This window comes from Nonomuraea sp. ATR24, assembly GCF_041950485.1.
GTDB classification, from domain to species: domain Bacteria; phylum Actinomycetota; class Actinomycetes; order Streptosporangiales; family Streptosporangiaceae; genus Nonomuraea; species Nonomuraea ceibae.
Map to the genome: position 1 here is coordinate 455486 of NZ_JBGNUU010000003.1, position 57671 is coordinate 513156.

General features: G+C 72.7%; 50 protein-coding genes (2 of these 50 running past the window's edge). 30 read left to right on the top strand and 20 right to left on the bottom strand.

Going from position 1 to position 57671, the window contains the following annotated elements:
* A protein-coding gene (gene valS, locus ACBI99_RS09705; protein WP_219507748.1) for a valine--tRNA ligase crosses the window boundary here: on the top strand, positions 1-1312 show its 3' portion. It extends 1190 nt beyond the left edge of the window; 1312 of the gene's 2502 nt are visible here — the last part of the coding sequence; its start codon lies off the left edge, out of view; the stop codon is at positions 1310-1312.
* 7 nt (positions 1313-1319) lie between these two features.
* Here valS and ACBI99_RS09710 read toward each other — a convergent pair whose 3' ends face one another.
* Complete coding sequence (locus ACBI99_RS09710) at positions 1320-3533, bottom strand: DUF6351 family protein (protein WP_375072127.1); 2214 nt, start codon at positions 3531-3533, stop codon at positions 1320-1322.
* A 90-nt stretch (positions 3534-3623) separates the two neighbouring features.
* Here ACBI99_RS09710 and ACBI99_RS09715 point away from each other — a divergent pair, with 90 nt between their 5' ends.
* From ACBI99_RS09715 to ACBI99_RS09740, 6 genes are read left to right on the top strand one after another with little or no spacing between them, the layout of a single operon-like run.
* Positions 3624-4826: an AI-2E family transporter gene (locus ACBI99_RS09715; protein ID WP_219507751.1), complete on the top strand. Its 1203-nt coding sequence runs from the start codon at positions 3624-3626 to the stop codon at positions 4824-4826.
* A gap of 11 nt (positions 4827-4837) precedes the next feature.
* Positions 4838-5392 carry a PaaI family thioesterase gene (locus ACBI99_RS09720; protein ID WP_219507752.1) on the top strand — a complete coding sequence of 185 codons (555 nt, stop codon included), beginning with the start codon at positions 4838-4840 and terminating at the stop codon, positions 5390-5392.
* Positions 5389-5829 (top strand): dUTP diphosphatase, encoded by a 441-nt coding sequence (dut, locus tag ACBI99_RS09725; RefSeq protein WP_375072128.1) that lies wholly within the window; start codon positions 5389-5391, stop codon positions 5827-5829. The genes ACBI99_RS09720 and dut overlap by 4 nt, the downstream gene beginning before the upstream one ends.
* A 34-nt stretch (positions 5830-5863) precedes the next feature.
* The gene (locus ACBI99_RS09730; RefSeq protein WP_308125868.1) at positions 5864-6502 is read left to right on the top strand and encodes a DUF3710 domain-containing protein; all 639 of its coding nucleotides are present in this window, start codon (positions 5864-5866) and stop codon (positions 6500-6502) included.
* A gap of 29 nt (positions 6503-6531) precedes the next feature.
* On the top strand, positions 6532-6918 hold the full coding sequence (locus tag ACBI99_RS09735) for an OB-fold nucleic acid binding domain-containing protein (protein ID WP_049570465.1): 387 nt from the start codon (positions 6532-6534) through the stop codon (positions 6916-6918).
* A 4-nt stretch (positions 6919-6922) separates the two neighbouring features.
* Positions 6923-7591 carry a DUF3159 domain-containing protein gene (locus ACBI99_RS09740; protein WP_308125869.1) on the top strand — a complete coding sequence of 223 codons (669 nt, stop codon included), beginning with the start codon at positions 6923-6925 and terminating at the stop codon, positions 7589-7591.
* A gap of 287 nt (positions 7592-7878) precedes the next feature.
* Here the strand turns inward: ACBI99_RS09740 and ACBI99_RS09745 are convergent, their stop codons facing one another.
* The gene (locus ACBI99_RS09745) at positions 7879-8538 is read right to left on the bottom strand and encodes a TrkA family potassium uptake protein (protein ID WP_219507758.1); all 660 of its coding nucleotides are present in this window, start codon (positions 8536-8538) and stop codon (positions 7879-7881) included.
* Positions 8538-9203 carry a TrkA family potassium uptake protein gene (locus tag ACBI99_RS09750; protein ID WP_219507760.1) on the bottom strand — a complete coding sequence of 222 codons (666 nt, stop codon included), beginning with the start codon at positions 9201-9203 and terminating at the stop codon, positions 8538-8540. Before ACBI99_RS09750 ends, ACBI99_RS09745 begins: the two co-directional genes overlap by 1 nt.
* 103 nt (positions 9204-9306) lie before the next feature.
* Here ACBI99_RS09750 and ACBI99_RS09755 point away from each other — a divergent pair, with 103 nt between their 5' ends.
* Positions 9307-11334 (top strand): APC family permease, encoded by a 2028-nt coding sequence (locus ACBI99_RS09755; protein WP_375072129.1) that lies wholly within the window; start codon positions 9307-9309, stop codon positions 11332-11334.
* On the opposite strand, the gene ACBI99_RS09760 is transcribed toward ACBI99_RS09755, so the two are convergent.
* Positions 11321-12940, bottom strand: a complete 1620-nt coding sequence (locus ACBI99_RS09760) for an alpha/beta hydrolase (RefSeq protein WP_375072130.1) — start codon at positions 12938-12940, stop codon at positions 11321-11323. The two genes, ACBI99_RS09755 and ACBI99_RS09760, sit on opposite strands and share 14 nt — an antisense overlap.
* Positions 12941-13026: 86 nt before the next feature.
* Here ACBI99_RS09760 and ACBI99_RS09765 point away from each other — a divergent pair, with 86 nt between their 5' ends.
* Positions 13027-14283 carry a class I SAM-dependent RNA methyltransferase gene (locus ACBI99_RS09765; protein WP_375072131.1) on the top strand — a complete coding sequence of 419 codons (1257 nt, stop codon included), beginning with the start codon at positions 13027-13029 and terminating at the stop codon, positions 14281-14283.
* On the opposite strand, the gene ACBI99_RS09770 is transcribed toward ACBI99_RS09765, so the two are convergent.
* Positions 14264-15001 carry a TetR/AcrR family transcriptional regulator gene (locus tag ACBI99_RS09770; RefSeq protein WP_357591553.1) on the bottom strand — a complete coding sequence of 246 codons (738 nt, stop codon included), beginning with the start codon at positions 14999-15001 and terminating at the stop codon, positions 14264-14266. The two genes, ACBI99_RS09765 and ACBI99_RS09770, sit on opposite strands and share 20 nt — an antisense overlap.
* A gap of 55 nt (positions 15002-15056) precedes the next feature.
* On the opposite strand from ACBI99_RS09770, the gene ACBI99_RS09775 reads away from it, so the two are divergent.
* Positions 15057-16259, top strand: a complete 1203-nt coding sequence (locus tag ACBI99_RS09775) for an FAD-dependent monooxygenase (RefSeq protein WP_375072132.1) — start codon at positions 15057-15059, stop codon at positions 16257-16259.
* A 4-nt stretch (positions 16260-16263) separates the two neighbouring features.
* On the opposite strand, the gene ACBI99_RS09780 is transcribed toward ACBI99_RS09775, so the two are convergent.
* The 4 genes from ACBI99_RS09780 to ACBI99_RS09795 all read right to left on the bottom strand — a co-directional run bounded on the left by ACBI99_RS09780 (position 16264) and on the right by ACBI99_RS09795 (position 20205).
* Positions 16264-16863 (bottom strand): response regulator transcription factor, encoded by a 600-nt coding sequence (locus ACBI99_RS09780; protein ID WP_219507769.1) that lies wholly within the window; start codon positions 16861-16863, stop codon positions 16264-16266.
* Positions 16860-17981, bottom strand: a complete 1122-nt coding sequence (locus ACBI99_RS09785) for a sensor histidine kinase (RefSeq protein WP_219507771.1) — start codon at positions 17979-17981, stop codon at positions 16860-16862. Before ACBI99_RS09785 ends, ACBI99_RS09780 begins: the two co-directional genes overlap by 4 nt.
* Positions 17978-19099, bottom strand: a complete 1122-nt coding sequence (locus ACBI99_RS09790; RefSeq protein ID WP_219507773.1) for a histidine kinase — start codon at positions 19097-19099, stop codon at positions 17978-17980. Before ACBI99_RS09790 ends, ACBI99_RS09785 begins: the two co-directional genes overlap by 4 nt.
* 74 nt (positions 19100-19173) lie before the next feature.
* Positions 19174-20205: a hypothetical protein gene (locus ACBI99_RS09795; RefSeq protein ID WP_219507775.1), complete on the bottom strand. Its 1032-nt coding sequence runs from the start codon at positions 20203-20205 to the stop codon at positions 19174-19176.
* A 121-nt stretch (positions 20206-20326) separates the two neighbouring features.
* Here ACBI99_RS09795 and ACBI99_RS09800 point away from each other — a divergent pair, with 121 nt between their 5' ends.
* From ACBI99_RS09800 to ACBI99_RS09820, 5 genes are all read left to right on the top strand, one after another.
* The gene (locus ACBI99_RS09800) at positions 20327-21241 is read left to right on the top strand and encodes an LLM class F420-dependent oxidoreductase (RefSeq protein WP_375072133.1); all 915 of its coding nucleotides are present in this window, start codon (positions 20327-20329) and stop codon (positions 21239-21241) included.
* Positions 21242-21290: 49 nt separating this feature from the next.
* The gene (locus ACBI99_RS09805; protein WP_357591548.1) at positions 21291-22766 is read left to right on the top strand and encodes a 3' terminal RNA ribose 2'-O-methyltransferase Hen1; all 1476 of its coding nucleotides are present in this window, start codon (positions 21291-21293) and stop codon (positions 22764-22766) included.
* A complete protein-coding gene (locus ACBI99_RS09810; RefSeq protein WP_375072134.1) occupies positions 22759-25218 on the top strand; it encodes a polynucleotide kinase-phosphatase in 2460 nt (819 codons plus the stop codon). Before ACBI99_RS09805 ends, ACBI99_RS09810 begins: the two co-directional genes overlap by 8 nt.
* Complete coding sequence (locus ACBI99_RS09815) at positions 25215-25340, top strand: hypothetical protein (RefSeq protein WP_281427099.1); 126 nt, start codon at positions 25215-25217, stop codon at positions 25338-25340. Before ACBI99_RS09810 ends, ACBI99_RS09815 begins: the two co-directional genes overlap by 4 nt.
* A 64-nt stretch (positions 25341-25404) precedes the next feature.
* Positions 25405-26805, top strand: a complete 1401-nt coding sequence (locus tag ACBI99_RS09820; protein ID WP_219507783.1) for a sugar porter family MFS transporter — start codon at positions 25405-25407, stop codon at positions 26803-26805.
* 6 nt (positions 26806-26811) lie between these two features.
* On the opposite strand, the gene ACBI99_RS09825 is transcribed toward ACBI99_RS09820, so the two are convergent.
* The gene (locus ACBI99_RS09825; RefSeq protein WP_357591610.1) at positions 26812-27312 is read right to left on the bottom strand and encodes a DUF1707 domain-containing protein; all 501 of its coding nucleotides are present in this window, start codon (positions 27310-27312) and stop codon (positions 26812-26814) included.
* Between the two features lie 12 nt (positions 27313-27324).
* Positions 27325-28026 carry a PadR family transcriptional regulator gene (locus ACBI99_RS09830; protein WP_219507785.1) on the bottom strand — a complete coding sequence of 234 codons (702 nt, stop codon included), beginning with the start codon at positions 28024-28026 and terminating at the stop codon, positions 27325-27327.
* Between the two features lie 283 nt (positions 28027-28309).
* Between ACBI99_RS09830 and ACBI99_RS09835 the strand changes: the two genes are divergently transcribed.
* Both ACBI99_RS09835 and acnA read left to right on the top strand, forming a co-directional pair.
* The gene (locus ACBI99_RS09835; protein ID WP_219507787.1) at positions 28310-29038 is read left to right on the top strand and encodes a metal-dependent hydrolase; all 729 of its coding nucleotides are present in this window, start codon (positions 28310-28312) and stop codon (positions 29036-29038) included.
* 134 nt (positions 29039-29172) lie between these two features.
* Positions 29173-31917, top strand: a complete 2745-nt coding sequence (gene acnA / locus ACBI99_RS09840; protein ID WP_375072237.1) for an aconitate hydratase AcnA — start codon at positions 29173-29175, stop codon at positions 31915-31917.
* A 213-nt stretch (positions 31918-32130) separates the two neighbouring features.
* Here acnA and ACBI99_RS09845 read toward each other — a convergent pair whose 3' ends face one another.
* On the bottom strand, positions 32131-32886 hold the full coding sequence (locus ACBI99_RS09845) for a neutral zinc metallopeptidase (RefSeq protein ID WP_375072135.1): 756 nt from the start codon (positions 32884-32886) through the stop codon (positions 32131-32133).
* Positions 32887-33058: 172 nt separating this feature from the next.
* Between ACBI99_RS09845 and ACBI99_RS09850 the strand changes: the two genes are divergently transcribed.
* Positions 33059-33784, top strand: a complete 726-nt coding sequence (locus ACBI99_RS09850) for a sulfite exporter TauE/SafE family protein (protein WP_308125873.1) — start codon at positions 33059-33061, stop codon at positions 33782-33784.
* A gap of 61 nt (positions 33785-33845) precedes the next feature.
* On the opposite strand, the gene ACBI99_RS09855 is transcribed toward ACBI99_RS09850, so the two are convergent.
* Positions 33846-35282, bottom strand: a complete 1437-nt coding sequence (locus ACBI99_RS09855; protein ID WP_375072136.1) for a DUF5685 family protein — start codon at positions 35280-35282, stop codon at positions 33846-33848.
* 53 nt (positions 35283-35335) lie between these two features.
* Between ACBI99_RS09855 and ACBI99_RS09860 the strand changes: the two genes are divergently transcribed.
* The 5 genes from ACBI99_RS09860 to ACBI99_RS09880 all read left to right on the top strand — a co-directional run bounded on the left by ACBI99_RS09860 (position 35336) and on the right by ACBI99_RS09880 (position 41245).
* The gene (locus ACBI99_RS09860; protein WP_375072137.1) at positions 35336-36667 is read left to right on the top strand and encodes an amidase; all 1332 of its coding nucleotides are present in this window, start codon (positions 35336-35338) and stop codon (positions 36665-36667) included.
* 145 nt (positions 36668-36812) lie between these two features.
* Positions 36813-37928, top strand: coding sequence for a sugar ABC transporter substrate-binding protein (locus ACBI99_RS09865; RefSeq protein ID WP_219507790.1), 1116 nt, complete (start codon positions 36813-36815; stop codon positions 37926-37928).
* Positions 37929-37989: 61 nt separating this feature from the next.
* A complete protein-coding gene (locus ACBI99_RS09870; RefSeq protein WP_357591538.1) occupies positions 37990-38742 on the top strand; it encodes an ATP-binding cassette domain-containing protein in 753 nt (250 codons plus the stop codon).
* Positions 38739-40001 carry an ABC transporter permease gene (locus tag ACBI99_RS09875; RefSeq protein WP_357591537.1) on the top strand — a complete coding sequence of 421 codons (1263 nt, stop codon included), beginning with the start codon at positions 38739-38741 and terminating at the stop codon, positions 39999-40001. The genes ACBI99_RS09870 and ACBI99_RS09875 overlap by 4 nt, the downstream gene beginning before the upstream one ends.
* Before the next feature lie 35 nt (positions 40002-40036).
* Positions 40037-41245 (top strand): ROK family transcriptional regulator, encoded by a 1209-nt coding sequence (locus ACBI99_RS09880; protein WP_357591535.1) that lies wholly within the window; start codon positions 40037-40039, stop codon positions 41243-41245.
* Here the strand turns inward: ACBI99_RS09880 and ACBI99_RS09885 are convergent.
* On the bottom strand, positions 41242-41979 hold the full coding sequence (locus ACBI99_RS09885; protein ID WP_357591533.1) for a neutral zinc metallopeptidase: 738 nt from the start codon (positions 41977-41979) through the stop codon (positions 41242-41244). The two genes, ACBI99_RS09880 and ACBI99_RS09885, sit on opposite strands and share 4 nt — an antisense overlap.
* A 142-nt stretch (positions 41980-42121) precedes the next feature.
* Positions 42122-42976, bottom strand: a complete 855-nt coding sequence (locus ACBI99_RS09890; protein ID WP_219507801.1) for a neutral zinc metallopeptidase — start codon at positions 42974-42976, stop codon at positions 42122-42124.
* Positions 42977-43123: 147 nt separating this feature from the next.
* On the opposite strand from ACBI99_RS09890, the gene dxs reads away from it, so the two are divergent.
* A complete protein-coding gene (gene dxs, locus ACBI99_RS09895) occupies positions 43124-45004 on the top strand; it encodes a 1-deoxy-D-xylulose-5-phosphate synthase (protein ID WP_375072238.1) in 1881 nt (626 codons plus the stop codon).
* A 40-nt stretch (positions 45005-45044) separates the two neighbouring features.
* Positions 45045-46502 (top strand): amino acid permease, encoded by a 1458-nt coding sequence (locus ACBI99_RS09900; protein WP_219507803.1) that lies wholly within the window; start codon positions 45045-45047, stop codon positions 46500-46502.
* A gap of 37 nt (positions 46503-46539) precedes the next feature.
* Here the strand turns inward: ACBI99_RS09900 and ACBI99_RS09905 are convergent, their stop codons facing one another.
* The 4 genes from ACBI99_RS09905 to ACBI99_RS09920 all read right to left on the bottom strand — a co-directional run bounded on the left by ACBI99_RS09905 (position 46540) and on the right by ACBI99_RS09920 (position 51346).
* Complete coding sequence (locus ACBI99_RS09905) at positions 46540-46983, bottom strand: SSI family serine proteinase inhibitor (protein ID WP_375072138.1); 444 nt, start codon at positions 46981-46983, stop codon at positions 46540-46542.
* A gap of 92 nt (positions 46984-47075) precedes the next feature.
* Positions 47076-49169 carry a 3-hydroxyacyl-CoA dehydrogenase NAD-binding domain-containing protein gene (locus tag ACBI99_RS09910; RefSeq protein WP_219507807.1) on the bottom strand — a complete coding sequence of 698 codons (2094 nt, stop codon included), beginning with the start codon at positions 49167-49169 and terminating at the stop codon, positions 47076-47078.
* Entirely contained in the window at positions 49166-50329 is a 1164-nt protein-coding gene (locus ACBI99_RS09915) for an acetyl-CoA C-acyltransferase (protein ID WP_219507835.1), read from the bottom strand. Before ACBI99_RS09915 ends, ACBI99_RS09910 begins: the two co-directional genes overlap by 4 nt.
* Positions 50330-50389: 60 nt before the next feature.
* A complete protein-coding gene (locus tag ACBI99_RS09920) occupies positions 50390-51346 on the bottom strand; it encodes a hypothetical protein (protein WP_375072139.1) in 957 nt (318 codons plus the stop codon).
* Positions 51347-51490: 144 nt separating this feature from the next.
* Here ACBI99_RS09920 and ACBI99_RS09925 point away from each other — a divergent pair, with 144 nt between their 5' ends.
* Positions 51491-52933 carry an LCP family protein gene (locus tag ACBI99_RS09925; protein ID WP_375072140.1) on the top strand — a complete coding sequence of 481 codons (1443 nt, stop codon included), beginning with the start codon at positions 51491-51493 and terminating at the stop codon, positions 52931-52933.
* On the opposite strand, the gene ACBI99_RS09930 is transcribed toward ACBI99_RS09925, so the two are convergent.
* Entirely contained in the window at positions 52934-53659 is a 726-nt protein-coding gene (locus tag ACBI99_RS09930; protein WP_357591526.1) for an SDR family oxidoreductase, read from the bottom strand.
* Between the two features lie 83 nt (positions 53660-53742).
* On the opposite strand from ACBI99_RS09930, the gene ACBI99_RS09935 reads away from it, so the two are divergent.
* The 4 genes from ACBI99_RS09935 to ACBI99_RS09950 all read left to right on the top strand — a co-directional run.
* On the top strand, positions 53743-54300 hold the full coding sequence (locus ACBI99_RS09935) for a TetR family transcriptional regulator (protein WP_219517995.1): 558 nt from the start codon (positions 53743-53745) through the stop codon (positions 54298-54300).
* Between the two features lie 157 nt (positions 54301-54457).
* Complete coding sequence (locus ACBI99_RS09940) at positions 54458-55561, top strand: hypothetical protein (RefSeq protein ID WP_219517996.1); 1104 nt, start codon at positions 54458-54460, stop codon at positions 55559-55561.
* Between the two features lie 100 nt (positions 55562-55661).
* Complete coding sequence (locus ACBI99_RS09945) at positions 55662-56654, top strand: LacI family DNA-binding transcriptional regulator (protein ID WP_364169202.1); 993 nt, start codon at positions 55662-55664, stop codon at positions 56652-56654.
* A gap of 314 nt (positions 56655-56968) precedes the next feature.
* Positions 56969-57671, top strand: the 5' portion of a protein-coding gene (locus ACBI99_RS09950) for a sugar phosphate isomerase/epimerase family protein (RefSeq protein WP_375072141.1). The gene runs 74 nt beyond the window's last position; 703 of the gene's 777 nt are visible here — the first part of the coding sequence; the start codon lies at positions 56969-56971; its stop codon lies beyond the right edge, outside the window.

Sequence of the window (57671 nt, forward strand, 5' to 3'; positions counted from 1 at the left end):
GCTGCTGGAGCGCGGGCGCGAGCTGGAGTGGCACCCGCCGCACATGCGGGTCCGCTACGACAACTGGGTGCAGGGCCTGTCCGGCGACTGGCTGATCTCCCGGCAGCGCTTCTTCGGCGTGCCGTTCCCGGTGTGGTACCGGCTCGACGAGGCCGGGCAGCCCGTCTACGACGAGCCGATCACGCCGCCCGAGGAGTCGCTGCCGATCGACCCGTCGTCCGACACCCCGCCGGGCTACACCGAGGACCAGCGCGGCGTGCCCGGCGGGTTCATGGCCGACCCCGACGTGATGGACACCTGGGCCACCTCGTCGCTCACGCCGCAGATCGCGGGCCGCTGGGAGACCGACGACGACCTGTTCCGGCGGGTCTTCCCGGCCGACCTGCGCCCGCAGTCGCACGAGATCATCCGCACCTGGCTGTTCGCCACCGTGGTCCGCTCCCACCTGGAGTTCGGCAGCACGCCGTGGAGCGACGTGGCGATCTCCGGCTGGATCCTCGACCCCGACCGTAAGAAGATGTCCAAGTCCAAGGGCAACGTGGTCACCCCGATGGACCTGCTGGAGCAGCACGGCTCCGACGCGGTCCGCTACTGGGCGGCGGGCGGCCGCTACGGCGTCGACACCGCGTTCGACGCCGGGCAGCTCAAGATCGGCCGGCGGCTGGCCATCAAGATCCTCAACGCGTCCAAGTTCGTGCTCGGGCTCGGCGAGGGCGGCGGCGAGATCACCGAGCCGCTCGACCTGTCGATGCTCGCCGCCCTGTCCGCCACCGTCCGCGAGGCCACTGAGGCGTTCACCGCCTACGAGCACACGCGGGCGCTGGAGGCCGTCGAGCGGTTCTTCTGGACGTTCTGCGACGACTACCTGGAGCTGGTCAAGGCCAGGGCGTACGAGGAAGGCGCGGCGGCGGCGTCGGCGCACGAGGCGCTGCGGCAGGCGCTCGACGTGCTGCTGCGGCTGTTCGCGCCGTTCCTGCCGTTCGTCACCGAGGAGGTGTGGTCGTGGTGGCGTGACGGCTCGGTCCACCGGGCCGCCTGGCCCGAGGCGGGGCAGCCGGGCGGCGACCCCGCTGTGCTGGAGGCCGCCTCCCAGGTGCTGCGCCAGGTCCGCAAGGCCAAGTCCGAGGCCAAGGCGTCGATGCGGGCCGAGGTGTCCCGGCTCACCGTCACCTCGCCGCAGGCCGCCCTCATCCGGCTCGCCCAGGACGACCTGTGCGGGGCGGGCGCGGTCGAGGAGTTCGTCCTGGAGCAGGGTGAGAGCCACACCGTCGAGGTCCTGCTCGGCTCCCCGGCCGTAGCCGCCGTCCCGTAGTCGCTGTTCAGTAGTCGCACACGCCCGTCGGGAAGATCTGCTCCAGGCGGGCGCGTTCGGCCGCCGAGGGCGTCCACGCGCCGTAGAGGCCGCGGGCGATCGCCCTCGACACCGGCTGGAGCCGGCACGCGTAGACGCCGCCCTCGATCGGCCCGCCCGCCACCACGCGGGAGGTCGAGTAGAGCGGGAACGCCTTCGTGCACGCCCCCGGCTCCCGCCGGTCCAGGACGCCGTCCCACACGTGCGGCCCGGCCGCGATCTGCGTGCCGTCCACGGCGAAGCAGCGGTCCACCGCCCCGGCGGGCCTGTTGCCCGTCACGCCGCGCCACGGCCGCTCCCGGATCGCGGTCAGCCACTCCTCCATCACGGCCAGCGCCTCGGGCGTCGCGTCGGAGCGCGGCTCGGGCCGGGCGTCGGTGAACCAGATGACCTGGTTGCCCGCCCGGCCGTCGTGGTCCAGCATGCGCTTGCGCGTGGCGAACGACTGGTGGGCGTTGTGCATGTTCAGCCGCTCCTCCAGGTACGGCCGCCAGTCGATCACCGGGATGTCGATGTCGCCGCCGAACACCAGGCCGCTGCGCAGCACGTTCCTGACCGCCACCGGGTCGGGCGCGCGGCGCGGCGCCGGGTCGCCCAGGTTCATGTTGCGCGCGCTCCACAGGTCGACGTCGCCGGGGCAGGCCGGCGGGGTGAACGGGCACCCCTCCTGCACCATGTCGGCCTGCTCCTTCCACGAGCCCGCCTTCGCGTTCACGTCCAGGAACTCCGCGGGCGTGATCACGCCGTCCGTGAGCGCCTTCAGCCCGTACTGGACGCCCACGTTGCCCCACGCCGAGCGGGCGTACCCGGCGGCGTCCACCCCGTACACCTTGCGCAGGTCGTCCCAGTGCGTCCACTGGACGCTCTCCTTGACGCCCGGCGGGTCCGTCCGCTCCCATTCCGGAGCGTCGTCGTCGGTCCACCGCGGGTTCATGGCCAGCGGGGTCAGGCCGCGCCAGCCGGTCACGCACTCGTCCGAGCCGGGCTTGCCGGTGAACGGGTTCACCACCGTGTCGCTCGCGTTCATGCCGATGAGCGCGGTGCGGTCCTCCCAGCGGGCCCAGCGCGGGTTGCCGTCCATGTACCGTTCGAGCAGCTCGCAGTCGCCCACGTGGATGGTCTGGGTGACCATGTCCGGATAGGAATACTGCGCGATGGCCGCGTCGATGATCCGGTTGCCGTGGTTCTGCCCGTAGATGTACTGCTGGATGCCGCCGCCCGAGCCGCCCACGCCCACCGTGTACAGCGGCACCCCGTACGTCTCGACGAAGCGCTCCTTGACCATGAGCGCCGTCTCGCCGCCCAGGATCAGGTTGTAGTGGGTCGAGGTGCGGGTGCCCGACGAGTGCAGGATCGCGTACCCCTTGCCCAGCCCGTACGGGTCCAGCGCCCCGGAGCCGAGCGTGCCCTGGTCGTGGCCGATCGCCACGCCGCCGTCGAACTGGTAGACCGCCCGGCCGGTGTAGCCGTCCTCCAGCGCCGCGATCGAGTAGACGAACCGGTTGATCACGCCGCGCTCGCGCCGCACCACGAAGTCGACCGTCCGGCCGTCCAGCGTCGTGGTCGTCGCCAGGTCCGCCGGGCGGCCCTGCGGCGGCATCGGCTTGAACGCGCCGCCGGTCGAGCGGTAGAGGCGGTCGGTGACCGGGGGCGCGAAGCAGTCGCGGCTCCAGCCGCCCGCCACCCGCATGCCCTGACCGTCCCGGTTGTCGGCCACGGGCGGGCCGAGCCCGCTCCGCTCCGTCTTGCACACGAACGGGTACTGGTGCTCGCCGGAGAAGATCGGGCCGGAGATCGGGTGGTTGCGCACCCGCAGCGAGTCACGGTGCCGGCCCGCGTACGCGGTGATCGTGCCCGTCCCGGCCGCCAGCCCCGTCACCAGGCCCGTGTACGTGCGCCCGCCCGGGTCGGCCCGGAAGGCCGCGCTGACGTCGGCGCCGTCACGCAGCACCCGCGGCCGCTCGCCGCGCGGCACCCGTACCCGGACCAGGGCGTCACCGCCGCTGACCTGGTCGGCCCGGCTGGAGAGCACCTCCACCGAGACCCCGCCCCCGCCCGCCTGCGCCGGGGAGGCCGGGACCGCCGTGAGCCCCAGGACGACCGCGAGCGTGATCGCGCCCGCCTTCACGACCCCGCCCGCCCTCATGACCCGGACCGGCCGCACGACCCCGACTGGATTCATGACCATGACGGTGACACGGCGGCCCCGCCTTGCCCAGGCCCGAACTTTTAACCGCGCGCATCCTCGGCTCCGGCGTGCCAGTCTTGAAACGTGCTGACCGACCGACCCACCAAACTCGTGCCCCCCGTGCTCGCCCGCATGGCCGCGTGGTGCCTGTGCCTGGTCCTCGTCGGCGTGGTCGTCTACTTCTTCGTCCAGGTGATCGCCCGGCTCAGCTTCGTGGCGCTGCCCGTCGCGATCGCGCTGCTGCTGACCGCGCTGCTCTTCCCGCTGACCCGCAGCCTGCGCGAGGCCGGGCTGCGGCCCATCTGGGCCACCTGGCTCACCATGCTCGCCGCGCTGGCCGTGCTGGTGGGCACCGGCTGGCTGGTCGGCGTGCGCGCCACCGAGGAATTCCCCAACCTGGTCAAGCAGGTCGAGGCCACCGTCGCCGACGTGCAGCAGTGGCTCACCACCGGGCCGCTGCACCTGGAGCAGGCGCAGATCAGCGCGTACGTCGCCGAAGTCGTCAAGATGATCAACGCCCAGCGCGACGCCATCACCGGCACCGTGCTGTCCGCCGGGGCGGTGGCCGTCGAGGTGCTCGCCTCCATCGTGCTGCTGCTGTTCGTGACGTTCTTCCTGCTCAAGGACGGCGAACGGATCTGGTCGTGGTTCCTCAAGGGGTTCGGCGGGATGTCGCCGCGCGTCGACCGGGCCGGGCGGGCCGCGTGGACCACGCTGTCGCACTACGTGCAGGGCAGCGTCCTGGTGGCCGCCGTGCACGGCGTCGTCATGGGCATCGTGCTGGCCGGCATGGGGGTGCCGCTGTGGGCGCCGCTGGCCGTGCTCATCTTCTTCGCCAGCTTCATCCCGATCGTCGGCATCTTCTTCGCCGGCACCGTCGCCACCCTGGTCACGCTGGGCGCCAAGGGCATCGTCTACGCGCTCATCTTCGTCGGCATCCTGGTCATCGAGCAGCAGCTGGAGAACCACGTGCTGCAGCCGCTGATCGTCGGCCGGGCGCTGCGGTTCCACCCGCTGGCGATCATTCTCGTGCTGTCCGTGGGCGGCATCCTGGCGGGCATCGCGGGCGCGGTCGTCGCGGTGCCGATCGCGGCGGTCATCTACCGCGCACTGCCCGAGCTGCGCTCCGACCCGCCCTCGCTGCCGCCCCCGCCCCGCCCGGCGGGCGACGCCGGGACAGGCCCGCCGGACGGACCGCAGGACGGGCCCACGGACGGGACCACGGATGATCCCCCGGAACAGGGACGTTCCCCCGCCGCGACCCGGGCCGGTGCCGACACGGAGTAGCCTCGTCACCCGTGACCCGTTCCACCGTTACCACCCCGCCGCCCGGCGCCGAGCCGCCCAAGGCGCACCCCGGCGCGCCCGGCCCCGGCGCCGCCCTCGGCTCCCACTACAGCCGCTGCTTCGGCTGCGGCGCCGACCACCCCACCGGCCTGCACATCAACGCCGTCACCCCGGACGGCAACACCGTCGAGGCCGAGTTCACCGTGGGGGAGGCGCACCAGGGCGCGCCCCGGCTCGCGCACGGCGGCGTGCTCGCCGCCGCCATGGACGAGGTCATCGGAATGTCCGTCTGGCTGTTCCACAAGCCCTATGTCACGGGACGGCTGGAGACCGACTACCTCCTCCCCGTTCCCGTGGGCACGACACTCCACCTGCGTGCCTGGTGCAACGGGATCTCGGGCCGCAAGGCGTACCTTGAGGCGGAGGGGCGCATGGGCGCCCCCGACGGCCCGGTCGCCGTCCGCGCGGCGGCGCTGTTCATCGAGGTGGACATGGCGCACTTCGCCGAGCACGGCGACCTCGCGGCCATCGCCGCCGAGCACCAGGACTACGAGGTGAACCCGTGACCGAGGTGGAGGTCCTCATCCAGCGCCTCGACCCCGAGCTGCCGGTGCCCCGCTACGCCCACCCCGGCGACGCGGGCGCCGACCTCTACTCCGCCGAGGACGCCGAGCTGCTGCCGGGGGAGCGGGCCGTCATCCGCACCGGCGTGGCGATTGCGCTGCCCGACGGCTACGCGGCCTTCGTCCACCCCCGCTCCGGCCTGGCCGCCAGGCACGGCATCACGATGGTGAACGCGCCCGGCACGGTCGACGCCGGCTACCGGGGTGAGGTCAAGGTCACGCTGATCAACACCGACGCGAAGGAGCCGTTCCGCCTGCGCCGCGGCGACCGGCTGGCCCAGCTCGTCTTCCAGCGGGTGGAGCGGGCGGCCTTCCGCGAGGTGGACAGCCTGCCGGAGTCCGCTCGGGGCGCCGGCGGGCACGGTTCGACCGGACGCTGAAAGACACTGACAAGATCAGGGAGAGTGAGACAACGTGTTGCGACGTCGCCGTCGTGAGCAGCCGGAGCAGGTGGCGGAGGAGACCGCCGCCGTCCCTGCGCGCGAATCCGGCCCGTGGGACGCCGACGAGCCCCACCCCGACCATGACCGCACCGACCTGGGCGGGCTGCGCCTGCCCCACAACCCGGCCTTCGACGTCCGGCTGGCCTCCGTGGGGGACCAGCACGTCGGCGTGGTCGCGCTGTGGGAGGAGAGCTCGCTGCAGCTCCAGGCGCTGGCCGCGCCGAAGAGCTCGGGCCTGTGGGACGAGATCAGGACCAAGATCAAGGCGAGCGCCCCGGCGCTGGAGGAGCGCGAGGGCCCGTTCGGCCCCGAGCTGGCCGGGCAGATCCCCGTCGAGGGCGGCAGCCGCCCGGCCCGCTACCTGGGCATCGACGGCCCCCGCTGGTTCCTGCTCGCCGTGATCAACGGCCGCGCCGCGGTCGACGACACGGTGGCGGAGGCGTTCGTCGAGTTCGTCAAGGACGTCGTGGTCGTCCGCGGCGACGAGCCGATGGCCCGCGAGGAATCGATCCCGCTGCGCCGCCCCAACGAGCAGCCGGTCGCCGAGCAGCCCGAGGCCCAGCAGCAGAACCCGTTCAAACGCGGCCCCGAAATCAGCGAGATACGCTGACGCGTCCTTATCACATAGGCTGAACCATCATGAGTACGGCAGAGCCTCCGAAACGCGGAGGATTGCGGGCCTTCTTCAGCAGGCTGGCCACGAGCCGGTCCGAGCTGGAGGCACAGGAGCTTCGTGAGGGCGCCGACGAGGCAGGCGCCACGCCCATCGCCTCGTGTGGCGGCCGACGCCGGTTCTGCGTAGCCGGTACGCTACGGACGGTCACTCTGCGTCCGCGAGGCGGCGCCCCCGCCCTGGAGGCCGAGCTGTACGACGGCTCCGACGTGATCGACCTGGTGTGGCTCGGCCGCCGCAAGATCGCGGGGATCGAGCCGGGCCGGCCGGTCAAGGCCGAAGGGCTGGTCAGCATGCAGGACGGCCGCAAGGTGATGTTCAATCCGCGATACGAGCTGCGCCCAGGGAGTTGATCAGGTGAGTGCTGAGGCCGGAGAAGCCGCCCACGACACCGTCGAGGCGGCGGTGCGAGCCCAGCTCGCCAAGGCGTTCGGCGGCGTGCGCGGCATCATCGAGGCGGCGGTGCCGACGATCGCCTTCACGCTGACCTGGATCACGACCGAGCAGCTCCGGCTGTCGCTGATCGTCAGCATCACGCTGGCGGTGGCGCTGCTGCTGGTGCGGCTCGTGCAGCGGTCCACGCCGCAGTTCGTGATCAACAGCCTCATCGGCATCGCGATCGGCGCGTTCTTCGCCAGCCGCACCGGTGACGCGAAGGACTACTTCCTGCCCGGCATCCTGTGGAACGCCGCCTACTCGGTCGGGATGCTGGTCTCGATCGTCGCCCGGTGGCCGGTCGTCGGCTTCCTCATCGGGTCGGTCACCAACGACCCGGTGGGGTGGCACAAGGACCCCGGCATCGTGAAGCTCTGCACCCGGCTCACCTGGCTGCTCATGATCCCGTGCGTGGTGCGGGTGGCCGTGCAGCTTCCGGTCTACCTGTTCGGCGGCGGCGACCCGGCGGTGGCGGCGCTCGGCTTCGCGAAGATCGTCATGGGCTGGCCGTTGCAGGTGGCGGCGCTGGCCGCGATGGTGTGGGTGCTCGGCCGCGGCCGCACCCCGCTCAACCCGCCCGCCCCGGCCTGACCCCTTCCGCCCGGCGAACCCGTCTCTCGAACGAGAGGCGGGTTCCGCCATTCCCGGGCTTCTCCGGGCCCGGGCCGGAGAAGCCGGGGCCGGAGTGGTGGGGGCCGGAGGCGGGCGGGGGGCCGAAGGGGGCCGCCCTCGTCGATCGCCAGGTGGACGAGCCCCACCTGGTTGGCGGCCACGCCCGCGAGGTGGTCGATCCGGCGGCGCAGCCCGGTGGACTCCGTCAGCCGCTGCCGTCCGGCCCGGTCGATCCCGTCGCCGCCCTCCGTGGGCGCCGTCATGGGTCAGTGCTGGGAGAGCAGGTGGGCGAGCTCCTGCTCGACCTCCTGGTTGGCCACGAACAGCAGCTCGTCGCCCGCCTCCAGGGGGTCGTCGGCGGTCGGCACCAGGACGCGGCCCTCGCGCAGGATCGCCACCAGCGCCGAGTCCGTGGGCCACGGCACCGTGCCGGCCCGCTGGCCCACCACCGGCGCGTCGTCGGCCAGCGTGAGCTCGACCAGGTTGGCCTGCCCCTGGCGGAACGTCATCAGCCGCACCAGGTCGCCGACGCTGACCGCCTCCTCGACGAGCGCGCTCAGCAGGCGCGGCGTGGAGACCGCGACGTCGACGCCCCACGACTCGTTGAACAGCCACTCGTTGTTGGGGTGGTTGATGCGCGCGACCACGCGCGGCACCCCGTACTCGGTCTTGGCCAGCAGCGACACGACGAGGTTGACCTTGTCGTCGCCGGAGGAGGCGACGACGACGTGGCAGTTGCTGAGCCCGGCCTCGTCGAGGGAGGCGATCTCGCAGGCGTCGGCGAGCAGCCACTCGGCGCGCGGCACGCTGTCGATCTTGATGGCCTTGGGGTTGACGTCGATGAGCAGGACCTCGTGGCCGTTCTCGAGGAGCTCGGCGGCGATGGAGCGGCCGACGGCGCCGGCCCCGGCGATGGCGACGCGCATCACTCGTCCTCTTCCGGTGCCTCGGCCAGCACCTGGTTGATCCGGTCCATGTCGTCCTCGGCGGCGATGACGTGCAGCACGTCGCCGTCCTGCACCATCGTGGTGCCGGTGATGACCACGGCCTCGCCCATCCGGTTGAGGAAGGCGATGCGGGCCCCGGCGTGCGCCTCCAGGTCGACGACGCGGGTGCCGATCCAGGCCGGGTTGACCGTCACCTCGGCCAGCACGACGGTGCCGGTCGGGTCGCGCCACAGCGGCTCGGCCCCCTCGGGCAGGACGCGGCGCAGGATCTGGTCGGCGGTCCAGCGCACGGTCGCCACGGTCGGGATGCCGAGCCGCTGGTAGACCTCGGCGCGCCGGGGGTCGTAGATGCGCGCCACCACGTCGTCGACGCCGAACGTCTCGCGGGCCACGCGGGCGGAGATGATGTTGGAGTTGTCGCCGCTGGAGACCGCCACGAACGCGGCGGCGGACTCGACGCCCGCCTCGGTGAGCACGTCGCGGTCGAAGCCGATGCCGGTGACCCGGCGGCCGCGGAACCCGGCCCGCAGCCTGCGGAACGCCTGCGGGTCCCGGTCGATGATCGCGACCGAATGCCCGTTGTCCTCAAGGATGTGCGCGAGGGTCGATCCGACCCGGCCACACCCCATGATCACTATATGCATACTCCCCCGCACTCCGCGGTCGGCCCGTTGCTCGACACCAGTATGGCGTCCACCGGGAGCGCCCCGTCGGCGGCACAGGCACATAGGACTAGCATTCCGTAACGTGGCGAAAGCATCGGATCTTGTCAAACGCCTGCTCGTGGGGCGGGCCCTGAGAAGCGGCCAGCTTCACGAGCAACTCCTGCCGAAACGCATCGCCCTGCCCGTGTTCGCCAGCGACGCGCTCTCCTCCGTCGCCTACGCGCCGCAGGAGATCCTGGTCATCCTGTCGCTGGCGGGTGTCTCGTTCTACGCCTACAGCCCGTGGATCGCGATCGCCGTCGTGGTCGTGATGCTGACGGTCGTGGCCTCCTACCGGCAGAACGTGCACGCCTACCCGAGCGGCGGCGGGGACTACGAGGTGGCCACCACCAACCTGGGCGCCAACGCGGGGCTCACCGTGGCCAGCGCCCTCATGGTCGACTACGTGCTCACGGTCGCGGTGTCGGTGGCCAACGGCGTCGACTACGTGGGCGCGACGATCCCGTTCGTGGCCCAGCACAAGCCCGCCGTGGCCATCGGGATCGTCATCCTGCTCACCGTCGTCAACCTGCGCGGCCTGCGCGAGTCGGGGGCCGCGTTCGCGATCCCCACGTACGCGTTCATGATCGCGGTGCTCGGGATGATCGCCGTGGGCGGGTTCGAGGTCGTCTTCCTGAAGGAGGAGCTGCGCGCGCCGAGCGCCGACTTCGGCATCGTGCCGGAGCAGACCGACCTGACCATGTTCGCGGCGGCGTTCCTGGTGCTGCGCGCCTTCTCCACCGGCTGCGCGGCCCTGACCGGCGTCGAGGCCATCAGCAACGGCGTGCCCGCCTTCCGCAAGCCCAAGAGCCGCAACGCCGCCACCACGCTGCTCATGATGGGCCTGATCGCGATCAGCATGTTCGGCGGCATCATCGCGCTGGGCCTGGCCTCCGGGGTCAAGGTGGCCGAGCCGTCGGTGGCCGCCACCGACCTGCTGCGGCCCGACGGCACGCCGGTCGGCCCCGGCTACCACCAGCAGCCGATCATCTCGCAGGTGGCCGACGCGGTCTTCGGCGGCGGGTCGCTGCCGTTCGTCGTCATCTCCGGGGTCACCGCGCTCATCCTGTTCCTGGCCGCCAACACCGCCTTCAACGGCTTCCCGGTGCTCGGCTCGATCCTCGCCCAGGACCGCTACCTGCCGCGCCAGCTCCACACCCGGGGCGACCGGCTCGCCTTCTCCAACGGCATCATCATCCTGGCCCTGATGGCCTGCCTGCTGCTGTGGGGCTTCGACGCCGACGTCAGCCGCCTGCTGAACCTCTACATCGTCGGCGTCTTCGTCTCGTTCACGCTCAGCCAGACCGGCATGGTCATCCACTGGACCCGCCGGCTCAAGACCGAGGAGGACCTGAAGGCCCGCCACCAGATGCACCGCTCGCGCACGATCAACTTCTTCGGCGCGGTCATGACCGGGCTGGTGCTCGTGGTGGTGCTGCTCACCAAGTTCGTGGTCGGCGCGTGGATCGTGTGCATCGCGATGCCGATCCTGTTCCTCATGATGAAGGCCATCAGGCGCCACTACGACAACGTCGCCGCCGAGCTGGAGATCACCGAGGAGTACGACGAGTCGACGCTGCCCGCCCGCAACCACGCCATCGTGCTCGTCTCGAAGATCCACAAGCCGACGCTGCGGGCCCTGGCCTACGCCCGCGCCACCCGGCCGTCCACGCTGGAGGCCATCACGGTCGGCGTCGAGGGCAAGGAGGCGCGGGCGCTGCAGGAGGAGTGGGAGCGGCGCGGCATCCCGGTGCCGCTCAAGATGCTCAACTCCCCCTACCGGGAGATCACCCAGCCGATCCTCGACTACGTCAAGACCGTGCGCCGCCGCTCGCCGCGCGACGTGGTGACGGTCTTCATCCCCGAGTACGTGGTCGGCCACTGGTGGGAGCACCTGCTGCACAACCAGAGCGCGTTCCGGCTGAAGGCGCGGCTGCTGTTCAAGCCGGGCGTCATGGTGACGAGCGTGCCGTGGCAGCTCCACTCCTCCGACCGGCTGCGCGGGCGCCCCGAGCAGTACGCGCCGGGCGTGGCGCGGCGGTCGGGCGGCGAGCAGGTCAAGAACCGCTGAGCAGCAGCCCGCGCAGCCTGGCGGTGTCGGCCTCGCTCCACCCGGGCGGCGCGGCCACGGCGGCCCACCCGTCGGCGATGTTGGGGCCGTAGCGGTGGCCGTGGCCGGGCGGCACCGACAGCCCCGCCGTCATGTCCACCAGCACCTGCCAGAACGTGACCAGCGGGAACCAGTTCATCTGCGGGTTGACGCCGGGCCCGCGCGGCCCCTCCAGCCAGCCGGGCCGGTCGTAGATCAGCCGGGGCGTCCACCACACGACCGGGTCGGAGGCGTTCTGCAGGTAGACGACCCGGGGCTCCTTCCACGGGCCGGGCGGCCGCTCCAGATCGCCGGGCCGCTGGGCGAACCGGACGGTGACGCCGTCCTGGTAGACGGGCCGCCACAGCGGGCTGCCCCGGTCGCGGCCGGCGGTGACCTCGTTCCAGATGGGGTTGGCGTTCGGCGGCCCGACGAACAGCGCGCCGTCGGTCCTGGCGGCCAGGTCGTCCACGTCGCGGAAGGCGTTCTCCAGCGCGAACGAGCCCAGGCTCTCGCCCGAGACCACCAGCTTGGGCCGGTCGCCGGCGGGCAGCTGCTCCCACCGGGAGCGCACCGCGTCGAACAGCGCCGCCCCGGCCTGCGCCGCCTTCTTCTGGTCGACCAGGAACGACACCCAGCTCGGCAGGTAGGAGTACTGCAGTGCGACCAGGGCCGAGTCGCCCCCGTACATGTACTCCAGCGGATCGGCCATGCCCTGGTCGACCCAGCCGGTGCCGGTGGTGCCCAGCACGGCCAGCACCGCGCGGTCGAACGCGCCCGTGCGCTCCAGCTCGCGCACCGCCAGCGCCGCCTGGTCACGCGGTGAGGCCGTCGTGTCGAGTCCCACGTACACGCGGATGGGCTGCCGGGCGGGCTGCCCGGTGAACTCCCGCAGCCGGGCCGGGGTGGTGGCCGTGCCGACGAACCTGCGCCCCTCCCGGCCCAGGGAGTCCCAGCTCACCAGCGACCCGGGGCCGCCGGACAGCGAGGCGGAGGCCGGCCGGTGGACGCCCGGGTGCGTGGTGGCGTTGGTCACGGACGAGATGTCGCTCATCGTCCGGACGAACCCGGAGAACAGCACGTCGTTGGCGAACACCGCCACCAGGAAGCCGACGACCAGCACCCCGAGCACGTGACCCACGTAGAACGGGACGAACCTGTCGAGCCAGGCGATCAGCTTGCGCCCGCCGAGCCGGACGAGCCGGGCCAGGCCGAGGAACAGCGCGAACAGCACCGCGGCCAGCGCCAGGATGACCGGCGGGAACCAGGTGATCGCGGTGTCCATGCCCATGAGCGCCCGCAGGTCGCGCTGCCAGTCGTAGCTGTACCACAGCGCGGCGGCGGTCAGCAGCGCGCAGCCGGTCAGCATGATCCGCCAGGCCGGCCGCCGCCACCGCTCCGGCGGACGCCGGCGCACCAGCGCCCGCCACACCGCGCCCGCCGAGGCTCCCACGGCGTAGCCGAGAACGGCCGTGACCGCGCCCATGACCCCCTGGTAGAGCCACGTCCGGGGCAGCAGCGACGGCGTCAGCGACGCGCAGAAGAACAGCGTGCCGAGCAGAGTCCCCCCGAACCCCAGCTTCCACAACTCAGCGTCCCCCCGAACCACTGACGAGCGTGCGACCACTCAGCGTAACCGGAGGAGTGCCACCCGGCTGGGCATAGGGTATGCGTGTGGAACAGGTATCACTCGAGCTGACAGTAGGTCCGGTCGCCCACGGCGGCTGGTGCGTGGCACGCCACGAGGGGCGCGTGGTGTTCGTCCGGCACGCGCTGCCGGGGGAGCGGGTCCGCGCCGAGGTCACCGAGGAGACCACCCGGTTCCTGCGCGCCGACGCCGTGGAGATCCTCGAGCCGTCGCCCGACCGCGTCGTCCCGCCGTGCCCCTATGCCGGGCCCGGGCTGTGCGGCGGCTGCGACTGGCAGCACGCCACGCTGGAGGCGCAGCGCGGGCTCAAGGCGGCCGTGGTCGCCGAGCAGCTCCACCGGCTGGCCGGCATCGAGCGTGACGTGGTCGTGGAGGAGGTGCCGGGCGCCAAGGACGGCCTCGGCTGGCGCACCCGCGTCCAGTTCGCCGCCCTGCCCGACGGCCGGCTCGGGCTGCGCAAGCACCGCTCGCACGACCTTCAGCTCATCGACGCCTGCCTGATCGCGCACCCGGAGGTGGAGGCCGTCGCCGCCGAGGACCACCAGTGGCCGGGCGCCGCGTCGGTCGAGGTGATCGCCTCCTCCGAGGGCGACCGGGCCGTCGTGGTCGCGCCGCGCCCGCGCCGCAAGGTGGCGGTGCCCGACCTCGACGCGCCCGCCTCGATCCTGCTCGACCAGGGCAAGGGCCGCACCGTGCCGCGCCACGGCTCCGGGCTGCTGCACGAGCGGGTGGGCGACCGCGAGTTCCGCGTCTCCGGGAGCGGCTTCTGGCAGGTGCATCCCGGCGCGGCCGAGACGCTGCTCGACGCCGTGCTCGCCTACGCGGCGCCGGAGCCGGGGGAGTGGGCGCTCGACCTCTACTGCGGCGTGGGCCTGTTCGCGGCGGGCCTGGCCGAGGCGGTCGGCCCCGAGGGGGCGGTGTTCGGGCTGGAGTCGGAGGCCGCCGCCGTGCGCGACGCCCGCGCCAACCTGCGCGACCTGCCTCAGGCGAGGGTCGAGCGCGGCCGGGTGGAGGAGGCGCTGGACCGCTTCCAGATCGAGCGGGCCGACCTCGTCGTGGTCGACCCGCCCCGCTCGGGGCTGGGCCTCGACGTGGTCGAGCGCGTCGTGTCGCTGGAGCCGCTGCGCGTGGTGTACGTGTCGTGCGACCCGGCGACGCTGGCCCGCGACCTGAAGTGGTTCGCCGAGCGCGGCTACGAGCTGGGTGACCTGCGCGCCTTCGACGCCTTCCCGATGACCCACCACGTGGAGTGCGTGGCGCTGCTCACCCGCCGGCCGAGCTGATCAGCGCGGCGACGCCGTCGAGGATGCGGGCGAGCCCGAACCGGTAGTCCAGCCGCCGCTCCCCGGCCGGGGTGCCCGCGGGATAGTCGTAGGCGCCGGCGTCGACGGCGGCCCGCAGCGCGGGGAAGCGGGCCCCGTCGACCAGCCGGCCGAGCAGGTCGCTGTAGGCGGCGATCGACTCGCCCGAGGCGGCGGGCCCGAGGTCGGCGCCGAGCCGCGCCACGGTGTGCAGGTGGCTGGCGACCAGCAGGGCGACGCCCGCCTTGTCGGCCTCGCTCAGCCCGGTGCCGCGCAGCGTGCGCAGGGCGCGGTCGGTCCAGGCGAGCTGGTTGGGCGTGATCGGCGGCCCGGTGATCGGCAGGTGCACGACCCAGGGGTGGGCGTGCAGCATCTCCCACTGCGCCCGGCACCAGCGCTCCAGGCCGTCGCGCCAGCCGTCGAAGGGCTCGTCCAGCTCGGGGGGCAGGGCCGCGACGCGGTCGAGCATCAGCAGCAGGAGCTCGTTCTTGCTCTTGACGTGCCGGTAGAGCGACATCGTGGTGTAGCCGAGCCGCTCGGCGACCCGGGCCATCGACACGGCGTCGAGCCCGTCGGCATCGGCCAGCTCGACGGCCGCGCCGGTGACGCGGGAGAGCGTCAGCCGGTTTCTCGGCGCGGGCTCGGGCGCGCCGAGCCGGGCCCACAGCTCGGCGAGGCCCGCGGGCAGCTCTTCCTTCATCGCTCCGCCTTCACTCGTTGACTCCTCCCGAAGTGTATGCCATATATTCGAGTGTATGGCATACACATCGCTGATCGCGGGCGGCGGCATCGCCGGCACGCTGAGCGCGATCGCGCTGCACAAGGCGGGCATCGCCGCCGTCGTCCACGAGGCCTACGACCGCGACGCCGACAACGCCGGCGCCTTCCTGACCCTCTCGGTCAACGCGCTCCACGCCTTACGCACCCTCGGCGTCGACGCCGGGGAGATCGGCTTCGCGACGCCGAGGATGGCCCTGACCAGCGGCTCCGGCAGGAAACTCGGCGAGCTCCGCTACGGCGACCCGCTCCCCGACGGCACCGTCAGCCGGACCGTCAAGCGCGCCGACCTCTACCGGCTGCTCCGCCTGCACGCCGAACGGCTCGGCGTGCCGATCGAGTACGGCAAGCGGCTCGTCGAGGCCGAGAGCGACGGCCGCCGGGTGCTGGCCAGGTTCGCCGACGGCGGCACGGCCGAGGGCGACCTGCTCATCGGCGCCGACGGGCTGTGGTCACGCACCCGCGAGATCATCGACCCGCGCGCGCCCGGCGTCCGTTACTCGGGACTGCTCAACACCGGCGGCTACGCCCGCGGCGTGTCCACCGGCGCCGAACCGGGGCTGATGTGCGCGATCTTCGGGCGGCACGCCTTCTTCGCGCACCTCACCCACCCGGACGGCGAGGTCTGGTGGGCGGCCAACCTCGCCAGGAAGGCCGAGCCCAGCCGCGCCGAACTGGCCGCGACCGGCCCGGAGGAGTGGCGGGCCCACCTGCTCGGCCTGTTCCGCGACGACGAGGGCCCCGCCGCCGACCTCGTCGCGGCCTCCGGCAAGATCTTCGACGCCTGGAAGACGTACGACGTCCCGGCCGTGCCCCGCTGGCACCGCGACCGGATGATCGTCATCGGCGACGCCGCCCACGCCACCGCCCCGTCGATCGGGCAGGGCGCCGCCATGGCCATCGAGGACACCGTCGTCCTGGCCAAGTGCCTGCGCGACAGCCCCGGCGTCACCGCCGCCTTCACCGCCTACGAGCGGCTGCGCCGCGCCCGCGTCGAGCGCGTCGTCGCCCAGGGCAACAGCACCGGCGGCTGGAAGGGGCTCGGGCCGATCGCCCGCATCCCGCGCGACCTCATCATGTCGGCCGCGCTGAAGCGGATGGCCCGGCGGGGCGAGGACCCGAGCCGGTGGATCTACGACTACCGCGTCGACTGGGAGGAACCGGTCCGCGCGGACGCCTGACCCGTCACAGCCAGCCCATGCGCTGGGCGGTGCGGATGGCCTCCAGCCGGTTCTGGGCGTTGAGCTTGGTCATGGCGCTCGACAGGTAGTTGCGCACGGTGCCCTCCGTCAGGTGCAGCTCCCCGGCGATCCGGGAGATGGCCATGCCGTCGGCCGCCAGGCGCAGCGCGTCACGCTCCCGGTCGGTCAGCGGGCTGTCGCCGGCCGCCATCGCCGCCGCCGCCAGCTCGGCGTCCAGGTAGCGCCCGCCCGCCTGCACCTTGCGGATCGCCATCGCCAGCTCCTCCGCCGAGGCGTCCTTGCCCAGGAACCCGCTCACCCCGGCGGCCATCGCGCGGCGCAGGTAACCGGGCCGGCCCAGGCTCGTCAGGATGACGATCTTGCAGTCGGCGCTGATCCGCTCGGCGGCGCTGAGCCCGTCCATGCCGGGCATCTCGATGTCGAGCACCGCCACGTCCGGCCGGTGCTCCGCCACGGCCGCCACGACCTCGTCGCCCCGGCCGACCTGGGCGACGACCTGGATGCCGTCCTCCAGGTCCAGCAGGGCGGCGATGGCGCCGCGGATCAGGTGCTCGTCGTCGGCCAGCAGCACGCGCGTGGTCATGCGGGCACCTCGACCCTGAGCAGGAAGGCGCCGTCGGGGGTGGGCGCGGCCGAGAGCGAGCCGCCGGCGGTCGCGACGCGCTTGGCGAGGCCGCCGAGACCGTTGGGGGCGTGCTCGCCCACGGCTCCGCTGACGCCGTCGTTGGACATCTCGAGGATTCCTTCCCTGATCGTGATCGTGCAGCGTTCGGCCCGGCTGTGCTTGAGGACGTTGGTGGCGCCCTCGCGGACCACGGTGGCCAGCAGCGTACGGGTCTCCGGCGCCAGGCCGGCGGTGTCGTCGGCCTCGACCGTGCAGCGCACGTCGGCGGCCTCCAGCACAGCGCGGACGCTGGCCAGCACCTCGTCGAAGTCGAGCGCCCGGTAGCTCTGCACGGTGGCGCGCACCTCGCGCAGCGCCTGCCGGGCCGTGTCGCGCACCTCGAACATCTCGCGCGCCGCGTCCTCCGGGTCGGCGCGCAGCAGCTCCTGGGCGCCCGCCGCGCGGGCCGCGATGCCGGTCAGGCTCTGGCCGAGCAGGTCGTTCAGGTCGCGGGCGAACCGCAGCCGCTCCTCCGACACCGCCAGCAGCGCCTTGGCCTCCTGCCCCTCGTGCGCCTCCTTGGCGAGGCGCCACAGCCACATGTTGGCCTGCATCCCGGCGCCGAGCGTCAAGCTGAGCGCGCCCTGCACGACCAGCGGCAGCGGCTGGAGGTCGCCGGCGATCAGGAGGTTGGCCGTGGTCAGCCCGAGCGTGGCCAGCGTCGCCGCGGCCAGGGTCCGGCGGCGCACGAACGGCGCGATCATGGCCAGCCACACGGGAGCGGCCCAGATGACCGGGATCACCAGCTGCAGCAGCGTGATCACCCCGCCGGCCACGAGCATGGCGGTCGGACGCCGCTCGCCGCGCACGGCGATCCGGACCGCGCGGCTCGCCATCACGATCAGGGCCAGCTGCAACGCCCCGGAGATCACGGCCACGGGCACCGGGAGGCCGTACTCGAGCACGAGGAGCGCCAGGTGCAGCAGCCCCACCAGGCCGATGAGGAAGCCGATGTCGCCGGAGTAGACGACGATCCAGCGGATCTTGTCCAGCTTGGTGGCCGCGCGCGTCCGGCCGGCGCGGAAGGGCCGGCTCATACGGGCACCTCCGCGCGCAGCAGGAACTCCCCGGCGGGCGTGGGCGAGGCGGAGAACGAGCCGCCCGCCGTCGCCATCCGCTCGGCCAGCCCGCGCAGCCCGCTCCCCGCGCCCGCGGGCGCGTCCGGCGGCACCCCGTCGTTGCGCATCTCCAGCACCCCGCGGGCGATGGTGATCTCGCAGCTCGTGGCCTTGCTGTGCTTGAGCACGTTGGTGGCCCCCTCACGCACCGCCCAGGCGAGCAGCGTACGGGCCTCGGGCGACAGGTCGTCGGCCCGGACGTCGGTCACGCAGCGGGCCCCGGCCCCCTCCAGCGCGGCGCGCACGCCTCTCAGCTCCGCGTCCAGGTCCAGCATCCGGTAGCCGTCGACGGCCACCTGCACCTCGACCAGCGACTCACCGGCCAGGCGGCGCACCTCCGCCATCTCGCGCCCGGCCTTGGCTGCGTCCTTGGTGGCGAGCTTGGCGGCCAGCTCGCTCTTCAGCGTGATCACCGACAGGCTGTGGCCGAGCAGGTCGTGCAGGTCGCGGGCGAAGCGCAGCCGCTCCTCGGCCACGGCGAGGCGGGCCTTGGCGGCCTGGCTGTCGTGCGCGTCGCGGATCGTCCGCCACAGCCAGCACCAGATCCAGGTGGCGGCCGGGATGAAGACCGCGCTCAGCGCCTGGCTCATCAGCACCGCCTGCCAGGGTTGGTCCAGCGCGGCCGAGACGTACACGGTGATCGCGGTGACGAGCGTGGCGCCGGCGCAGACGGTCACCCACAGCGGCAGATACAGCGCGACGGAGGAGAGCCACACGTACGTCAGCGTCTCCCAGGTGCCGCTGGCGTCGGGCGGCAGGGGCAGGACCGGCAGCATCGCGGCGGCGGTGAGCAGCCCGCCGGCGACCAGCTTCGCCGTCGGCCGGGGGCGCTCGTCGTAGGCGTCGCGCATCACGAGGGAGTACAGGACCATCACGCCGGCCATGGACAGCAGGCCCACGGCGGTGGTGACGGGGGACTGCCGGCCCTCCGTCGTGGCGTTCACCATCACCGCGACGAGGAAGAAGCCCAGGAGGACGACCATGCCGTCCATCCAGTAGAGCAGGAGCTTCTTCGCGGTCTCCGGCCTGGTGGACACCCGCCCATCCCCCTATCGCCCAAAAGCACCCCGTATCGGGACAACCTTATAGTTTCAGCGGGGGTGCGCCGAGGTCACGCGGAGAAGCCGTGCAGGACGCGGGCCGCCTCCGGGGCGGGCTCGGCGCCCCGCGCGGACAGCCACGGCACGCCGTAGCGGGCGGCGAAGGCGGTGAGCTTGCGGGCGTCGCCCTCGCTCAGGTCGTCCGGGCCGGACAGCACGCAGGTCACCGCCATCCGCCGCCAGGCGTCGTCGGGCTCGGCCAGGCCGTACACCTCGGCGAGCTGGGTGCGGGCGGCGCGCAGCGCCTCGGCGAGCCGCTGCATCCGGCCCTCGGGCGCGCTCTGCGGCTCGATCTCGGCCAGCAGGTTGACGCCGGAGACGTCGGCGCCCGCCCGCCGGGTGAGCCGCAGCGTCTCGACGTCGCGCGCGGCCAGCCCGTACGGCTTGAGCGGCAGCGTGAAGCCGACCCGCAGCCGCCGCTCCTGCTGCAGCGCCCGGATCGCCCGCGCCCGCCGCAGCACCGTGGCCTCACCGGCGCCCGAGCGCGGGTCGAGGCCGGCGTCGGAGCGCAGGTCGAAGTCGATGTAGGCGGCGTCGAACGCGCCGACGGCCCGCCGGTAGGCGGCGGCGAGCGCGCCCGGCCTGGTGCAGGTGGCGGCGGCCTCCCGCCCGTCGGGGCCGCCGAAGACCAGCCCGGCGTCGCCGCCCCTGGCGCGCAGCCGCCCGATCTTGTTGGCGACCGGGTCGTGGCCGAAGTCGAGCCGCCCGGCCCAGCGCACGCCGCACCCGTCGGGCCCGGCGACCAGGTGGCCGAGCGCGTACCAGCGCACCCCGGTGCGGCGCGAGTCGGCCGGCAGGTCGAAGCCCGGGTCGGCGGCGGTGTCGACGAAGCCGACGTAGCCGCCGGGCACGGGCGGCGGCGTCGGCGAGGGGGACGGGGAGGGCCGCGCGGGCGGGGGCGGCGGGTCGGCCGGCTGGAGCGTGGCGCGGGCGGGCAGCAGCGAGACCGCCACCCCTGTCGCGCCGGTCAGGGCCAGGGCGAACAGGACCGCGAAGGGCCGCGGGAGCGTGCCGGTGGGTCTTCTGCGCCGCGAAGCCGACATGTCGACCACCCTCCGTGTTCGCAGAGCTACAGGGTGCGCTTGAGGGTGGACGTTAGCAAGCGTTCGCGGTGTCGCGGGGGCAATCTCCGGATGACGTCCGTTGTGTGGCGATAATGGCGACATGAAGTTGCGGATCTTCACCGAGCCCCAGCAGGGCGCCACCTACGACGATCTCCTCGCCGTCGCCCAGGCCACCGAGCGCCTCGGCTTCGACGCGTTCTTCCGGTCCGACCACTACCAGCGCATCGGCGCGGGCGACCCGGGCCCCGGCTCGACGGACGCGTGGATCACGCTGGCGGGGCTGGCGCGGGAGACGTCCGGGATCCGGCTGGGCACGCTGGTGACCCCCGCGACTTTCCGGCTGCCCGGCCCGCTGGCGATCAGCGTCGCCCAGGTCGACGCCATGAGCGGCGGGCGCGTCGAGCTCGGGCTCGGCACCGGCTGGTTCGACGGCGAGCACGCCGCGTACGGGATCCCGTTCCCGCCGGTGGCGGAGCGGTTCGGCCGCTTCGAGGAGCAGCTGGAGATCGTCCGGGGGCTGTGGGCGGCCGGCAAGTCGTTCTCCTACGACGGCCGCTACTACCGGCTCGTCGACTCGCCCGCGCTGCCCAAGCCGGCGCAGCGGCCCGGCCCGCCGATCATCATCGGCGGCGTCGGCGCCAAGCGCACGCCCCGGCTGGCCGCCACGTTCGCCGACGAGTACAACGTGCCGTTCCACCGGCTCGGCGACACCGGAGCCGCCTTCGACCGGGTCCGGCAGGCGTGCGAGCGGACCGGACGCGAGGTCGTCCTGTCGGCGGCGCAGACCGTGTGCGTCGGGCGCGACCAGGCCGAGCTGGAGCGCCGGGCCGCCGTCATCGAGCAGCCGCTCGAAACGCTGCGCGAGGCCGGGCTCGCCGGGACGCCCGCCGAGGTGCTGGAGAAGATCGGCAAGCTCGGCGAGCTGGGGGCCGAGCGCGTCTACCTCCAGGTGATGGACCTGGCCGACCTGGACCACCTGGAGCTGATCGCGGCCGAGGTGTTGCCGCACGTCTGATCGGATATGCGGTGGCATGTCCCAGCCGGGCTGCGGCACACTTGGCGGGGTGTTGCTGACGATCTCCACCACCGTGTCGCCTGCCACCGACCTGGGCTTCCTGCTGCACAAGCATCCAGACCGGGTGCAACGGTTCGCCCAGTCGTTCGGCGAGGCGACGGTGTTCTACCCCGAGGCGGGCGCGGAACGCTGCACGGCGGCGCTCCTGCTCGACGTCGACCCGGTCAAGCTGGCCCGGTCACGGGGCAAGGGATCGCCCGACTTCAGCCTGTCGCAGTACGTCAACGACCGGCCCTACGCGGCCTCGTCGCTGCTGGCCGTGGCGCTGGCCGACGTGTTCCGCACCGCGCGGGCCGGACGCTGCAACGCCCGGCCGGAGCTGGCCGCCACGCCGCTGCCGCTGCGGATCCGGCTGCCCGCGCTGCCCTGCCGGGGCGGCCCCGAGCTGGCCGGGCGGCTGTTCACGCCGCTCGGCTGGCACGTCACCGCCGAGCCGGTGCCGCTCGACGCGGGCTTCCCCGAGTGGGGCGACTCGCGGTACGTGCGGCTCACGCTCGACGGCACCGTGCGGCTGGCCGACGCGCTCAACCACCTGTACGTGCTGCTGCCGGTGCTGGACGAGGCCAAGCACTACTGGATGGCGCCGGACGAGATCGACAAGCTCGTGCGCGCCGGGGAGGGCTGGCTGCGCGACCACCCGGAGCGCGGGTTGATCGTCCGCCGCTACCTGGGCCGGCGCTGGAGCATGGCCCGCGTCGCCCTCGCCCGCCTGGCCGAGCTGGGCGACGACACCGAGGAACAGCTGGAGCCCGCGGTCGCGGAGGACGCCCCGGCGGGGGAGACCGCGGCCGACGAGGCCGCCGAGGCGGAGGCGGCCGAGGCTGTCGAGGCGGAGGCGGACGGGCTCGGCGAGCGGCCCGTCAGGCGCACGCCGCTCAACACGCGGCGCCGCGAGGCCGTGCTGGAGACGCTGGAGGAGCTCGGCGCCGTCAGCGTGATCGACCTGGGCTGCGGCCAGGGCGAGCTGGTCGGGGCGCTGCTGTCCAGGCCGCGCTTCGCCAGGGTCGCCGGCATGGACGTCTCGCCGATGGCGCTGACCATCGCCGCCCGCAAGCTCAAGCTGGAGCGCATGCCCGACGCCAAGCGCGCCCGGCTCACGCTGTTCCAGGGCGCGCTCACCTACACCGACAAGCGCCTGGCCGGCTACGACGCCGCCGTGCTCATGGAGGTGATCGAGCACGTGGACCCGCCCCGGCTGGCCGCCCTCGAACACGTCGTGTTCGGTCACGCCAGGCCCGCGCACGTGCTCGTGACCACGCCCAACGTCGAGTACAACGTCCGCTACGAGTTCCTGACCGGCCTGCGCCACGCCGACCACCGCTTCGAGTGGACCAGGGCCGAGTTCGCCGCCTGGGCCCAGGACGTGGCGGCCCGGCACGGCTACCGGGTCGCGTTCCGGCCCGTGGGCGAGGAGGATCCGGAGGTCGGCCCGCCGACCCAGATGGGGGTGTTCACCCGTGATTAGCGTTCCCGAGCTGTCGCTCGTCGTGCTCGTCGGCGTCTCGGGCAGCGGCAAGTCGACCTTCGCCGCCCGCCACTTCAAGCCGTCGCAGGTCATCTCGTCCGACTTCTGCCGCGGCCTGGTCTCCGACGACGAGAACGACCAGAGCGCCACCCCCGCCGCGTTCGACCTGCTGCACCACATCGTCGGCGTGCGCCTGTCGCGCGGCCTGCTCACCGTGGTCGACGCCACCAACGTGCAGTACGCGGCCCGCAAGAGCCTCATCGACCTCGCCCGGCAGCACGACGTGATGGCCGACGCCATCGTGCTCGACGTGCCGGAGGAGGTCGCCGTCGAGCGCAACGCCGGCCGCCCCGACCGCGACTTCGGCGCCCGCGTGGTGATCCGCCAGCGCAAGGACCTGCGCCGCTCGCTCGGCAAGATCTCCCGCGACGGCTTCCGCAAGGTCCACGTGCTGCGCGGCGTCGAGGAGATCGAGCGGGCGGAGATCACGTACGAGAAGGCGTGGTCCGACCGGCGCGAGCTGACCGGCCCGTTCGACATCATCGGCGACGTCCACGGCTGCCGGGCGGAGCTGGAGGCGCTGCTGGCCGAGCTCGGCTGGCAGGGGCTCACGCACCCCGAGGGCCGCACCGCCGTGTTCGTCGGCGACCTCGTCGACCGGGGCCCCGACACGCCGGGCGTGCTGCGCCTGGTCATGAGCATGGTCGCGGCCGGCACCGCGATCTGCGTGGCCGGCAACCACGAGCAGAAGCTCGTGCGCGCGCTGGCCGGGCGCAACGTCAAGGTGGCCCACGGGCTGCAGGAGTCGCTCGACCAGCTCGCCGCCGAGCCGCCGGAGTTCGTCGAGTCGGCGCGGACGTTCATGGACTCGCTGCTCAGCCACTACGTGCTGGACGAGGGGCGGCTCGTGGTCGCGCACGCCGGGCTCAAGGAGGCCTACCACGGCCGCGCCTCCGGCCGCGTGCGCGCCTTCGCCCTGTACGGCGACACCACCGGTGAGACCGACGAGTACGGGCTGCCCGTGCGCTACCCGTGGGCCGAGGAGTACCGGGGCCGGGCCATGGTCGTCTACGGCCACACGCCGACGGTCCAGCCGGAATGGGTCAACAACACGATCTGCCTCGACACCGGCTGCGTGTTCGGCGGCCACCTGACCGCGCTGCGCTACCCGGAGCGCGAGCTCGTCCGGGTGCCGGCGGAGAAGGTGTGGTACGAGCCGGTCAAGCCGCTGGCCGCCCCCGCGCGTGACGCGGTCATGCTCGACATCGGCGACGTGCAGGGCACCCGCCACGTCGAGACGCGCTTCGCCGGCCGGGTCAAGGTGGCCGAGGAGAACGCCGCCGCGGCGCTGGAGGTCATGAGCCGCTTCGCGGTCGACCCGCGCTGGCTCGTCTACCTGCCGCCGACGATGGCGCCGTCGCAGACGTCCGCGCTCGACGGCTACCTGGAGCACCCGGAGGAGGCGTTCGCGGAGTTCGCCGAGGCCGGGGTGGCCGAGGTCGTGTGCGAGGAGAAGCACATGGGCTCGCGGGCCGTGGCCGTGCTCGCCCGCACGCCCGAGGTGGCGGCGGCGCGGTTCGGCGTCACCGACGGCAGCGCGGGCGCCGTCTACACGCGCACCGGGCGGCCGTTCTTCGACGACCTGACGCCGCTGGTCGACCGGCTGCGGGAGGCGTGCGCGCCGCTGTGGGACGCGCTCGGCTCCGACTGGGTGGTGCTCGACTGCGAGCTGCTGCCCTGGTCGGCGAAGGCGGACGGGCTCATCAGGTCCCAGTACGCGTCCGTGGGCGCCGCCGCCGGGGCCGCGCTGCCGGAGGCGGTCTCGGCGCTGGAGGCCGCCGCCGCGCGCGGGCTGGAGGTGTCGGAGCTGCTGGAGCGCACCCGCCGCCGGGCGGGCAACGCCACGCTGTTCCGCGACGCCTACGCCCGCTACTGCTGGCCGGTCGACGGCCTGGAGGGGGTGCGGCTGGCGCCGTTCCAGATCCTCGCCTGCGAGGGCCGGGCCACGGCGCTGGAGCCGCACGCCTGGCACCTGTCGACGCTGGGGCTGCTCGACGCGCCGATCATCGCGCCGACCCGGCACGTGTTCGTCTCGCTGGACTCGCCGTCCTCCCGCGCCGAGGCGACGGCCTGGTGGGAGGCGATGACGGCGGCGGGCGGCGAGGGCATGGTGGTCAAGCCCGCCGCGCACACCGGCGGCCGGGTCCAGCCGGGCGTCAAGGTCAGGGGCCGCGAGTACCTGCGCATCATCTACGGCCCCGACTACACCGAGTCGCTGGGCGTGCTGCGCCGGCGCTTCCTCGGCAAGAAGCGGTCGCTGGCGCTGCGCGAGCACGCGCTCGGCCTGGAGGCGCTGGCGCGGCTGGCCGACGGCGAGCCGGGCTGGCGGGTGCACGAGCCGGTCTTCGCCGTGCTCGCGCTGGAGTCCGAGCCCGTGGACCCGCGCCTGTGACCGCCGACCGGCACCGGCCCGGCTACCTGCGCCGCCGCCTGGGCCGCGCCGTCCTGCTGTACGGCGTCGCCCTGGCGGTGGCGGCCGTGGTGGTGGCGGTCTTCTGGCTCGCCCAATTTTGAGTAATTGGAGCAGTACGTAAGGTAGTCACGGGTATGTCCCTCAGCCAGAGGGGGAAGGACCCGCATGGCTACTCAGCACGCCCATCAGGAGAACCTGGGTCACGTCGTCTTCATCGCGGCGGCGGCGGCCATCGGCGGGTTCCTGTTCGGCTACGACAGTTCGGTCATCAACGGCGCCGTGGTCGGCATCCAGCGCCACTTCGCGGTCGGCGCGGTCGAGACCGGGTTCGTGGTGGCGATCGCGCTGCTCGGCTCGGCCGTCGGCGCCTGGATCGGCGGCCGGCTCGCCGACCGGTGGGGGCGCACCCGGACCATGCAGGTGGCCGCGGTGCTGTTCGCCATCAGCTCGATCGGGCAGATGCTGCCGTTCGCGATCTGGGACCTGGCGCTGTGGCGGGTGCTCGCGGGCGCCGCGATCGGCATGGCCTCGGTGCTCGGGCCCACCTACATCGCCGAGGTGGCGCCGCCCGCCTACCGGGGCAGGCTCGGCTCGTTCCAGCAGCTCGCGATCGTGCTCGGCATCGCCGTCTCCCAGCTCGTCAACTACGTGATCGCCAGGCTGGCGGGCGGCGACGTGAACAATCAGCTGTGGGGGCTGGAGGCGTGGCAGTGGATGCTCGGCGCCTGCGTCGTGCCCGCGCTGCTCTTCCTGCTGTTCGCCTCGACGATCCCCGAGTCGCCGCGCTACCTCATCATGGCGGGCCGCACCCGGCAGGCCCGCGCGGTGCTGGCCGAGGTCGAGGGCGAGGACGTGGACCTGGACGAGCGCGTACGGGAGATCCAGCACGTGCTGAGGTCCGAGGCCAGGCCCACGATGAAGGATCTGCGCGGCCCGGCGCTCGGCCTGCTGCCGATCGTGTGGATCGGCATCGTCCTGTCGGCCTTTCAGCAATTCGTGGGAATCAACGTCATCTTCTACTACTCATCGGTCCTGTGGCAGTCGGTGGGCATCAACCAGGCCAACTCGCTGCTGATCAGCTTCTCCAGCTCGATCATCAACATCATCGGCACGTTCATCGCCATCTCGCTCGTCGACAAGATCGGGCGCCGGCCGCTGCTCCTCATCGGCTCCGCCGGCATGGCGATCTCGCTGGCCGCCGCCGCCTGGGCGTTCAGTTCCGCCAGGCCCGTCGGCGGCGACGTGTCGCTGCCCGACCCGCAGGGCATGATCGCGCTGATCGCCGCCAACCTGTTCGTGCTGTTCTTCGCGCTGTCGTGGGGGGTGGTGGTCTGGGTGCTGCTCGGCGAGATGTTCCCCAACCGGATCCGCGCCGCCGCGCTCGGCGTCGCCGCCGCCGCGCAGTGGATCGCCAACTGGCTGATCACCGTCACGTTCCCGGCCCTCGCCGAGTGGAACCTGCCGCTCACGTACGCGATGTACGCCCTGTTCGCCCTGCTGTCGTTCGTCTTCGTCCTCAAGTGGGTCAAGGAGACCAAGGGGCGCCGGCTGGAGGAGATGGGCTGAGCCCGCTCACCTCCGGTCGCACGCCCGCTTGACCAGAGAGAACACCATCGCCCCGAGCGCGACGAAGAAGAGCAGCTTGAACAGGCCCGCCCCGCCGGTCACCACCATCGCCACCATGAGCATGACCAGGATCGGCACGAACCGCCCCGGGCCGTGGCCGTGGCGGCGGCCCGGGTGCCGGGGCCCGCGCAGGTGCTGGCTCATGCCGGGGTGCCGCTGGGCCAGCTCCCGCATGCGGTCGCGCTGCTCGCGCATCGCCGCGTGCCAGGAGTCGACCGTGTGCGGCGGCACCGGCCCGGCCTGGGCGACGGGGCCCTCGCCGGGCAGGTCCTGCGTGATCGTGGCCAGGTCCCGCCGGGTGCGGGCGGCGAGCGTCCGGTCCAGCCGCTCGTCGAGCTCCTCGTGTGTCAGGCGCCCCAGCGCGAAGTGCTCGCGCAGGGAGGCCATCGTCCGCTCGCGCTCGGCGTCACCGATGCGCAGGTCGCCGTGGTCCATGGCGGTCGCCACCCCCTTCAAGGCTCACTCCTCACCCGGGTCGCCGTCGGCCAGAATTTGGTAGAGCCTGCGCCGGGTCTCCACCAGAGTCTTACGCGCTTCGCGGATTTGCGCATCAGTGCCGGTCTGCAGAACCTGCATCAGCGCGAACGCAGACTGGCGCGACAGGTCCCAGAGGTCGGCCGTGCTGTCATCGATGTCGGGCCGCATCTCGTCCCACGGGGCGCGGACCTCGTCGGCGTGCGCCTCGATGTAGGCGCGGCCGGTGTCGGTGAGCCGGAAGGTCTTGCGGCCCTCGTTCTCCTCGGAGATGACCAGACCCTCGTCGCTGAGCTGCTGCAACGCCGGGTAGACGGCGCCGGGGCTGGGCTTCCAGCCGCCCTCGCTGCGCTCGGCGATCTCCTGGATGATCTGGTAGCCGTTGCGGGGCTCCTCGGCCAGCAGGGCCAGGATCGCGGCGCGCACGTCGCCCCGCTTGGCCTTGCGCGGCCGGCCGCCCCAGCCCCGGTGCCCGCCGAACGGGCCCTGGCCCCACGGCCCCCGGCCCAGGTCGAACGGGAACGCTCCCGGCCCGCGGCGCCCCCGGTGCCGGTGCTCGTGCGGGCCGCCGCGGTGGTGGTGGCCCTGCTCGAAGGCGTCGGCCACGGCCTTGATCGCCTCCTTCGCGGCCTTCTTGAACTCGTGCGCGTCGGGCCACTGGCCCCCGGCCGCCTGAGCGGATGTCATCGTGGTGCCTCCTCGCGATCGTTCTCGATGCTTCAACGATATATCGGAAGAATGTCGCCATCAAGGGTGATGCTCAAGTGAGACAGATCACCAAAAACTTCCGGGAATCCGGGAACAGGATCCGGGAGGAGTCCGTTGTTCACAGCAGACGAGGTCGTTCCGCGTCGGCAGGGCTGGGGGGTGCTGTCGCCGCGGAGACGACCTCGTCTGCGTTTGCGGGACGTTTCGCGGGGTCCGCGCCCGGGCACCGCACACCGGCGCGGATTGCCGTACAGTCCCGATCATGATGGGGCACACGCACGCGCTCACCGGGGTCATCGCCTGGCTGGGGCTGGCGCCGCCGCTCGCGGCGCTGCCGCTGCTCAACGAGTCCTCCCGGTTCATCGACACCGGCATCATGGCCACCGCGCTGAGCCCGGCCGAGCTGATCGCCGGGGCCATCATCTGCGCCGGCGCCGCCATGCTGCCCGACCTCGACCACCCCAGCGCGACGATCGCGCAGACGTTCGGCCCGGTCACCTGGTTACTGAGCAAGGGCGTGTCGTGGATCAGCGGCGGGCACCGGGGTGCCACGCACTCCCTGGCGTTCGCGGTGGCGGTCGGGTTCGGCACGCACTGGCTGGCCAACACCTATCCGATCGGCCGCGACATCATGGTCGTGCTGCTCATCGGGCTGGCCCTGCGCGCGATCGGCATCGGCATCCCGGGCAAGAAGCTCGGCTCGGCCATGGTCAACATCGGCCTGACGGCGGGGCTCTACGCCGTGTTCCTGTCGCTGTCGGTGGGGTACGCCTGGCTGGGGCTGGCCGTGGGGATCGGCTGTCTCATGCACGTGGTGGGCGACTGCATGACCGAACGCGGGTGCCCGGTGCTGTGGCCGCTGTCGATGAAGTTCGTGCTGCCGTGGAAGATCGGCATCAAGACGGGGCGCAAGTTCGAGCAGAAGATCCTCGCTCCGCTGCTGTCGCTGGCGATCGTGGGCCTGCTCTTCTGGCGGCTCGCCCCCGTTTAACTTGATGTCGAGATACTTTTCGAGATATCTTGACATCGAGAGACCTGCGCGGCCGACTTAGGGTGACCTGACGTCGAGAACGCTTCCCGCGTGCGGCAGGATCTCAAGTGAGCAACTGTCTATGGAGGAGGCGAATCACCGTGTCCGCGAACAGCTTCGGCAGCCGTGACACGCTGCGCGTCGGCGACGCGTCATATGAGATTTTCCGGCTGGACGCTGTCGAAGGCGCTGCCCGCCTCCCGTACAGCCTGAAAATCCTGCTGGAAAACCTCCTCCGCACCGAGGACGGCGCCAACATCACCGCCGACCACATCCGCGCCCTGGGCTCCTGGGACCCCAACGCGGCGCCGAGCGTGGAGATCCAGTTCACCCCGGCCCGCGTCATCATGCAGGACTTCACCGGCGTGCCCTGCGTCGTCGACCTGGCCACCATGCGCGAGGCCGTGCGCGACCTCGGCGGCGACGCCGCCCGCATCAACCCGCTCGCCCCGGCCGAGATGGTCATCGACCACTCCGTCATCGTCGACTACTTCGGACACCCCGACGCCTTCCAGCGCAACGTCGAGCGCGAGTACGAGCGCAACCGCGAGCGCTACCAGTTCCTGCGCTGGGGCCAGACCGCCTTCGACGAGTTCAAGGTCGTCCCGCCCGGCACCGGCATCGTCCACCAGGTCAACATCGAGCACCTGGCCCGCGTCGTCATGACCCGCGACGGCAAGGCCTACCCCGACACCTGCGTCGGCACCGACTCCCACACCACGATGGAGAACGGCATCGGCGTGCTCGGCTGGGGCGTCGGCGGCATCGAGGCCGAGGCCGCCATGCTCGGCCAGCCGATCTCCATGCTCATCCCGCGCGTCGTCGGCTTCAAGCTCAGCGGCAAGCTGCCCGCCGGAGCCACCGCCACCGACCTGGTGCTCACCATCACCGAGATCCTGCGCAAGCACGGCGTCGTCGGCAAGTTCGTGGAGTTCTACGGCGAGGGCGTCTCCTCCGTGCCGCTGGCCGACCGCGCCACGATCGGCAACATGAGCCCCGAGTTCGGCTCCACCTGCGCCATCTTCCCCATCGACGGCCAGACCGTCGACTACCTGCGCCTGACCGGCCGCTCCGAGGAGCAGATCGCGCTCGTCGAGGCCTACGCCAAGGCCCAGGGCCTGTGGCTCGACCCGCACGACCCCGAGCCCCAGTTCTCCGAGTACATCGAGCTCGACCTGGGCACCGTCGTGCCGTCCATCGCCGGCCCCAAGCGTCCGCAGGACCGCATCGAGCTGTCGGCCGCCAAGGAGACCTGGCGCCGCGACGTGCGCGCCTACGTCGACGACCCCGACGGCGTCGACGAGGCCGTCAAGGAGAGCTTCCCCGCCTCCGACGCGCCCGCCTCCAACGCCGACGCCAACGGCGCCCGCCCGCACAAGCCGGTCGCGGTCACGCTCGCCGACGGCACCTCCTTCGAGATCGACCACGGCATCGTCTCCATCGCCGCGATCACCTCCTGCACCAACACCTCCAACCCGTACGTCATGCTGGGCGCCGCCCTGCTGGCCCGCAACGCCGTGGAGAAGGGCCTGACCCGCAAGCCGTGGGTCAAGACCTCCCTGGCGCCCGGCTCCCAGGTCGTCACCGGCTACTTCGAGCGCTCCGGCCTCCAGCCGTACCTCGACAAGATCGGCTTCAACCTCGTCGGCTACGGCTGCACCACCTGCATCGGCAACTCCGGCCCGCTGCCTCCCGAGATCTCCGAGGCCGTACAGGCCAACGACCTCGCGGTCACCGCCGTGCTGTCCGGCAACCGCAACTTCGAGGGCCGCATCAACCCCGACGTCAAGATGAACTACCTGGCGTCCCCGCCGCTCGTCGTCGCCTACGCGCTGGCCGGCACCATGGACCTCGACCTCGACACCGAGCCGCTCGGCATCGGCGCCGACGGCGAGCCCGTCTACCTGCGCGACATCTGGCCCTCGCCGGAGGAGATCGCCGAAGTCGTCCACTCCTCGATCGGCCGCGACATGTTCGAGCGCGACTACGCCGACGTGTTCAAGGGCGACGACCTGTGGCGCTCGCTGCCGATCCCGACCGGCGACACCTTCGAGTGGGACCCGGCCTCCACCTACGTGCGCAAGGCCCCCTACTTCGACGGCATGCCGCCGGAGCCGGAGCCGGTGACCGACATCGCCGGCGCCCGCGTGCTGGTCAAGGTGGGCGACTCCGTCACCACCGACCACATCTCGCCCGCCGGGTCCATCAAGGTCGGCACCCCCGCCGCCCAGTACCTGCAGGCCAACGGCGTCGAGGTCAAGGACTTCAACTCCTACGGCTCGCGGCGCGGCAACCACGAGGTGATGATCCGCGGCACGTTCGCCAACATCCGGCTGCGCAACCAGATCGCGCCCGGCACCGAGGGCGGCTACACCCGCGACTTCACCCAGGCCGACGCGCCCGTGTCGTTCATCTACGACGCCTCGGTCAACTACGCCGCCGCCGGCACCCCGCTGGTCGTCCTGGCCGGCAAGGAGTACGGCTCCGGCTCCTCGCGCGACTGGGCCGCCAAGGGCACCGCGCTGCTCGGCGTCCGCGCCGTCATCGCCGAGTCCTACGAGCGCATCCACCGCTCCAACCTCATCGGCATGGGCGTGCTGCCGCTGCAGTTCCCCGAGGGCGCCACGGCCGAGTCGCTGGGCCTGACCGGCGAGGAGACGTTCGACATCACCGGAGTCGAGGCGCTCAACGACGGCTCCATCCCGCAGACGGTGCACGTCAAGGCGGGCGACGTGGAGTTCGACGCGGTCGTGCGCATCGACACGCCCGGCGAGGCCGACTACTACCGGCACGGCGGCATCATGCAGTACGTGCTGCGCTCGCTGCTCGCCAAGTCCTGACCCGCTCCGCTTCCCCGCCCGCGCCCCGGTCATCAGCCGGTGGCGGGCGGCGGGAGCCCGGCCGCCCTCACGCGGCCGGGCCGGGCGCGCGCACCTCACGCGCCCACCTCGGGGGAACCACCCGACCGTCACGAGCCGCCCGGCGCACCACCCACCGCCGGGCGGCTCTTGGCATTCACGAGGTGGCCTGCGCCCCCACCGGGCGGGCGGGGCTCAGGCGACGCGGGCGGGCGGGGCCGGCCAGGTGTCGCAGGAGCCGGGCCGCTGCGTGGTGAAGCCGCGCTTGAGCCAGTAGGCCCGGTTGGCGCCCTTGCCGTGGCTGCGCCGCTCGCCGTCGTCGTCACCGCTGGCGCGGGTCGCGTCGAGCAGGGACTCCCAGTCGCCCCGGCCGCGGCCGAGCGAGCCCCACACGCTGCCCAGGAACACCCCCGACAGGCAGTCGGCCTGCAGCTCGTAGCGCCGCCCCAGCTCCGCCCGCCGCGCCCGCCCGGCTCTGGCGGCGGCGCTCTCGTAGTGCTTCCTGATCCCGGTCAAGCTCTGCACGTGGTGGCCGTACTCGTGCGCGGCCACCTTGAGGGGGTAGAGGTCCGTACGGTCCTCGATCCAGCGGCCCGTCAGCGGGAACACCAGCGTGGCCCGCTCGGTGCAGTAGAAGGCGGCGGCCCCCTCGGGCCAGTCGAGGCCGCACACGCGCGGCGCGGGCTCGTCGTAGTAGCGCACGATGGGCTTGCGGAACGTCCGGCGCGTCCCGGCGAGGTGCTTTGACCACGACTTGTCCAGACATTTCGTGATCGTGGTGAGGTATTCGCGGGTGCGCGGGATCCCGCCCTGGACGATTTCCGGCTCCGGGCACGCCGCCGCCGCCATCCTGCCGGTCGCCGCCAGCGGATCCACGTACGGCCTCTGGGCCTGGGCGGGCAGCGCGAACCCGGACGACAGGAGGAGCGGGAGGGTGAGAAGCAGACGCACGATCACGCAGCTTAGGCGATCTCCAGCCGGCCCGGACGCCCGCCCGCCCCGGCGCGCACCCCGGTCCCGTGCCCGTACGCTCGCTTCGGTCCGCACCCCGTCCACGTGCCCGTACGCCCGCCTCGGTCGTCCGCCTCGGTCTTGGGGAGGTTGTGGTGGTTGACTCCTCTTCGTGACTCATGAGGTGCTGGTCCTGGTCGTCGGCGGGGCGGCGGTGCTCGCCGGGGCGGTGGTGCAGGGCAGCGTCGGGTTCGGGCTGGGGCTGGTGGGCGTGCCCGTGCTCACCATGCTAGACCCGGGCGTCATGCCGGGTGCGATGCAGGTGGTCAACATGACGCTGCCGCTGTTCACGCTCGCCGCCGAGTGGCGGCGGGTCGACTGGCGCGGGCTCGGCTTCGCGCTCCTCGGCCGCCTCCCGGGCAGCGTGGTGGGGGCGTTCATCGTCGTGTACGTGTCCATCCACGCGCTCAGCGTCTTCGTGGCGGTCATGGTGCTGGCCGCCGTGGGGCTCACCGCGCGGGCGTTCAGCGTGCCGCGCAACGGGGCGACGATCACCTCGGCCGGGTTCCTGTCGGGCGTCACCGGCACCGCAACCGGCATCGGCGGGCCGCCCCTCGCCCTCGTCTACCAGAACGCCAGGGGGCCGCAGATCCGGGCCACGCTGGCCATGTTCTTCTTCCTCAGCGCCGCCCAGTCGATCGCCGTCCTCGCCCTGGTCGACCGCCTGCCGGTGCGCGCCCTGGCCACCGGGGGCGCGCTCGTCGTGCCGATGATCCTCGGCTTCGCCCTGTCCGGGCCGCTGCGCCGCCACCTCGACCAGGGCCGGGTCCGCGTCGCCGTCCTGGTCGTCGCCGCGGCCTCCGCGCTCGGCCTCCTCGTCGTCACCGCCCTGGCCTGACCCCCCGCCGCCGGGCCGGTCGTCTCCGGGCCGGTAGCCTTCGGGGTGATCGCGGCCCGGGTCAGTCGCAGCCGCAACTGCAGCCGTCGCAGCCGCAGCCGCCGTCCTCCGAGCAGCAGCAACCGCAGTCGCAGTTCGAGCAGCAGTCCCAGCCCGAGCAGTCGCACCGCTGGCAGAACGAGCTCTCGTGCTCCTCGTCCCACTCCGGCCGGTACAGCCCGCACGTACAGCAGGTCAGCGACGCGCACATGAACGACAGCAGGCCGCCCGGATCCTGCCTGCGCCGCCCCGGCGCCTTCGGGTCGTCCACCGGGGACTGCCCGCTGCCGGTGGCGAAGGCGCGGGTGACGGCGCGGCCGGTCTCCCGCACCAGCAGCGCACGAGCCAGACCCGGCCGGGGCAGGTCCAGCTCGTCCACCGCCTCACGCAGGACGGTGTGCGCGGCGTCGCAGTGGCGGCGCGCCTCGGCCAGACCGGTGCCGGTGGCGTCCAGCGGGTTGTACGCGCCGTTCGCCCGGTCGTCGGCCAGGTCCTCCACGGCGTCGAGCAGATGCGCCAGCCGCCCGAACGCCCTTCCCGCCGCCTTTAGTGCTTGCTGGTTGCCCGGCCGCCCGGCGAGCACCGCCGTGTGCCCGAACGCGGCGGCCACCGCCTCCTCGGTCGGCCCGGTCACCTCCCGTAACCCCACGGCGGCCAGCACCGGAGCGCCCTCAGGCCGCACGAGGGCCCCGGCCTCCGCGAGCGAACCGCCGCCCGCCCGGGGGACCGGCACCTGCGAGACCGCAAGGCCCGCCCGCCCGGCCTGCGACCCGGAGAGCGGCGCACCGCGCCCCTGCGGCGCGTTGCCCGGTTGCGGCCCGGAGGGCGGCCTGCTGTGTCCCTCCCTAAGGGGCGCGGGTCCCGTGAGCGGCCTGCCGGGTGTCTCCGTCAGCGGTGTGGGGTGCGTCCGGAGGCCGGGGCGGGGCCGGGCCGGCGGGGGCTCGCCGTCCGGGTGGGCGGGAGGCGTGCGGGCGGGGGCCGGGGGGTGTTCGAGGAGGGCCTGGCGGGAGGCGGCGGCGGTGAGGGGCCGGGGGTCGAAGCCGAGGGCGCCGGCCGTGGCGGCGCCCGCGCTGGTCCAGCGGCGCGCCAGGCGGGAGGCGCCCGCGGCGACCAGGGGGCGGGCGTACCGGCCGTCGCCGTCCGCCACGTGGTCGCGCATCTTCCCGGCGGCGAGCAGCAGCGACACCGAGGCCGCCAGCCTGGCCCCTTCGGCGTGGGCCACGGAGGCGCCGGTGAAGCCGCGCAGCGGGCAGGGCCCGGCCTGGCGGCGGGCGGGCGCGCCGGCCGTCTGGGCTTCGGTGAGGACGGACACGAGCAGGCCGTCGTAGTTGGTCACCAGGCGGGACAGGTGCCCGTGCTCGTCGCGGAGCGCCAGGCACAGCCCGCACAGGTGCGCCATCCAGTCCGCGTACAGCCCTTTGCACATGACGTGCCGACACGGGCGGACAATGCCGAACATACGTCCCCTTTGTGCAGTATGGCGGAGCCCACCGTAGCACCGAGAGGATCGCCATGCCCGTCACCCCAGGCCCGTTCGCCGGCCGTACCGTCTCCGACCTCGCCCTCGACCTGCGCGCCGGCCGCGTCACCGCCGCCGAGCTGGCCCGGCTGGCGCTGGAGGCCGCCGCGCGGCTCGGCCCGGCGCTCAACGCGTTCGTCACCGTCGACGCCGAGGGGGCGCTGGAGGCGGCCCGGACGGCGGACCGCGAGCTGGCCGAGGGCGCCGACCGGGGGCCGCTGCACGGGATACCGGTCGGCGTCAAGGACCTGATCATGGTGGCGGGCCTGCCCGCGACGATGGGCTCACGGCATTTCGCCGGCTACGTCCCCGACACCGACGCCGCCTGCGTGACGCGACTGCGGGAGGCGGGCGCGGTGATCGTCGGCAAGACGACGACGCACGAGTTCGCGTACGGGCCGACGGGCGACCGGTCGGCCAACGGGCCCTCGCGCAACCCGTGGGACCCGGAGCGCATGTCGGGCGGCTCCAGCGGCGGCAGCGGCGCGGCCGTGGCGGCGGGCATCGTCCCGCTGGCGCTCGGCACCGACACGGGCGGCTCGGTGCGCATCCCGGCCGCGCTGTGCGGGGTCGCCGGCTTCAAGCCCGCGTACGGGGCGATCCGCGCCGACGGCGTCTTCCCGCTGTCGGTCACGCTCGACCACGTGGGCGTGCTGGCCGGGCGGGCGGAGGACTGCCTGCTGGCGTACGCGTGCCTGGCGGACGAGCGTCCGGCGCAGGACGGCGGGGAGGTGCGGACGGCGTGGCTGGATCCCGCCGGCCTGACCCCGTGCGATCCCCGGGTGGCCGCCCTGGCGCGGGTGGCGGCCGGGGCGCCGGACGTGGTGGAGCTGCCCGAGGGCGTCGGCGCGCGGTTGCGGGAGACGTACACGGTGATCCAGAGCTGTGAGACGGCGGCCGTGCACGCGGAGCGGCTGGCGGGCGCTCCGGGGTTGTTCGACCCGGAGGTGCTCGAGCGGCTGCGGGTCGCGGCCGAGGTGCCGGGGTGGCGGTACGTGCGGGCGATGGAGGAGCGGCGGCGGCTCGGCGGCGTGGTCGCCGAGCTGTTCGACGGCGGGCACGACGTGCTCGCGCTGCCCGCCGTGCCGCTCACCGCGCCCCGGCTCCAGGGGCGCGAGGTCGTGCTGGACGGCGGAACCGTCGCCGTCCGCGCCGCGCTGCTCGCGCTGACCAGCCCGTGGAACGTGCTGGGCCTGCCCGCGCTGACCGTGCCCGCCGGGCTGGTGGACGGCCTGCCGGCAGGGCTGCAACTGGTGTGCCGCCCTGGCAGTGAGCACCTGCTGTTCCAGGCCGCGGAGAAGGCCGGGCGACCCGGGCCCAGGTGATCCGCCCGGCGGCAGGGCGTGTCTGGATTGTTACCGGGAACAACAAACTCCCCCCGCCGCGGGTCTTCCAAAGCAGGCCATCCCGGAATACGTTGCCGCAAACAACATTCATCCGGGCCCCTCCGGAAGAAAGGACCCTGCACCCATGCGCAAGGGGATCCTCAGCTTGACCGCCGCGGCAGCATCGCTCGCTCTCGGTCTCACCGCCTGCGGGGGCGACGGCGGGACGACCACCACGACCTCCTCGGCCCCGGCCGCCTCCTCACCGGCGGCCACGGGCAAGATCGGCGTCATCCTGCCCGACAGCAAGTCGTCGGCCCGCTGGGAGACGGCGGACCGCAAGTACCTGCAGGAGGCGTTCGAGGCCGCGGGCGTGGCCTACGACATCCAGAACGCCCAGAACGACAAGACGGCCTTCCAGACCATCGCCGACCAGATGATCACGAACGGCGCGACCGTCCTGATGATCGTCAACCTGGACAGCGGCACCGGCAAGACCGTCATCGACAAGGCCAAGTCGCAGGGCGTGGCCACCATCGACTACGACCGGCTGACGCTGGGCGGCGGCGCCGCCTACTACGTGAGCTTCGACAACACCAAGGTCGGCACCCTCCAGGGCGAGGGCCTGAGCAAGTGCCTGGCCGACAAGAAGGCCGACAAGCCCATCGTGGCCTACCTGAACGGCTCGCCGACCGACAACAACGCGACCCTGTTCAGGGAGGGCTACGACGGCGTGCTCAAGCCCAAGTTCGACGCGGGCGAGTACGTCAAGGGCCCCGACCAGGCCGTGCCCGACTGGGACAACACCCAGGCCGGCACCATCTTCGAGCAGATGCTCACCAGCGAGCCGAAGATCGCCGGCGTGCTGGCCGCCAACGACGGCCTGGGCAATGCCGCCATCACCGTGCTGAAGAAGAACAAGCTCAACGGCAAGGTGCCGGTGACCGGCCAGGACGCCACCGTGCAGGGCCTGCAGAACATCCTGGCGGGCGACCAGTGCATGACCGTCTACAAGGCCGTCAAGAAGGAGGCCGACGCCGCCGCCAAGCTCGCGGTCGCGCTGGCCAAGGGCGAGAAGCCCGCGGCGAGCGGCAGCGTCAAGGACCCGGAGACCGGCCAGGACGTCCCGGCCGAGCTGATGGAGCCGCAGGCGATCTACTTCGAGAACGTCAAGGACGTGGTGGCGGACGGCTACGTCACCAAGGAGGAGCTGTGCACCGGCGACTTCGCCGACAAGTGCGCCGAGGCGGGAATCCAGTAGTGACGGCACAGGGCACGGCCCGCGCCCGCCGCGCGGGCCGGGCCCGACCCGAGGGAGCCACATGACCCCCCTGCTCGAAGTGCGCGGGATCGACAAGAGTTTCGGGCCCGTGCAGGTCCTGCACGACGTCGCGTTCTCCGCCCATGCGGGCGAGGTCACCGCGCTGGTCGGCGACAACGGCGCCGGCAAGTCGACGCTCGTCAAGTGCGTCGGCGGCATCTATCCGATCGACTCGGGCGAGATCGTCTTCGACGGCCGCCCGGTCCAGGTGCACGGCCCGCGCGACGCGGGCGAGCTCGGCATCGAAATCGTCTACCAGGACCTGGCGCTCTGCGACAACCTCGACATCGTCCAGAACATGTTCCTGGGCCGCGAGCGCCGCCGGGGCCTCGTGCTCGACGAGGCGTCGATGGAGGAGCTGGCCGAGCAGACGCTGAGCAGCCTGTCCGTGCGCACCGTCAAGTCGATCCGCCAGCAGGTCTCCAGCCTGTCCGGCGGCCAGCGGCAGACGGTCGCCATCGCCAAGGCCGTGCTGTGGAACAGCAAGGTCGTCATCCTCGACGAGCCGACCGCCGCGCTCGGCGTCGCCCAGACCGCCCAGGTGCTCGAACTGGTGCGCAGGCTCGCCGACAAGGGCCTGGCCGTCGTGCTCATCTCGCACAACATGAACGACGTGTTCGCCGTCTCCGACCAGATCGCGGCGCTCTACCTCGGCAGGATGGCCGCGCAGGTCAGGACCGCCGACGTGACGCACGCGCAGGTCGTCGAACTGATCACGTCCGGCCGCAGCGGAGACCTGGGGATCGTGTCATGAACAAGGTCAAGGAACTGCCCGGCGAGGCCATCGCCACCGCGGTGCAGGCCCCGTCGATCGGGCACAGCGTGCGCGCCTACGCCGAGCGCGTGCGCGGCGGCGACATGGGCGCGCTGCCGGCCGTGCTCGGCCTGGTCGTGCTCTGCACGGTCTTCGCGATCGCCCGCCCGTCCTTCCTCAGCCCGATCAACTTCGCCAACCTGTTCACGCAGGGCGCCGCGATCACGGTGATCGCGATGGGCCTGGTGTTCGTGCTGCTGCTGGGCGAGATCGACCTGTCGGCCGGGTTCGCCAGCGGCGTCTGCGCGGCGGTGCTCGCGGTGACGCTCACCTCGCTCGGCCTGCCGTGGTACGTGTGCGTGCTGGCCGCCGTCGCCACCGGGGCGGTCATCGGCGTCGTGCTCGGCTCGCTGGTGGCCAAGGTCGGCATCCCGTCGTTCGTGGTCACGCTGGCCGCCTTCCTCGCCTTCCAGGGCCTGGTGCTGGTGCTGGTCGACGAGGGCAAGAACATCTCGATCAGGGACGAGGTGATCGTCGCGATCGCCGGCCGCAACCTCCCGCCGTGGCTCGGCTGGGGGCTGTACGCGGCGTGCGTGGCGATCTACGCGGCCGTCCAGCTCGTCCGGGCCAGGCGGCGGGCCGGGCGCGGGCTGGTCGCCGACCCGCTGTCGCTGATCGCGGTCCGGGTCGGCTCGCTGGCGGTCATCGCGGGCCTGGCGGTGTACGTGCTCAACCTGGAGCGCAGCCGCAACCCGCTGATCACCTCGCTCACCGGCGTGCCGATCGTCGTCCCGGTGATCCTGGCGCTCCTGGTGCTGTGGACGTTCGTGCTGCGCCGTACCGCGTTCGGGCGGCACATCTACGCGGTCGGCGGCAACGCGGAGGCGGCCCGCAGGGCCGGCATCGCGGTGGACCGGATCAAGGTCAGCGCGTTCGTGATCTGCTCGGCCATGGCGGCGGTCGGCGGCGTCATCGCCGCCTCCCGGGCCAGTTCCGTCGACCCCAACACGGGCGGCAGCTCGGTGCTGCTGTACGCGGTCGGCGCGGCGGTGATCGGCGGCACGAGCCTGTTCGGCGGCAAGGGCCGGGTGGTCGACGCGATCCTCGGCGGCGCGGTCGTCGCGGTGATCGAGAACGGCATGGCCCTGATGGGTTACGGCTCCAGCGTGAAGTATCTGGTGACCGGATGCGTCCTGCTGCTGGCCGCGGGCGTGGACGCGCTGGCGCGCAAACGGGCGGCCTCCGCTGGTCTAAGGTGATCAGCGACTTCCACCCGTTGAAGGAACCTCAGACGATGCGTGCCGGCCCCTCGCAGGAGGACATCAGGCGCCACAATCTCGGCGCGCTGCTTCGCCATGTCCACCTGGGCGGGCCGATCTCGCGGGCCGAGCTGACCTCGCGGATGGGGCTCAACCGCAGCACGATCATGGCGCTCACCTCCGACCTGACGGCCGCCGGGCTGGTGCGCGAGGAGTTGCCGCGCGAGACGGGCCGCGCCGGCCGCCCGTCGCTGGTGGTGCGCCCGGAGTCGTCGCGGGTGTACGTGTTCGCCTTCGACGTGAGCCCCGACCGGCTCGCGGTGGCGCGGGTCGGCCTCGGCGGGCTCATCCTGGACCGCCGGGAGGTGGCGCGCGAGCGCGGGTCGCCGGCGCTGGGCGAGCTGGCGGGGGTGCTGGCCGGGTTCGCCCGCCAGATGCGCCGCCGCACCCGCGACGACACGGTCTGCGTGGGCGCCGCCGCCGCGGTGCCGGGCGGGGTGCGCAAGGCCGACGGCGTGGTCGCCTTCGGCCCCAACCTGGGGGTCGAGGAGGCGGTGCCGTTCGGCGAGGAGCTGGGCCGCAGGCTCGGCCTGGGCCTGCCCGTGAGCGTGGGCAACGACGCCAACCTGGCGGCGCTGGCCGAGCACAGCCGCGGGGTCGGCGCCGCCGTCAAGGACCTGATCTACCTGCACGGCGACGTCGGCATCGGCGGCGGCATCATCACCGGCGGCCACCTGCTCGGCGGCCACGACGGCTACGGCGGCGAGGTCGGCCACATCGTGGTCAACCCGGGCGGCCGGGCCTGCGGCTGCGGCTCGTACGGCTGCCTGGAGGCCGAGGTGGGGGAGCGGGCGCTGCTGGAGGCGGCCGGCCGGTTCCGCTCCGGCCAGCACGGCCGCGACGCGGTCCGGGCGGTGGTCGAGGCGGCCGACCGGGGCGACATCGTGGCGCAGGAGGCGCTCAAGCGGGTCGGCGACTGGCTCGGCCTGGGCATCGCCAACCTGGTCAACATCTTCAACCCGGAAATGGTGATCTTCGGCGGGATGCTGCGCGAGGTCTACCTCGGCTCGGCGGCCCAGGTGCGCAGCCGGCTGACCCTGCACGCGATGGCGCCGCAGCGCGAGCGGCTGCGGCTGCGGACCTCGTCCCTGGCCGACGACGCGACGCTCGTGGGCGCGGCCGAGCTGGCCTTCGCCCACGTGCTCGCCGACCCTCTCGAGGTGCTGGCCAGGGCCGGAAGTTAGGCGACGCGGGAGTTGGGCGCCGTCCAGGTGTTGCAGTAGCGTGCCGAGCCGCCGCTGTAGCCGCGGTTCTGCCAGTAGGCGAGGTTGCGCGGCTTGCCGTGGACCTTGCTCTCGTCGGCCTGCCGGATGGCGTCGACCCACTGGCCCCAGGTGATGCCCGGGTCGACCGAGTCGATCGTGGCGCTGTAGAAGACGCCGGCGAAGCACTCGGCCTGCATCTCCAGGCGGTGGCTGAGCGTCGTGCGGGCCTTGGCGCCGGCCCGCCAGTAGAGCCGGTTCTGCGCGTCCAGGATGCCGGTGAGCTCCTGCACGTGGTGGCCCCACTCGTGGGCGACGGAGTGCGCGATGTTCATCTTGAACGGGTCACGCAGGTCGCGCTTCTGGATCCGGATCGCGATCGTGCGCTGGGCCGGGCAGTACTGGGCGCCGTTCGTGGTGATCGTGCCGCACACCGAGCGGCTGCCGGAGGTGACGGACACCTTCGGCGGCGAGTAGCGCATCCCGGCGGCCTTGAACCGGGCGGCCCAGAAGCGGTTGGCGCACCTGGCCATGGCCCGGTGGAAGGTCTTGACGGAGGAGGTGCTGCCCTCGCGGATCTCGGGGATCGCGCAGGTCAGGGTGGAGGGGGTGCCCGACCGGTAGATCTTGTTCTTGGTCAGTACGGCCGGCAGCCCCGAGCTCGCGGACTTCGTCTCGGCGCTAGCCGTACCAGATAGGGCCAGACCCGCGATCATGCAGACAGAGGCTGCGATAAGGGGAGTACGCACGATCGCGGATACTAGACCAGTTCATGGTGTTTTTGGAGGGTTGTATGTGGCATTTGTCGCCAGAAGGTGCGGCCGCACCGCAGCAGTGCGGCCGCACGGACGAGCAGGATCAGGCGACGTAGCGGGACGAGACCCGCCAGGTGTTGCAGGAGCCCGGGGAGGCGGAGCTGAAGCCCCGCTTCATCCAGAACGCCTGCGACGGGCCCTTGCCGTGGTCGTTCTGTGCCCAGCCCTCGTGGCCGTGGTCGTGGAACCAGTCCACGATCTGCGCCCAGCGACCGGAGTCGACGGGCAGGGTGTCGCGCACCGAGCGCATGAAGACCGAGGAGAAGCACTCGGCCTGCAGCTCCGAGCGGCGCGAGAGCTGGAGCCTGGCGGAGCCGCTGGCGCGGTTGTAGGCCGGGCCGTAGTAGTTCCAGATCCCGGAGATCGCCTGCACGTGGTGGCCGTACTCGTGCGCCATCAGGCGGGCGATGCCGATCGGGTCGGGGTTGCGCAGCTGGGTCTTGGTGATGAGCATGTACATCGTGCGGTTGGACGAGCAGTAGTAGCCGTCCGCGCCGCCGACCCAGCGCCCGCAGGGGCTGCTGAGCTTACGGGTGGTGATGCGCAGCCGCGGCTTGCTGAACGACAGGCGGGCCTTGCGGAACTGCGAGGCCCACGACTTGTTCAGGCAGTTGGTGACCCGGCTGAGGAAGCGCTTGTAGGCCGCCGTGCTGCCCCGGGGCAGGCTGCCGGGACGGCAGTTGGACGAGGCCAGCCGGCCCGTCTTGTACAGCGGGTTGTGCGTGGCGGCCGCCTTGCCCCGGGGGACGGCGGTCGTCGTCTGCTGCTGCTGAGCCTGCGTGACCTGTGCGACGTTCTGTGCTGCTGCCTTGGCAGTGTTCGCCTCGGCGACCGCCGTCCCCGCGCCCGCCAGGGAGACGATCACCCCGGCAGCCAGCAGTGACGACAGTTTCTTCATGGGGAGAGTGTTCATAGTGAGGGAAAGACTAGGTCAAGTTCTGACAAATGTGGGCGCATTTGACTCGATGAGGTCAGCGTGTCGTCCGCGAACTAGACTCCTTGCGTCGGCGTACAAGACCAGAGGGGAGTCTGATCCGTGAGCGGGTTGCTGGACTCAGTCAAGGGACCGCACGACGTCAAGAGGCTCGCTGCCGAGGAGCTGCCGCGGCTGGCGGGTGAGGTGCGGGACCTGCTCGTCGACTCGTGCGCGAAGTTCGGCGGGCACCTGGGGCCCAACCTGGGGGTGGTGGAGCTGACCATCGCCATCCACCGCGTCTTCGACTCCCCCCGCGACCCGGTCGTGTGGGACACCGGGCACCAGGGCTACGTGCACAAGCTGCTGACCGGCAGGGCCGCCGGGTTCGACGCGCTCAAGCAGGAGGGCGGCCTGTCGGGCTACCCGAGCCGGGCCGAGTCCGAGCACGACTTCGTCGAGAACTCCCACGCCTCGACCGCGCTGTCCTACGCCGACGGCCTGGCCAAGGCGTTCAAGCTGCGCGGCGAGCACGACCGCACGGTCGTCGCGGTGATCGGCGACGGCGCCCTGACCGGCGGCATGGCCTGGGAGGCGCTCAACAACATCGCCGGGGCCAAGGACCTGCCGATCGTCATCGTCGTCAACGACAACGGCCGCTCCTACTCGCCGACCATCGGCGGGCTCGCCTCCCACCTGTCGTCGCTGCGCGTCAACCGCCGCTACGAGGACATGCTGGAGTACGTCAAGGGCAAGATCGGGAACGTTCCCGTGCTCTACGACGCCCTGCACGGCATCAAGAAGGGCGTCAAGGACGTCATCGCCCCGCAGGCCATGTTCGAGGACCTCGGCCTGAAATACGTCGGCCCCATCGACGGCCACGACGAGCAGGCCATGGAGGCGGCCCTGCGCAAGGCCCGCGGCTTCCGCGGCCCGGTCATCGTGCACGCCCTCACCCAGAAGGGCCGCGGCTACAGCCCCGCCGAGAACCACGACGAGGACCAGTTCCACTCGCCCGGCGCCTTCGACCGCGCCACCGGCGCCGAGAAGCCCAAGGGCCGCATCTGGACCAACGTCTTCAGCGAGGAGCTGGTCCGGCTCGGCCACGAGCGCGACGACCTGGTGGCGATCACCGCGGCGATGCTCCACCCGACCGGCCTGGCCGCCTTCGCCGAGGCGTTCCCCGAGCGCATCTACGACGTCGGCATCGCCGAGCAGCACGCCCTCACCAGCGCCGCCGGCCTGGCCCTCGGCGGCATGCACCCGGTGGTCGCCGTCTACGCCACCTTCCTCAACCGCGCCTTCGACCAGCTCCTGATGGACGTGGCGCTGCACCGGCTGCCGGTCACCGTGGTGCTCGACCGGGCGGGCGTCACCGGCGACGACGGCGCCAGCCACAACGGCATGTGGGACCTGTCGATCCTCCAGGTGGTGCCCGGCCTGCGGGTCGCCGTGCCGCGCGACGGCAGGCGGCTCACCGAGCTGCTGCGCGAGGCGGTGGCCGTCTCCGACGGGCCCACCGCGCTGCGCTTCCCCAAGGGCCCGGTCGCCGAGGCGATCGAGCCCGTCGGCAGCCTCGGCACGATGGACGTGCTGCGCGAGCCCGCCTCCGGCGAGCCCGACGTGCTCCTGGTCGGCGTCGGCCCGATGACGCAGGCGTGCATGGAGGCGGCGGTCCTGCTCGACGCGCAGGGCATCTCCTCGACCGTGGTCGACCCGCGCTGGGTCAAGCCGCTCGACGAGGCCCTCGTCGGCGCGGCGCAGGCGCACAAGCTCGTCGCCGTCGTCGAGGACAACGGCCGCGTGGGCGCCGTCGGCGACGCCGTCTCGCGCCTGCTGCGCGACGCCGACGTGGACGTGCCGGTGCGCTCCTACGGCATCCCGCAGGAGTTCCTCGACCACGCCAAGCGGGCCGCCATCCTCGGGCGGATCGGGCTCACCGGGCAGGACCTGGCCCGGCAGATCACCGAGGCCGTCGCCCGGCGCGGTTCCCCCGTGGTAAGCCCTTCGTAGCAGGCGGTTGATCATCCGCGGTGGGGGAAGGTCGCTCACCGTGGATATCTTTCGCACCAAGAGTGTCGAGCAGTCGATCCGCGACACCGAAGCCCCCGAGCACCAGCTCCGCAAGCGCCTGAACGCCGTGGACCTGACCGTCTTCGGCATCGGCGTGATCGTGGGCACCGGCATCTTCGTGCTGACCGGCCAGGTGGCCAAGGAGATGGCCGGTCCGGCCGTGGCGATCTCGTTCGTGGTCGCCGCGGTCGTCTGCGGCCTGGCGGCGCTGTGCTACGCCGAGTTCGCCTCCACGATCCCGGTGGCAGGCTCCGCCTACACCTTCGCCTTCGCCACGCTGGGCGAGTTCCCCGCCTGGATCATCGGCTGGGACCTGCTGCTGGAGATGGCCCTGGCCGCGGCCGTGGTCGCCGTCGGCTGGTCAGGCTACTTCGCCTCGCTGATGTCCTCGATCGGGATCGAGCTGCCCGCCTCGATCGCCGGGGACGAGCCGGTGGTCAACCTGCCCGCGATGATCATCGTGCTGATCCTCACCGGGGTCCTGATCGCCGGGATCAAGCTGTCCTCCCGGGTCAACCTGGCCATCGTGGTCATCAAGGTCGCCGTCATCCTGCTGGTGATCGTGGCCGGGCTGTTCTTCGTCAAGGCGGCCAACTACACGCCGTTCATCCCCGCGCCCGAGGCCACCCCGACCGTCGAGGGCGTCCAGGCGCCGCTGATCCAGGTGCTGTTCGGCATCACGCCCGTCGCCTTCGGCGTGCTCGGCGTCTTCTCCGCCGCCGCGATCGTGTTCTTCGCCTTCATCGGCTTCGACATCGTCGCCACCGCCGCCGAGGAGACCATCGAGCCGCAGCGCGACGTGCCGCGCGGCATCATCGGCTCACTGGCCATCTGCACGATCCTGTACGTCGCGGTCTCGCTCGTCGTGGTGGGCATGCAGCACTACACCGAGCTGAGCAGCAGCGCGCCCCTGGCCGACGCCTTCACCGCCGTCGGCCAGTCGTGGGCGGCCACGCTGATCAGCATCGGCGCGATCGCCGGCCTGACCACCGTGGTGATGATCCTCATGCTCGGCCAGACCCGGGTGCTGTTCGCGATGTGCCGCGACGGGCTGCTGCCCCGCCCGCTGGCCAAGGTCAACCCCAGGACCGGCACGCCCGCGCTGCTGACGGCGATCGTGGGCGCGGTGGCGGCGGTGCTGGCCGGGTTCATCTCGCTGGGCGCGCTGGCCGAGCTGGTCAACATCGGCACGCTGTTCGCGTTCGTCGTCGTCTCCGCCGGCGTGATCATCCTGCGCCGCACCCGGCCGGAGCTCGAACGCGCCTTCCGCGCGCCGGGCGTGCCGGTGCTGCCGATCCTGGCCGTGCTCGCCTGCCTCTACCTGATGCTCAACCTGCCCGTCGAGACGTGGCTGCGGTTCGTCATCTGGATGGTCATCGGCGCCGTGCTCTACTTCCTGTACGGCAGGCGCCACAGCAGGGCCCGGCAGGGCCTCTGACGGTCCGGGGGCGGGCGGCCACCCCCGGAAGGGGCGGTCAGAGCGTGAAGACCGCCCCGCCCGCCGCGCGCATCAGGCACGCGTTGCTGTAGACGCGGCCGAAGACGACGGGCTTGCCCCGCCACATGCCGGCCACGACGACCGCGTGCGGGCGCAGCTCCTTGGTGCAGACCTGGCCGGGCGAGGCCGCCAGCCTGGCCGGGTCGCCGCCCGCCTTGCGCAGCAGCCGGCAGGCCGCGCGCGGCGACGGGTGGGTGCCGCCGTCACGGTCGCAGGTCAGCGTGACGGCCTTGGTCTCGCCGCCCTTCTCCGCGACCAGGACGCGCAGCGCCGACCGCTGCTCCGGCCGCTGGTCCGATCGCAGGGCCGATCGCTGGTCCGAGTGCTGGTCCGATCGCGGGGCCGGATCCGCGAGCGCCGGAGCCGCCGCGGCGAACAGGAAGGCTCCGCTCAGCGCCAGCGCGCCGACCGCCTTCAACATGGTGTCTCCCTTCGTAGCGAGGGACCACACGCTACGACGGACAGTGACGGCCGTTGAGGAGGCCCGCCGGGCGGACCTCCTCAAAGACCAGGTCAAGCCGGGAGAGAGGCCACCCCCGGCGGCAGGAAGCGTGACCGCGAGTGACCGCTGCGGTCCAGGTACGGGGTGATGCCGCCCAGGTGGAACGGCCAGCCCGCGCCCAGGATCATGCACAGGTCGATGTCCTGCGGCGCGGCCACCACGCCCTCCTCCAGCATGAGCCGGATCTCCTCGGACAGCGCGCCGAGCACCCGCTCGCGCACCTGCTCGGCCGTGGACGGGCGGTCGCCGCCCGCGAAGAACGCCACCGCCTCGGGGTCGAGCGAGAAGTCCGCCCCGTACACGCCGGGCTTGCCGGAGGCGACGAGCTTGGCCAGGTTGGCCGAGACGCCGAACCGGTCCGGGAACGCCTCGTGCAGCGTCCCGGCCACGTGCATGCCGACGGCCGGGCCGACGAGCTGCAGCAGCGCGAACGGCGTCATCGGCAGCCCGAGGCCGTCCAGCGCGTGCTCGGCCGTCTCCAGCGGCGTGCCCTCGTCGACGGCGGTGATGACCTCGCCCATGAACCGGGTGAGCAGCCGGTTGACCACGAACGCCGGGGCGTCCTTGACCAGGACCGACGACTTCTTCAGCGACTTGCCGACGGCGAACGCGGTGGCCAGCGTGGCGTCGTCCGTCGCCGCGCCCCGGATGATCTCCAGCAGCGGCATGACCGCGACCGGGTTGAAGAAGTGGAAGCCGACCAGCCGCTCGGGGTGCTTCAGGTCCGCGCCCATCTCGGTCAGCGACAGCGACGAGGTGTTGGTGGCGAGCACGCACTCGGCCGAGACCACGGCCTCCACCTCGGCGAACACCTGCTTCTTGACCGCCAGGTCCTCGAAGACCGCCTCGATGACGAAGTCGGCGTCGGCGAAGGCGTCCTTGGTCAGCGACCCGGTCACCAGCGCCTTGAGCCGGTTGGCCTGGTCGCCGGAGATCCGGCCCTTGGCCAGCAGCTTGTCCACCTCGGCGTGCACGTACCCGACGCCCTTGTCCAGGCGCGCCTGGTCGAGGTCGGTCAGCACGACCGGGACCTCCAGGCGGCGGGCGAACAGCAGCGCCATCTGCGAGGCCATCAACCCGGCGCCGACGACGCCGACCTTGGTGACCTTGCGCGCCAGCGCCTTGTCGGGCGCGCCGGCCGGGCGCTTGGCCCGCCGCTGCACCAGGTCGAAGGCGTACAGGCCGGCCCGCAGCTCGTCGCTCATCAGCAGGTCGGCCAGCGCCTCGTCCTCGGCCGCGAAGCCCTCGTCGCGGGAGGCCGTACGGGCCAGCGCGATGAGGTCGAGCGCCCGGTAAGGGGCCGGGGAGGCGCCGTGCAGCTTCAGGTCGACCAGGAAGCGGGCGTCGGCGACCGTCTTGTCCCAGTCGCCCGCCGTGTGGTCGGGGCGCGACACCTGCTCGGCGCCCTGGAGCACGCGGGCGGCCCAGCGCAGCGACTCCTCCAGGAAGTCGGCGGGCTCGAACAGCGCGTCGGCCACGCCGAGCTCGTACGCCTGCGCGCCCTTGACCATGCGGTTCTGGCTCAGCGGGTTCTCGATGATCAGCTTGATCGCGTTGGCCGGGCCGACCAGGCGGGGGAGCAGCTGCGTGCCGCCCCAGCCCGGCACGAGGCCGAGGAAGCACTCGGGCAGCGCTACCGCCGGGACGCCGGAGGAGATCGTCCGGTAGGTGCAGTGCAGCGCGATCTCCAGGCCGCCGCCCATGGCCGCGCCGTTGACGAACGCGAACGACGGGATGCCCAGCTCGCCCAGCCGCCGGAACACGTGGTGGCCCAGCGCGCCGATGGCCAGCGCCTCCTCGCGGGAGGTCACCTGGGCCGCGCCCTTGAGGTCGGCGCCGACGCCGAAGATGAACGGCTTGCCGGTCACGCCCACCGCGACCAGGTCGGTGCGGGCGGCGATCTCCGACAGCGCGCCGTTGAGCGCGAACAGGCCGTGCGGGCCGAACGTGTTGGGCTTGGTGTGGTCGAAGCCGTTGTCGAGCGTGATGAGGGCCATCGTGCCCGCGCCGCCGGGCAGCTCGACGTCGCGGACGAGGGCCTTGGTCACCACCTCGTCGGCGTTGCGGTCGCTCAGCAGCGCGCGCCAGGTCTCGATGTCGCTCATGCCAGGTTCTCCCAGATCACGGTGCCGCCCATGCCCATGCCGACGCACATGGTGGTGATGCCGTAGCGCACGTCGGGGCGCTCGCCGAACTGGCGGGCGAGCTGCGTCATCAGCCGCACGCCCGAGGAGGCCAGCGGGTGGCCGAAGGCGATCGCGCCGCCGTAGGGGTTGACCCGGGGGTCGTCGTCGGCGATGCCGAAGTGCTCCAGGAACGCGAGGACCTGGACGGCGAACGCCTCGTTGATCTCGAACAGCCCGATATCCGAAATATCCAGACCTGCCAGGCGGAGGGCCCGCTCGGTCGACGGGATCGGGCCGACGCCCATCACCTCCGGGTCCACACCCGCGAACGCGTACGACACCAGCCGCATCTTCGCGCTCAGCCCCAGCTCCGCGGCCACGTCGGCGGCGGCGACCACACAGCCGGTGGCGCCGTCGTTGATGCCCGACGAGTTGCCCGCCGTCACGTTGCCGTGCGGCCGGAACGGCGTCTTCAGCCCGGCCAGCGCCTCCGCCGTGGTGCCCGGCCTGGGCGCCTCGTCCTGGACCGCCAGGCCCCAGCCCTTCTCGGCCGTGCGGATCGCCGTCGGCACCAGGTCGGGCTGGATCTTGCCGTCGGCGTACGCCTTGGCGACCTTCTCCTGCGACAGCACCGCGTAGGCGTCGGCGCGGTCCTTGGTGATCGACGGGTAGCGGTCGTGCAGGTTCTCCGCCGTCATGCCCATGACCAGGGCGCTCGGGTCGACCAGCTTCTCCGACAGGAACCTCGGGTTCGGGTCGACGCCCTCGCCCATCGGGTGACGGCCCATGTGCTCGACGCCGCCCGCGATGGCCACGTCGTAGGCGCCGAACGCGATGCCGCCCGCCACCGTGGTGACCGCGGTCATCGCGCCCGCGCACATGCGGTCGATCGCGTAACCGGGCACCGACTTGGGCAGGCCCGCCAGCACCGCGGCCGAACGGCCGATGGTCAGGCCCTGGTCGCCGATCTGGGTGGTCGCGGCGATCGCGACCTCGTCGACCCGCTCGGGCGGCAGGCCGGGGTTGCGCCGGATGAGCTCGCGGATGACGCGGACGACCAGGTCGTCGGCGCGGGTCTCCGCGTACAGCCCTTTCGGCCCCGACCTGCCGAAAGGCGTGCGCACGCCGTCGACGAACACGACGTCACGAGAGGAAGGCACGGATTCGCTCCTCGTTGCTGGACAGCTTCCTCGCCCATGCTACTCGCCAGTAACTACTCCGCAGACGAGCGTCGCGGCCAGCAGGGCGTGCACGGCGGCGACGTGCGGGTCCCACAGGTGCGCGCGGGCGCCGACCAGGGCCACGATCCCCGCGACGGCACAGGCCCACGACACCCGCCCCCACCCTCCCGTACGCGCCCCGCGCCCCGGATCCCACGGATCCCCCGGCACCTTCCCCGCCCACCCGGACGCCGCCCCCCGCCCACCCCGGCCCGCTCCCCCCGAACGCGACGCCACGCCGACGCGGGCGGGCCCGCTGCGGGGGGTGGCGTCCCGGTGGCGGGGAGCCGCCCACCGGCCCGACCGCCCTGTCCGCCCCATCCGGCCGGGCCTCGCCGCCCGCGTTTCGGCAGGCCCGCTCGGGGTGGCCGATGCCGACGGCGGCACCGCGCCGACGTGAGCAGGCCCGCTGCGGGGAGGCGCCCACGAGGCCGCGCGGCCGGGCTTTCGGGCGGTGGTCCACCAGGCTGCGAGGCAGGCGGTGGCGGTGGTGGCGACGGTGAGGGGGATGGTCAGGGCGCCGGCGGGGGCGGGGTGGCCGGCGGCGGTGAAGAGCTGGGGCACCGCGCAGGCGAGCAGGACGAGCACCGCCCAGCCGGCCGCCATTGCGAGGCGGCCGAGGGCGAGCCCGGGGGAGGGCGGGGCGGCGTACAGCTCGCTCTCGCGGCGGCGGACGGCGCGGGCCCGCACGCCCCAGACGGCCTGGGTGAGCGCCAGCGCGGGCGGCGCCCCGAGGGTGACGGCCAGGGCGAGCACGGCGAGCGGCAGCGTGTCCTGCCCGGCGGGAGCCCGTTCGGCGATGAGCTGGACGGCGCAGAGCAGCGCGATCGACGAGGTCAGCGCGATGCGGGCGGCCCGCCGTGCGGCGAGCGCCCGCGCGCGGAGGGCGGCCACGGAGGACGCGCCGGGAGGGGGCGCGATCTTGGTCGGGGGCATGGATGTCATGATGCGGGACAACGGTGTGTGACGTCCCGGATTCACCGAGTTCGCATGGAGCCCTAGGTTCATCGGCGATCATTTCGGGCGATGGCCCGTTTCTCAGTATGCTGCCCGATCTGATCATCTTCTGAGGGGCGCAGCGTGGGAAACGCGAACTCACGGACCGCCCGGCGGCTGACCCCGGCGGGCTGGGTGGGCGTCGTGCTGACCGGCGTGCTGGTGGTGGTCACGCTGTCGGCGTACGGCTACTACCGCAGCATCTACGGCGAGCTGAAGCAGTCCGATCTCACCGGTCAGCTCGGCACGGACCGCCCCCGGGAGACCGGCGCGCTGAACGTGCTGCTCATCGGCTCCGACTCGCGTGACGGCGACAACAAGAAGTACGGGGCGCTGTCGCAGGGCAAGGGCGAGCGCACCGACACGATCATGTTGCTGCACCTCTCGCCCGACCGGGACAAGGCCACCATGATCAGCTTCCCGCGTGACTCGATGGTCATGATGCCGGAGTGCGAGCTGCGCGGCGGCGGCGTCCGCCCGGCGGGGATCGGCCAGATCAACTCGGCGTTCAACGACGGCGGCGTGGCCTGCACGATCAAGACGCTCGAAGCGCTCACCGACATCCACATCAACCACTTCGTGAAGGTCGACTTCACCGGCTTCAAGGGCATCATCGACGCGATCAAGGGCATCGAGATCTGCCTGCCCAAGGCGGTCAACGACCCGCAGGCCAAGTTCGTGCTCGGGCCCGGCAAGCACGTCGTCAACGGCGAGCAGGCGCTCGGCTACGTGCGCACCCGTTACGCGCTCGGCGACGGCAGCGACCTGAGCCGCATCCAGCGCCAGCAGGTGTTCCTCACCAAGGTGATGGAGAAGGTCACCGACGGCGGCCTGCTCACCGACCCGATCGCGCTCGACGCGTTCCTGCGCGCCGGGATCAAGGCGGTGACCGTCGACAGCGAGCTCACGCCCGAGCGCATGCTGGAGATCGCCAACAGCGTCAGCGGCATGACGGCCAAGGAGCTCAAGGGCATCACGGTGCCCACCGAGCCGTACCCGGCGGACAAGAACCGGGTCCAGTTCAGCGAGCCCGCGGCGTCGGACTTCTTCAAGCGGGTGCGCGAGGACGTGGAGGTGACGGCGACCAAGGGCCCGGCCGCCCCCAGCTCCGCCCCGAAGGTGAAGAACGAGCAGGTGCGCGTCCAGGTGCTGAACGCCACCGGCGAGCAGGGCAAGGCCGGCGTCGTGGCCGAGGAGCTGGCCGCGCAGGGCTTCGTCGTGACCCATGTCGGCAACGCCGCCCCGGCGGACACCACCACGATCCGCTACGCCAAGAAGGACGCCGCCCAGGGCCCCGCGTACGCCGAGGCGGTGGCCGCCCGGCTGTCGAAGGACAAGCGCACCCCGGTGGCGGGCAAGGTCAGGCTGGTGTCCGCGGAGCCGTACAAGAGCGCCGCCACGCCGCCCCCCGGCCCGTCCGTCCAGCTCGTCATCGGCGCCGACTGGCCCGGCGTCCGGGTCGTGTCGACGATCCCCGACTCGCTCAAGGACAAGGTCGTCGACAGCTCCACGAACCCGTGCCTCTAGTCAGGCGGTGACGCCCGCGTCCACCGCGATCGCCGCCCCCGTGATCGACCGCCCGCCCTCGCCCACCAGGTGGGAGACGGTCGCGGCGATGTCGCCGGGGTCGCAGTAGCGGCCCAGCGCCGTGTAGGAGCGCTCGTCGTCGGCGTCCGGGCCGTCGGCCGGGTTCATCTCGGTGTCGGTGGAGCCGGGGTGCACGAGGTTGGCGGTGATGCCGCGCGGGCCGAGGTCGCGGGCCAGGCCTTTGGTGAGCCCGCTGAGTGCCGACTTGCTCATCGCGTAGAGGGTCCAGCCCGGGTACGGGACCCGCTCGGCCAGGCTGCTGCCGATCGTGACGATCCTGCCGCCCTCGGGCAGGTGCTTGGCCGCCGCCTGCGCCAGCACGAACGCCGCCCGCGCGTGCACGGCCAGCGTGCGGTCCACCTCGTCGAGTGTCACGTCCTCCAGAGGTCCGTACGGGGCGATGCCGGCGTTGCTGACCACCACGTCCAGCCTGCCGAACGCGGCCACCGTGTCCTCGACGGCGGCCACCAGGTCCTCGGCGCGCGCCGCCTCGGCCCGCAGGCTCAGGCCGCGCCGCCCGGCCGCCTCCACGTCCGCGACCACCTGCGCGGCCCTGCCGGCGGCCGAGGCGTACGTGATCGCCACGTCGAACCCGTCGGCGGCCAGGCGGTGCGCGATGGCCGCGCCGATGCCTCTGCTGCCACCGGTCACCAGAGCGACTCTCATCACTGCGTCTCCTTCTCAGTCAAGCGGAATCAGTTCCGCTTCAACAGTAAGCGGAATGTGTTCCGGATGGCAAGTGAGGGAAGATGAGGGGCGTGAGACGTGACGCGGCCCGCAACCGGGAGAGGATCCTCGACGCCGCGGCCGCCATCGTGGCCGCCGAAGGGGTCGCCGGGCTGTCGATGGCCGAGGTCGCCGCCGCCGCCGGGGTCGGGGTCGGCACCCTCTACCGCCGCTTCGGCGACCGGTCCGGGCTGGCGTACGCGCTCATCGACGAGCGCGAGCGGGAGTTCCAGGCGGCCTTCCTCGACGGGCCCCCGCCGCTCGGGCCGGGCGCCGAGCCGCGCGAGCGGGTCCGCGCCTTCCTGGCCGCGCTCGCCGACCGGACCGTGGAGCAACTCGACCTGCTGGTGATGGCCGAGACCGCCGGGCCGTACGCCCGGTTCGGGGGCGCGTACGACGCCTACCGCGCGCACCTGGCGCTGCTGATCGCGCGGCTGCGCCCCGACGCCGACGTCTACTGCCTGGCCGACGCGCTGCTGGCGCCGCTCGCCGCGCCGCTGCTGGCCCGGCAGGTGCGCGACCAGGGGGTGCCGATCGAGCGGGTCAAGGCCGCTCTGGACGTGCTCGCCGCCGGGCTCTGAGCCGTTCCGGGTCCGTACTGCGTGTGGCCGGTGATGTTGCCGGAGTGACCGAAGTTACGCAGCGTAGTTTTAGCGAAACAGGTGAAATTTCCGGACAAGTTGGGGTTGATTCTGTTAAGAAAGGTCGCGGTCCGTATTCGTACTAGAGAGGCTCAGCGTGGCGCGCGACGAGAACGACAAGTCCTATGAGGACGCGCAGGGGCGAGCGTTAAACCCCGAGCTGACCGGCGACGTGCTGTCCCCCCGCTGGAGCACCGAGGACACCGACGAGCAGCCGGCCATCCAGGTCTCGGGCAGCGAGACGTACGTCCTGCACGCCGACGGCGCCTCCGAGCGCATCGGCGGCGACCAGCCGGCGCCCGCCCCGTACGCGGGCGACGCCTTCAGCGACCCCGCGTACGCCGCCGACGCGCTCTACACCGGCGACGCGGCGAGCGGCCCGCACTACACGGGCGACGCCCCCAGCGGTCCCCACTACACGGGCGACGCCGACAGCGGCCCGCACTACACGGGTGACGCGGCGAGCGGCCCGCACTACACCGGCGACGCCGACAGCGGGCCGGTGGACCGCGACGACGCCGACGAGCCCCCGTACCTGCCGCTCGACCGCGGCTACGGCGAGGAGGCCGACGAGCCCAGGCGCGGCTTCCTCGGCTCCGGCTGGACCGACGGCTCCGGCGACGAGCACGACGGCGGCGAGCGCGAGGTGCGCCGCCGCACCCGGGTGCTGCTCGTCGCGGCGGCCGCCGTGGTCCTGGCCGGTGCGGCGGCCGGCTGGATGCTCACCGGCACGTCCTCCGACGACCCGTGCGCGGGCGGCAAGTGCGCCAGCGTCGGCGAGCTCAGCTCGCCCACCGCCCCGCAGGACGCCATTACGGACGTCCCGATCGGCGAAGCCACCGATACGGCCACGCCCGAACCCAGCGTCTCCCAGACCGTAACCCCCTCCCAGGAGCCGACCACGGCCCGGGTCCGCCCCACCCGCTCCCCGGCGATGGACGAGGCCCAGCCCACCCGCACCGCCCGGCAGTCGGCCAGGCCCACCACCCGCGCCACCCAGTCCCAGGTGCGCGAGATGAACGAGACCGGCGACGACCAGGTCCGGCCCCAGGTCGAGGAGAAGAAGCCCAAGCCGACCAAGGAGCCGACCCCCGAGGAGCAGCGGACCACCCAGCCCCCCGAGCCCACCGAGCAGCCGCAGCCGCAGCCGTCGGAGAGCAAGAAGGGCGGACTGCTGGACATCCTGTTCCCCTGGGCCTGACGAGCCCCGGCACGCGCGCTGTCATCCGGCGGCGAGGCGTGCGAGGATGCGGAGCCAGATGCCGGTCCGGCATACTGGAAATCGCTTTCCGGGAGGTCTCGTGGTCACGCTGGAGGACGTCGCCAAGCAGGCGGGCGTCTCGCTCGCGACCGCCTCGCGGGTGCTCAACGGCAGCACCCGCCAGGTCGGCGCGGCACTGCGGGCACGCGTCGAACGCGCCGCCGACGAACTGGGCTACCGCGCCAACATCGCCGCCCAGACGCTGGCGCGAGGGGCCGGCAACGTCATCGGCATCGTCGTCCACGACCTGACCGACCCGTACTTCGCCGCCCTCGCCGACGGCGCCATGCGCACCGCCGCCGGCGAACGGCTGCTCGTCATGGTCGGCACCACCCACCGCGACCCCGAGCAGGAGATCGCCTACGTGGCCACCCTGCACGCCCAGCGCGTCCGCGCCGTCCTCCTGGCCGGCTCCCGCGTCGCCGACGAACGCGTGACCGCGCGCCTCGCCGCCGAACTCGCCGCCTACCAGGCGAGCGGCGGCCGCGTCGCCTGCGTCGGCCAGGACCTCCTCGGCGTCGACACCGTCGCCCCCGCCAACCACGACGGCGCCGCCGCGCTCGCCCGCTCACTCGCCGGGCTCGGCCACACCCGCTTCGCCGTCCTCGCCGGGCCGCCGCACCTCATGACCGCCGCCGACCGGTGCGCCGGATTCGTCACCGCCGTCCGCGACCTCGGCCTCCCGGCGCCGCGCGTCGTCCACGGGCCCTTCGACCGCGACGGCGGCTACACCGCCGCCCAGGAGACGGGCGACGCCACCTGCGTCTTCGCCGTCAACGACGTGATGGCCGTCGGCGCCCTGGCCGCCTACCGCGAGCGCGGCATCCGCGTCCCCGACGACGTGTCCGTGGCGGGGTTCGACGACATCGTCACCCTGCGTGACCAGGTTCCCTCGCTCACCACCGTACGGCTGCCGCTCAAGGACATGGGAGCCCGGGCCCTCGAACTGGCCCTGAGCGGCGGGGACTCCCGCGTGGTGGAGAACGTCCCGGGCGAGGTGGTCCTCCGCGAAAGCGTCAAACCCCTCCCTTGACCCAACCCCGTACAGGTGAACGCCCACTTCCCAGAGAGCGCCTCTTTGGCGCAGGCCCTCCCAGTGGCTGCCACCGGAGGGGCCGGCCCCTCCCCGGGGGCGGGGGCGCCTTCGCTGGGGAGGGTCGGCGGCCCGAGGGGGCGCGAACCCCTCCGTGGGACCGCAGTCGGAGGGGGTGGCCCGTCCACGGGGGTGGCCAGTGTGGGAGAGGGCCGCAAGGCCCCCTCCGAGGAGCGGGTCGCCGTAGGTGGGGTGTTTCGTCCGGGGAAGGTCGGGCCGGGATGGGGTTCGGGGTCGTGAGTGAGGGTGAGGAGATGGCGATGCGGTTGGCGGTCAGCACGCTGGGGATGCCGGGGGCCGGGCTGGGGGAGGCGCTGGCGGTGGCGGGGCGGTTCGGGTGTGCGGGGGTGGAGCTGCGGCTGCATGAGGACACCGGGGTGCATGCCGGGCTGGGGGCGGGGGAGCGGCGGGAGGTGAGGCGGCGGGTGGCGGCGGCCGGGCTGGAGGTGTCGGCGCTGGCCGGGTACGTGCGGCTGTGCGAGCCGGGGGACGACGGGCCGGTGGTGGAGGCGCTGCTGAAGGATCTGAGGCTGGCTGCCGAGCTGGGAGCGGGCGGGGTGCGGGTGTTCCCGAGGGGGGACGATCCGGCGGTCGGGGCGCGGCGGCTGCGGGCGGTGGCCGGGGAGGCGGCGGCGCTCGGGGTCAAGGTGCTGGTGGAGACGCACGACCAGATGGCGACCGGGGCGGCCGTGGCGGCGCTGCTGAGGGAGGCCGGGGTGGCGCAGGCGGCGGCGTTGTGGGATCTGCTGCACCCGTGGCGCAACGGGGAGGAGCCGGCGGCGACGCTGGCGGCGCTGGCGCCGTATCTGGAGTACGTGCAGGTCAAGGACGCGGTGTCGGCTGCGGACACGACGCCGGTGGCGATGGGCGAGGGCGGGGTGCCGCTGGAGGAGGCGGGCGGGCTGCTGCGCGCGCACGGCTATCGCGGCTGGGTGTCGCTGGAGTGGGAGCGGACCT

Bases quoted from the DNA above. Each gene is read 5' to 3' on its own strand.
- ACBI99_RS09710 (WP_375072127.1), bottom strand. From the start codon at position 3,533: ATGAATCCAGTCGGGGTCGTGCGGCCGGTCCGGGTCATGAGGGCGGGC.
- ACBI99_RS09735 (WP_049570465.1), top strand. From the start codon at position 6,532: ATGAGTACGGCAGAGCCTCCGAAACGCGGAGGATTGCGGGCCTTCTTC.
- ACBI99_RS09745 (WP_219507758.1), bottom strand. From the start codon at position 8,538: ATGCGCGTCGCCATCGCCGGGGCCGGCGCCGTCGGCCGCTCCATCGCC.
- ACBI99_RS09750 (WP_219507760.1), bottom strand. From the start codon at position 9,203: ATGCATATAGTGATCATGGGGTGTGGCCGGGTCGGATCGACCCTCGCG.
- ACBI99_RS09770 (WP_357591553.1), bottom strand. From the start codon at position 15,001: ATGAAGGAAGAGCTGCCCGCGGGCCTCGCCGAGCTGTGGGCCCGGCTC.
- ACBI99_RS09775 (WP_375072132.1), top strand. From the start codon at position 15,057: ATGGCATACACATCGCTGATCGCGGGCGGCGGCATCGCCGGCACGCTG.
- ACBI99_RS09780 (WP_219507769.1), bottom strand. From the start codon at position 16,863: ATGACCACGCGCGTGCTGCTGGCCGACGACGAGCACCTGATCCGCGGC.
- ACBI99_RS09785 (WP_219507771.1), bottom strand. From the start codon at position 17,981: ATGAGCCGGCCCTTCCGCGCCGGCCGGACGCGCGCGGCCACCAAGCTG.
- ACBI99_RS09795 (WP_219507775.1), bottom strand. From the start codon at position 20,205: ATGTCGGCTTCGCGGCGCAGAAGACCCACCGGCACGCTCCCGCGGCCC.
- ACBI99_RS09800 (WP_375072133.1), top strand. From the start codon at position 20,327: ATGAAGTTGCGGATCTTCACCGAGCCCCAGCAGGGCGCCACCTACGAC.
- ACBI99_RS09820 (WP_219507783.1), top strand. From the start codon at position 25,405: ATGGCTACTCAGCACGCCCATCAGGAGAACCTGGGTCACGTCGTCTTC.
- ACBI99_RS09830 (WP_219507785.1), bottom strand. From the start codon at position 28,026: ATGACATCCGCTCAGGCGGCCGGGGGCCAGTGGCCCGACGCGCACGAG.
- ACBI99_RS09835 (WP_219507787.1), top strand. From the start codon at position 28,310: ATGATGGGGCACACGCACGCGCTCACCGGGGTCATCGCCTGGCTGGGG.
- ACBI99_RS09855 (WP_375072136.1), bottom strand. From the start codon at position 35,282: ATGTTCGGCATTGTCCGCCCGTGTCGGCACGTCATGTGCAAAGGGCTG.
- ACBI99_RS09860 (WP_375072137.1), top strand. From the start codon at position 35,336: ATGCCCGTCACCCCAGGCCCGTTCGCCGGCCGTACCGTCTCCGACCTC.
- ACBI99_RS09865 (WP_219507790.1), top strand. From the start codon at position 36,813: ATGCGCAAGGGGATCCTCAGCTTGACCGCCGCGGCAGCATCGCTCGCT.
- ACBI99_RS09870 (WP_357591538.1), top strand. From the start codon at position 37,990: ATGACCCCCCTGCTCGAAGTGCGCGGGATCGACAAGAGTTTCGGGCCC.
- ACBI99_RS09875 (WP_357591537.1), top strand. From the start codon at position 38,739: ATGAACAAGGTCAAGGAACTGCCCGGCGAGGCCATCGCCACCGCGGTG.
- ACBI99_RS09880 (WP_357591535.1), top strand. From the start codon at position 40,037: ATGCGTGCCGGCCCCTCGCAGGAGGACATCAGGCGCCACAATCTCGGC.
- ACBI99_RS09885 (WP_357591533.1), bottom strand. From the start codon at position 41,979: ATGATCGCGGGTCTGGCCCTATCTGGTACGGCTAGCGCCGAGACGAAG.
- ACBI99_RS09890 (WP_219507801.1), bottom strand. From the start codon at position 42,976: ATGAAGAAACTGTCGTCACTGCTGGCTGCCGGGGTGATCGTCTCCCTG.
- ACBI99_RS09905 (WP_375072138.1), bottom strand. From the start codon at position 46,983: ATGTTGAAGGCGGTCGGCGCGCTGGCGCTGAGCGGAGCCTTCCTGTTC.
- ACBI99_RS09910 (WP_219507807.1), bottom strand. From the start codon at position 49,169: ATGAGCGACATCGAGACCTGGCGCGCGCTGCTGAGCGACCGCAACGCC.
- ACBI99_RS09920 (WP_375072139.1), bottom strand. From the start codon at position 51,346: ATGCCCCCGACCAAGATCGCGCCCCCTCCCGGCGCGTCCTCCGTGGCC.
- ACBI99_RS09930 (WP_357591526.1), bottom strand. From the start codon at position 53,659: ATGAGAGTCGCTCTGGTGACCGGTGGCAGCAGAGGCATCGGCGCGGCC.
- ACBI99_RS09935 (WP_219517995.1), top strand. From the start codon at position 53,743: ATGAGGGGCGTGAGACGTGACGCGGCCCGCAACCGGGAGAGGATCCTC.